General features: G+C 66.2%; 50 protein-coding genes, 2 tRNA genes, 2 rRNA genes, 2 pseudogenes and 1 riboswitch (2 of these 57 cut by a window edge). Of the genes and pseudogenes, 19 read left to right on the top strand and 37 right to left on the bottom strand.

Going from position 1 to position 56,933, the window contains the following annotated elements; all coding sequences use genetic code 11:
• Positions 1-375 carry the 3' portion of a nucleoside permease gene (locus M9902_RS08620; RefSeq protein WP_297175458.1) on the top strand. The gene continues 906 nt to the left of window position 1, outside the view, so only the last 375 of its 1,281 coding nucleotides appear in the window; its start codon lies beyond the left edge, outside the window; the stop codon is at positions 373-375.
• Positions 376-470: 95 nt separating this feature from the next.
• A complete protein-coding gene (recQ, locus tag M9902_RS08615) occupies positions 471-2,291 on the top strand; it encodes a DNA helicase RecQ (protein WP_297222260.1) in 1,821 nt (606 codons plus the stop codon).
• 104 nt (positions 2,292-2,395) lie between these two features.
• Here recQ and M9902_RS08610 read toward each other — a convergent pair whose 3' ends face one another.
• The 13 genes from M9902_RS08610 to ruvB form a co-directional block, all read right to left on the bottom strand.
• The gene (locus M9902_RS08610) at positions 2,396-2,647 is read right to left on the bottom strand and encodes a BrnA antitoxin family protein (RefSeq protein WP_297175462.1); all 252 of its coding nucleotides are present in this window, start codon (positions 2,645-2,647) and stop codon (positions 2,396-2,398) included.
• A complete protein-coding gene (locus tag M9902_RS08605; protein WP_297175464.1) occupies positions 2,637-2,918 on the bottom strand; it encodes a BrnT family toxin in 282 nt (93 codons plus the stop codon). Before M9902_RS08605 ends, M9902_RS08610 begins: the two co-directional genes overlap by 11 nt.
• Before the next feature lie 253 nt (positions 2,919-3,171).
• Positions 3,172-3,246 (bottom strand) — tRNA-Lys (locus M9902_RS08600).
• Between the two features lie 36 nt (positions 3,247-3,282).
• A complete protein-coding gene (gene queC / locus M9902_RS08595) occupies positions 3,283-3,990 on the bottom strand; it encodes a 7-cyano-7-deazaguanine synthase QueC (RefSeq protein ID WP_297175466.1) in 708 nt (235 codons plus the stop codon).
• A gap of 49 nt (positions 3,991-4,039) precedes the next feature.
• A complete protein-coding gene (queE, locus tag M9902_RS08590; protein ID WP_297175468.1) occupies positions 4,040-4,726 on the bottom strand; it encodes a 7-carboxy-7-deazaguanine synthase QueE in 687 nt (228 codons plus the stop codon).
• Positions 4,727-4,863: 137 nt separating this feature from the next.
• Positions 4,864-5,646, bottom strand: coding sequence for a tol-pal system protein YbgF (gene ybgF, locus M9902_RS08585; RefSeq protein ID WP_297222257.1), 783 nt, complete (start codon positions 5,644-5,646; stop codon positions 4,864-4,866).
• Entirely contained in the window at positions 5,643-6,158 is a 516-nt protein-coding gene (gene pal / locus M9902_RS08580; protein ID WP_297222355.1) for a peptidoglycan-associated lipoprotein Pal, read from the bottom strand. The genes ybgF and pal overlap by 4 nt, the downstream gene beginning before the upstream one ends.
• A gap of 98 nt (positions 6,159-6,256) precedes the next feature.
• Complete coding sequence (tolB, locus tag M9902_RS08575; RefSeq protein ID WP_297222255.1) at positions 6,257-7,561, bottom strand: Tol-Pal system beta propeller repeat protein TolB; 1,305 nt, start codon at positions 7,559-7,561, stop codon at positions 6,257-6,259.
• Positions 7,562-7,665: 104 nt separating this feature from the next.
• Positions 7,666-8,562, bottom strand: a complete 897-nt coding sequence (locus tag M9902_RS08570) for a cell envelope integrity protein TolA (RefSeq protein WP_297222252.1) — start codon at positions 8,560-8,562, stop codon at positions 7,666-7,668.
• Between the two features lie 10 nt (positions 8,563-8,572).
• Positions 8,573-9,031 (bottom strand): protein TolR, encoded by a 459-nt coding sequence (tolR, locus tag M9902_RS08565; protein ID WP_297174621.1) that lies wholly within the window; start codon positions 9,029-9,031, stop codon positions 8,573-8,575.
• A gap of 7 nt (positions 9,032-9,038) precedes the next feature.
• Positions 9,039-9,827, bottom strand: a complete 789-nt coding sequence (gene tolQ / locus M9902_RS08560) for a protein TolQ (protein ID WP_343231880.1) — start codon at positions 9,825-9,827, stop codon at positions 9,039-9,041.
• Entirely contained in the window at positions 9,827-10,261 is a 435-nt protein-coding gene (gene ybgC / locus M9902_RS08555; RefSeq protein WP_297222249.1) for a tol-pal system-associated acyl-CoA thioesterase, read from the bottom strand. The genes tolQ and ybgC overlap by 1 nt, the downstream gene beginning before the upstream one ends.
• Positions 10,258-11,322: a Holliday junction branch migration DNA helicase RuvB gene (ruvB, locus tag M9902_RS08550; RefSeq protein ID WP_297222247.1), complete on the bottom strand. Its 1,065-nt coding sequence runs from the start codon at positions 11,320-11,322 to the stop codon at positions 10,258-10,260. The genes ybgC and ruvB overlap by 4 nt, the downstream gene beginning before the upstream one ends.
• Before the next feature lie 73 nt (positions 11,323-11,395).
• On the opposite strand from ruvB, the gene M9902_RS08545 reads away from it, so the two are divergent.
• Positions 11,396-13,219, top strand: coding sequence for a sensor domain-containing diguanylate cyclase (locus M9902_RS08545; protein WP_297222245.1), 1,824 nt, complete (start codon positions 11,396-11,398; stop codon positions 13,217-13,219).
• A 58-nt stretch (positions 13,220-13,277) separates the two neighbouring features.
• Here the strand turns inward: M9902_RS08545 and M9902_RS08540 are convergent, their stop codons facing one another.
• The 7 genes from M9902_RS08540 to M9902_RS08510 form a co-directional block, all read right to left on the bottom strand.
• A complete protein-coding gene (locus tag M9902_RS08540) occupies positions 13,278-15,206 on the bottom strand; it encodes a potassium transporter Kup (protein ID WP_297174633.1) in 1,929 nt (642 codons plus the stop codon).
• A 23-nt stretch (positions 15,207-15,229) separates the two neighbouring features.
• Entirely contained in the window at positions 15,230-15,814 is a 585-nt protein-coding gene (gene ruvA / locus M9902_RS08535) for a Holliday junction branch migration protein RuvA (RefSeq protein ID WP_297222242.1), read from the bottom strand.
• A gap of 118 nt (positions 15,815-15,932) precedes the next feature.
• A complete protein-coding gene (gene ruvC / locus M9902_RS08530) occupies positions 15,933-16,511 on the bottom strand; it encodes a crossover junction endodeoxyribonuclease RuvC (protein ID WP_297222240.1) in 579 nt (192 codons plus the stop codon).
• Between the two features lie 29 nt (positions 16,512-16,540).
• Positions 16,541-17,260, bottom strand: a complete 720-nt coding sequence (locus M9902_RS08525; RefSeq protein WP_297222239.1) for a YebC/PmpR family DNA-binding transcriptional regulator — start codon at positions 17,258-17,260, stop codon at positions 16,541-16,543.
• A 135-nt stretch (positions 17,261-17,395) separates the two neighbouring features.
• Positions 17,396-19,276, bottom strand: coding sequence for a TonB-dependent receptor (locus M9902_RS08520; protein ID WP_297222237.1), 1,881 nt, complete (start codon positions 19,274-19,276; stop codon positions 17,396-17,398).
• 130 nt (positions 19,277-19,406) lie between these two features.
• Positions 19,407-19,638, bottom strand: a riboswitch (cobalamin riboswitch).
• Positions 19,639-19,661: 23 nt separating this feature from the next.
• Complete coding sequence (locus M9902_RS08515; RefSeq protein ID WP_297174648.1) at positions 19,662-20,033, bottom strand: TfoX/Sxy family protein; 372 nt, start codon at positions 20,031-20,033, stop codon at positions 19,662-19,664.
• Positions 20,030-20,515 carry a GAF domain-containing protein gene (locus M9902_RS08510; RefSeq protein ID WP_297174653.1) on the bottom strand — a complete coding sequence of 162 codons (486 nt, stop codon included), beginning with the start codon at positions 20,513-20,515 and terminating at the stop codon, positions 20,030-20,032. The genes M9902_RS08515 and M9902_RS08510 overlap by 4 nt, the downstream gene beginning before the upstream one ends.
• Before the next feature lie 58 nt (positions 20,516-20,573).
• On the opposite strand from M9902_RS08510, the gene bioD reads away from it, so the two are divergent.
• Positions 20,574-21,248, top strand: coding sequence for a dethiobiotin synthase (bioD, locus tag M9902_RS08505; protein WP_297222234.1), 675 nt, complete (start codon positions 20,574-20,576; stop codon positions 21,246-21,248).
• A gap of 150 nt (positions 21,249-21,398) precedes the next feature.
• Here bioD and M9902_RS08500 read toward each other — a convergent pair whose 3' ends face one another.
• From M9902_RS08500 to M9902_RS08485, 4 genes are all read right to left on the bottom strand, one after another.
• The gene (locus M9902_RS08500; protein ID WP_297222232.1) at positions 21,399-24,572 is read right to left on the bottom strand and encodes an efflux RND transporter permease subunit; all 3,174 of its coding nucleotides are present in this window, start codon (positions 24,570-24,572) and stop codon (positions 21,399-21,401) included.
• A 76-nt stretch (positions 24,573-24,648) separates the two neighbouring features.
• A complete protein-coding gene (locus M9902_RS08495; RefSeq protein ID WP_297174661.1) occupies positions 24,649-25,839 on the bottom strand; it encodes an efflux RND transporter periplasmic adaptor subunit in 1,191 nt (396 codons plus the stop codon).
• 189 nt (positions 25,840-26,028) lie between these two features.
• Positions 26,029-26,424, bottom strand: a complete 396-nt coding sequence (locus M9902_RS08490) for a phasin family protein (protein WP_297222229.1) — start codon at positions 26,422-26,424, stop codon at positions 26,029-26,031.
• A gap of 143 nt (positions 26,425-26,567) precedes the next feature.
• On the bottom strand, positions 26,568-27,116 hold the full coding sequence (locus M9902_RS08485; RefSeq protein WP_297174667.1) for an RNA pyrophosphohydrolase: 549 nt from the start codon (positions 27,114-27,116) through the stop codon (positions 26,568-26,570).
• A 134-nt stretch (positions 27,117-27,250) separates the two neighbouring features.
• On the opposite strand from M9902_RS08485, the gene M9902_RS08480 reads away from it, so the two are divergent.
• Positions 27,251-27,327: transfer RNA gene (locus tag M9902_RS08480), tRNA-Met, on the top strand.
• Between the two features lie 199 nt (positions 27,328-27,526).
• On the opposite strand, the gene M9902_RS08475 is transcribed toward M9902_RS08480, so the two are convergent.
• From M9902_RS08475 to M9902_RS08450, 6 genes are all read right to left on the bottom strand, one after another.
• Positions 27,527-28,192, bottom strand: a complete 666-nt coding sequence (locus tag M9902_RS08475; RefSeq protein WP_297174669.1) for a HEPN domain-containing protein — start codon at positions 28,190-28,192, stop codon at positions 27,527-27,529.
• A 10-nt stretch (positions 28,193-28,202) separates the two neighbouring features.
• Entirely contained in the window at positions 28,203-28,802 is a 600-nt protein-coding gene (gene wrbA / locus M9902_RS08470) for an NAD(P)H:quinone oxidoreductase (RefSeq protein WP_297174673.1), read from the bottom strand.
• 101 nt (positions 28,803-28,903) lie between these two features.
• Positions 28,904-30,202: a diguanylate cyclase gene (locus M9902_RS08465; protein WP_297222226.1), complete on the bottom strand. Its 1,299-nt coding sequence runs from the start codon at positions 30,200-30,202 to the stop codon at positions 28,904-28,906.
• 361 nt (positions 30,203-30,563) lie between these two features.
• Entirely contained in the window at positions 30,564-33,503 is a 2,940-nt protein-coding gene (locus M9902_RS08460) for a valine--tRNA ligase (protein WP_297174679.1), read from the bottom strand.
• 136 nt (positions 33,504-33,639) lie between these two features.
• Positions 33,640-34,065: a DNA polymerase III subunit chi gene (locus tag M9902_RS08455; RefSeq protein ID WP_297175512.1), complete on the bottom strand. Its 426-nt coding sequence runs from the start codon at positions 34,063-34,065 to the stop codon at positions 33,640-33,642.
• Between the two features lie 154 nt (positions 34,066-34,219).
• Positions 34,220-35,701 carry a leucyl aminopeptidase gene (locus M9902_RS08450; protein WP_297175510.1) on the bottom strand — a complete coding sequence of 494 codons (1,482 nt, stop codon included), beginning with the start codon at positions 35,699-35,701 and terminating at the stop codon, positions 34,220-34,222.
• Positions 35,702-35,845: 144 nt separating this feature from the next.
• On the opposite strand from M9902_RS08450, the gene lptF reads away from it, so the two are divergent.
• Together lptF and lptG are read left to right on the top strand one after the other, a co-directional pair.
• Positions 35,846-36,925 (top strand): LPS export ABC transporter permease LptF, encoded by a 1,080-nt coding sequence (gene lptF / locus M9902_RS08445; RefSeq protein ID WP_297175508.1) that lies wholly within the window; start codon positions 35,846-35,848, stop codon positions 36,923-36,925.
• Positions 36,874-38,019 carry an LPS export ABC transporter permease LptG gene (gene lptG, locus M9902_RS08440; RefSeq protein WP_297222353.1) on the top strand — a complete coding sequence of 382 codons (1,146 nt, stop codon included), beginning with the start codon at positions 36,874-36,876 and terminating at the stop codon, positions 38,017-38,019. The genes lptF and lptG overlap by 52 nt, the downstream gene beginning before the upstream one ends.
• 3 nt (positions 38,020-38,022) lie before the next feature.
• Here lptG and M9902_RS08435 read toward each other — a convergent pair whose 3' ends face one another.
• Entirely contained in the window at positions 38,023-38,496 is a 474-nt protein-coding gene (locus M9902_RS08435) for an RDD family protein (protein WP_297222222.1), read from the bottom strand.
• A gap of 84 nt (positions 38,497-38,580) precedes the next feature.
• Here M9902_RS08435 and xerD point away from each other — a divergent pair, with 84 nt between their 5' ends.
• From xerD to M9902_RS08420, 3 genes are all read left to right on the top strand, one after another.
• On the top strand, positions 38,581-39,534 hold the full coding sequence (xerD, locus tag M9902_RS08430) for a site-specific tyrosine recombinase XerD (protein WP_297175504.1): 954 nt from the start codon (positions 38,581-38,583) through the stop codon (positions 39,532-39,534).
• Between the two features lie 111 nt (positions 39,535-39,645).
• Positions 39,646-40,464, top strand: coding sequence for a DsbC family protein (locus M9902_RS08425; protein WP_297222219.1), 819 nt, complete (start codon positions 39,646-39,648; stop codon positions 40,462-40,464).
• The gene (locus M9902_RS08420; protein ID WP_297222217.1) at positions 40,461-40,883 is read left to right on the top strand and encodes a cytidine deaminase; all 423 of its coding nucleotides are present in this window, start codon (positions 40,461-40,463) and stop codon (positions 40,881-40,883) included. The genes M9902_RS08425 and M9902_RS08420 overlap by 4 nt, the downstream gene beginning before the upstream one ends.
• 18 nt (positions 40,884-40,901) lie before the next feature.
• Here the strand turns inward: M9902_RS08420 and M9902_RS08415 are convergent, their stop codons facing one another.
• Together M9902_RS08415 and glmS are read right to left on the bottom strand one after the other, a co-directional pair.
• On the bottom strand, positions 40,902-42,224 hold the full coding sequence (locus M9902_RS08415) for a thymidine phosphorylase (RefSeq protein ID WP_297222215.1): 1,323 nt from the start codon (positions 42,222-42,224) through the stop codon (positions 40,902-40,904).
• Positions 42,225-42,228: 4 nt separating this feature from the next.
• Positions 42,229-44,061, bottom strand: a complete 1,833-nt coding sequence (gene glmS / locus M9902_RS08410; protein ID WP_297175496.1) for a glutamine--fructose-6-phosphate transaminase (isomerizing) — start codon at positions 44,059-44,061, stop codon at positions 42,229-42,231.
• 260 nt (positions 44,062-44,321) lie between these two features.
• Between glmS and M9902_RS08405 the strand changes: the two genes are divergently transcribed.
• From M9902_RS08405 to M9902_RS08370, 8 genes and pseudogenes are all read left to right on the top strand, one after another.
• The gene (locus tag M9902_RS08405; RefSeq protein ID WP_297175494.1) at positions 44,322-45,638 is read left to right on the top strand and encodes an efflux RND transporter periplasmic adaptor subunit; all 1,317 of its coding nucleotides are present in this window, start codon (positions 44,322-44,324) and stop codon (positions 45,636-45,638) included.
• A gap of 13 nt (positions 45,639-45,651) precedes the next feature.
• On the top strand, positions 45,652-45,861 hold the full coding sequence (locus tag M9902_RS08400) for a hypothetical protein (RefSeq protein ID WP_297222213.1): 210 nt from the start codon (positions 45,652-45,654) through the stop codon (positions 45,859-45,861).
• A pseudogene (locus M9902_RS08395) lies at positions 45,861-46,611 on the top strand (ABC transporter ATP-binding protein). The gene M9902_RS08400 and the pseudogene M9902_RS08395 overlap by 1 nt, the downstream one beginning before the upstream one ends.
• Before the next feature lie 55 nt (positions 46,612-46,666).
• Positions 46,667-47,968, top strand: coding sequence for an ABC transporter permease (locus M9902_RS08390; protein ID WP_297222211.1), 1,302 nt, complete (start codon positions 46,667-46,669; stop codon positions 47,966-47,968).
• Between the two features lie 155 nt (positions 47,969-48,123).
• Positions 48,124-49,365, top strand: coding sequence for an FtsX-like permease family protein (locus M9902_RS08385; protein WP_297222209.1), 1,242 nt, complete (start codon positions 48,124-48,126; stop codon positions 49,363-49,365).
• Between the two features lie 22 nt (positions 49,366-49,387).
• A pseudogene (locus tag M9902_RS08380) lies at positions 49,388-50,302 on the top strand (sigma 54-interacting transcriptional regulator); the annotation flags it as partial.
• Between the two features lie 434 nt (positions 50,303-50,736).
• Complete coding sequence (locus tag M9902_RS08375) at positions 50,737-52,041, top strand: ATP-binding protein (protein WP_297170435.1); 1,305 nt, start codon at positions 50,737-50,739, stop codon at positions 52,039-52,041.
• 34 nt (positions 52,042-52,075) lie between these two features.
• Positions 52,076-52,837, top strand: a complete 762-nt coding sequence (locus tag M9902_RS08370; RefSeq protein WP_297222207.1) for a CPBP family intramembrane glutamic endopeptidase — start codon at positions 52,076-52,078, stop codon at positions 52,835-52,837.
• On the opposite strand, the gene M9902_RS08365 is transcribed toward M9902_RS08370, so the two are convergent.
• Both M9902_RS08365 and glmU read right to left on the bottom strand, forming a co-directional pair.
• Positions 52,823-53,119 carry a helix-hairpin-helix domain-containing protein gene (locus tag M9902_RS08365; protein WP_297170438.1) on the bottom strand — a complete coding sequence of 99 codons (297 nt, stop codon included), beginning with the start codon at positions 53,117-53,119 and terminating at the stop codon, positions 52,823-52,825. The two genes, M9902_RS08370 and M9902_RS08365, sit on opposite strands and share 15 nt — an antisense overlap.
• A complete protein-coding gene (gene glmU, locus M9902_RS08360) occupies positions 53,116-54,486 on the bottom strand; it encodes a bifunctional UDP-N-acetylglucosamine diphosphorylase/glucosamine-1-phosphate N-acetyltransferase GlmU (protein WP_297170440.1) in 1,371 nt (456 codons plus the stop codon). Before glmU ends, M9902_RS08365 begins: the two co-directional genes overlap by 4 nt.
• 67 nt (positions 54,487-54,553) lie before the next feature.
• On the opposite strand from glmU, the gene M9902_RS08355 reads away from it, so the two are divergent.
• Positions 54,554-54,937 carry a GtrA family protein gene (locus tag M9902_RS08355; RefSeq protein ID WP_297170442.1) on the top strand — a complete coding sequence of 128 codons (384 nt, stop codon included), beginning with the start codon at positions 54,554-54,556 and terminating at the stop codon, positions 54,935-54,937.
• Positions 54,938-54,994: 57 nt separating this feature from the next.
• Here M9902_RS08355 and rrf read toward each other — a convergent pair.
• Together rrf and M9902_RS08345 are read right to left on the bottom strand one after the other, a co-directional pair.
• Positions 54,995-55,107: ribosomal RNA gene (gene rrf / locus M9902_RS08350) — 5S ribosomal RNA — on the bottom strand.
• Between the two features lie 211 nt (positions 55,108-55,318).
• Positions 55,319-56,933: ribosomal RNA gene (locus M9902_RS08345) — 23S ribosomal RNA — on the bottom strand (it continues 1,378 nt past the right edge of the window).

Here is a 56,933-nt window from a genome sequence, read left to right as displayed (position 1 = left end):
GGCGACCCCGGCCCGGGGCTGTGGATGATCGTGGCCAGCTGCATCGTCTACGGCATGGCCTTCGATTTCTTCAACATCTCCGGCTCGCTGTTCGTCGAACAACAGGCCGACCCGAAGATCCGCGCCAGCGCGCAGGGCCTGTTCATGCTGATGACCAACGGCGTCGGCGCGATCCTGGGCAGCGCGATCAGCGGCTGGATGATCGACCGCTTCTTCACTTCGCCCGAAGGCGTCAAGGACTGGCACGGCATCTGGACCAGCTTCGCGCTGTATTCACTGGCGATGGCGATCGCTTTCGTGCCCTTGTTCAAGCACCGCCACGTCGCCGGCACTCCGGTGCCCGCGCACGGTGCGCTCGATCTCGAAAACCCCTGAATCCGGGCCGGCGGCGGCGCCGACGGAGCGTTTTGCGTCGGTCGCATGCGCCAGCGCGTGACCGCCCAACGCTGTGCGGCTGTTATCTTGTGGGGATGCCTTCGCCCGCCCTTGACCAGCTTCGCCGCACCTTCGGCTACGCCGAATTTCGCGGCGAACAGGCCGCCATCGTCGAGCATGTGACGGCCGGCGGCGATGCGCTGGTCCTGATGCCGACCGGCGGCGGCAAGTCGCTGTGCTATCAATTGCCGGCGCTGCTGCGGCCGGGCACCGCGATCGTCGTCTCGCCGCTGATTGCGCTGATGCAGGACCAGGTCGAAGCGCTGCGCCAGCTCGGCGTGCGCGCAGCCTTCCTCAATTCCAGCCTGGATACAGCGAGCGCGGCGCAGGTTGAAACCGATCTCGCGGCCGGCGCGCTGGACCTGCTCTACGTCGCCCCGGAACGGCTGCTGACGCCGCGTTTCCTCGACCTGCTCGAACGCAGCCGGCTTGCCCTGTTCGCCATCGACGAAGCGCACTGCGTCTCGCAATGGGGCCACGATTTCCGCCCCGAATACCGCCAGCTCACCTTGCTGCACGAACGCTGGCCCGGCGTGCCGCGGATGGCGCTGACCGCCACCGCCGACGCACCGACCCGACGCGAAATCGTCGAACGACTGGCGCTGGAAGGTGCCCGCCAGTTCATCAGCTCATTCGACCGCCCCAATATCCGCTACACCGTCACGCCCAAGGACGACAGCCGCCGCCAGCTGCTGGACTTCCTCGATGGACACCATGACGAGGCCGGAATCGTCTATTGCCTGTCACGACGCAAGGTTGATGCCACCGCCGCCCTGCTCGCCGAACGCGGCGTGCTGGCTTTGCCCTATCACGCCGGGCTGGATGCGACCACGCGCGCACGGCACCAGCGCCGATTCCTGCACGAGGACGGCGTGGTGATGGTGGCGACGATTGCCTTTGGCATGGGTATCGACAAGCCCGACGTGCGCTTTGTCGCCCACCTCGATCTGCCCAAATCGCTGGAAGGCTACTATCAGGAAACCGGCCGCGCCGGCCGCGACGGCGAGCCCGCCGACGCCTGGCTGGCCTACGGACTGGGCGATGCCGTGCAGCTGCGGCGGATGATCGCCGAAGGCGAGGCCGGCGAAGAGCGCAAACGGCTGGAACACGCCAAGCTCGACGCTTTGATCGGCTATTGCGAATCCACCGCCTGCCGTCGTCAAACCCTGCTGGGGTATTTCGGCGAAGCCCATCCCGGCGCCTGCGGCGCGTGCGACAACTGCCTGCATCCGCCGCAGACCTGGGACGCCACCGAGGCAGCACGCAAGGCGCTGTCCTGCGTCTACCGCAGCGGGCAGCGTTTTGGCACGGCGCATTTGATCGACGTGCTGCGCGGCGCCGACACCGCCAAGGTGCGCCAGTTCGGCCATCAGTCCCTCAGCACGTACGGCATCGGCGCCGAGTTCGATGCCATCCGCTGGCGCAGCCTGTTCCGGCAACTGGTCGCCGCCGGATTGCTGGAGGCCGACCTCGACCGCTACGGCGCCCTGCGCCTGACCGCCGCTGCCACCCCGCTGCTGCGCGGCGAACAAACCCTGCACCTGCGCGCGGAACCACCCAAGCCCGCGCGCCGGCGCAAGCGTGATGCCGACAAGGCGCGCACAACATCCACCACCACCACCAACCTGCCCGCCGATGCCGAAGCCCGCTTCACCGCCCTGCGCCAGTGGCGCAGCGAAACCGCCAAAGCGCAGAACGTCCCCGCCTACGTGATCTTCCACGACGCCACCTTGCGCAGCATCGCGCTGGAATGCCCCAGCGACCTCGACGCCCTGGCAAGGATCGCCGGGATCGGCGCGGGCAAGCTGGAACGGTATGGACGGGAGGTGCTCGAAGTTCTGGCCGCAGGCACGTGAACGCTAGTTCGCCGTTGTCAGCCCACGGCAGCGCGCAGGAATTTCACCGTCCCCGGCGGGTGACACAGCGAAGACCGGTGCACCGCACCGGATTGAGCTGCAACTCAAGCGGCGGACTTCAACGCCTTGCGCAGTTCGCGCCGCAAGGTCGCCACCGTGACGGGCGCATTGTCGGCATCCAGCGCCGCGCGCAGGGCGGCGTTGATGGCGGTCTGGTAGCCGCGCCCCTCCGCCTCGGCGCGCGCCCGGAAGGCCTCGATCACGTCATCGTCGATCATGATGGTGATGCGGGTCTTGCCCGGCGAAGCGATGACCGCGCCGCGCTGCGCCCTGCTGAAATCATATTCATCGCGCATATCCATCCACCTCGCCCTTGCTGGCCTTTCTTGCGGAAATGATGCGGGCGAGTTCCCCGCGCGGCGTCCATACCACCACCAATACTCGCCCGGCGGCATCCATGCCCAAGGTCACGAACCGCGCCTCATCCTCGGCATCGGGATCTTCCATCGTCGCCGAGCGCTGGTCGCGCAATGCCTGCTCGGCATGTGCAAAGCTCACTCCATGCTTGCGCCAGTTGGCCGCAGCCTTGCCCGGGTCGAAGGCAACGCCCTGCGTGATGATATGCATATCGAATATGTAATTGCAAGCAATGCCCCAGCATCGCCCACAGCACCGCCGAAAACAGTCGGGGAATGCCGCATTCGCAACTACGGAAAAACCCCGCCGGGGCGGGGTTTTTGGAATCAGGAGTGGGCGCAGGTGCAATGACGACAGCGCACTGCTGCTGATTGCCGGCGCCTTCGCTGAGATCGGCCACGAGGGCGCAGGCAATCTGGAGTAGATGGAGATGCGCGCTGGCGGATCGCCAGCCAGCCAGGGATGGTGGGCCGTGAAGGGATCGAACCTTCGACCAATGGATTAAAAGTCCACTGCTCTACCGCTGAGCTAACGGCCCGAAGCATGCGCCCGGCGTTGCACCGGGGCGCGCAGTTTAACCGATGGCGCCGCCCACGTAGCGGGTCGGGTCGGGAATGCCGGCATCGGTGAAGCCCTGCGCGCGCAGGCGGCAGGCGTCGCAGTGGCCGCAGGCGCGGCCGTCGGCGTCGGCCTGGTAGCAGCTCACCGTCTGCGAGAAATCCACGCCCAGGCGCTGGCCGGCGCGGGCGATGTCGGCCTTGCTCATGTGCATCAGCGGGGCGTGCACGCGAAAGCGGCTGCCCTCGACGCCGGCCTTGGTGGCGAGATTGGCCAAGGCTTCGAAGCCGTCGATGAACTCGGGGCGACAGTCCGGGTAGCCGGAATAGTCCACCGCGTTGACCCCGCAGAACAGATCGGTGGCGCCCAGCACTTCGGCCCAGCCCAGCGCCAGCGCCAGCAGGATGGTGTTGCGCGCCGGGACGTAGGTGGAAGGGATGCCATCGCCGATGGCGTGGCCGTCGGCGTCGGTGGGCACCGCAATGTCATCGGTCAGGGCCGAGCCGCCGAAGCTGCGCAGGTCGACGTTCACGGTCTTGTGCTGGACGGCGCCCAGCATCCGCGCCACCCGCTCGGCGGCATCCAGCTCGGAAGTATGGCGCTGGCCGTAGCGCACGCTGAGCGCGTGCACGGCATGGCCCTGTTCGCGGGCGATGGCCAGCACCACGGCCGAATCCATGCCGCCCGACACCAGCACGACAGCGGGCTTTTCCGCCTTGTTCATCGCCAGCTCCGCTTGGGCGTCGTCACGTCAGACGCTGCCGATAACCTTGTCATCGGCCCGGCTCCTCGCCCCACAGCACTTTGTGCAGCTGCATCTGGAATCGCACCGGCAGGCGCTCGGCGAGGATCCATTCGGCCAAATCGCGCGGCTTCAGCTGGCCGAAGCTGGGGGAAAACAATACCTCACAGATATCGTGCAGGCGATGCTTGGCCACGATGCCCCAGGCCCAATCGAAATCCGCGCGCGAGCACAGCACGAACTTGACCTGGTCGCGCGCGGTCAGCGCGTCGAGGTTGCTCCACAGATTGCGTTCGACCTCGCCGGAGCCGGGCGTCTTGATGTCCATCACCCGCGACACCCGCGGATCAACGGCGGTAATGTCGAGCGCGCCCGAGGTTTCCAGCGACACCGCGTAGCCGGCATCGCACAGGCGCGCCAGCAGCGGAATGCATTCTTTCTGCGCCAGCGGCTCACCGCCGGTGACGCAGACATGGCGCACCCCGAATTCCGCCACCTTGGCAAGGACGGCCGTCTGCGTCCACCACTGGCCACCATGGAAGGCGTAGGTGGTATCGCAATACTGGCAGCGCAGCGGACAGCCAGTCAGGCGCACGAACACCGTCGGCCAGCCGACTTCGCGGGCTTCGCCCTGCAGGGACAGGAAGATTTCGGTGAGCTTGAGCCGGCCGTCAGGCGTTGCCGCCGACGCGGTGGCTGCCTCGGCGACTGCGTTCATGCGGCTATTTTAGAGCAACGCTGACTTGATTCACGTTGCCATGAACGTTCATGGATGCCCGCGTGCGCGGGCATGACAGCCGTGGCTGGGTGCCGCCTCGCGGGGATGACGGTCAAGGCGAATCGATCAGGCCATCCTCAATAACGATCGCCCGCCAGCTGCATCGCGCGCAGGCGGTCGTCGGCGATCCGGGCGACGTCGGTGCCGGGGTAGCGCCGCAGCACCGCGCGCAAGGTGGCATCGGCCGCATCGAACTGGCGAAGTCCGTACTGGGTCAGGCCGAGTTTGAGCAGGGCGCCGGGGGCCTTGTCGTGGCTGGGATAGCGGTCGAGCAAGGCCCGAAATTGGGCGCTGGCGAGCTGGTAGTTCTGGGTCACGTAATAGCTTTCGCCCAGCCAGTACAGCGCATTCGGCGCCAGCGCGCCGTCGGGATACGTGGCCAGGAAATCCCGCAGCCGGCGCGCGGCTTCGGCGTAGTCGCCGGTCTTGAGCGCATCGAACGCGTAGTCGTAGGCCCCCTGCTCGTCGCCGGCGGCGGGCGCGGCGCGCGGGGCCGGCACTGCGTCCGGCACCTCCGCCACCGGCGCCGAAGGTGGCGCTGCCCCGTCCTCCGTGGCCGCGCTGCTGCTGGTGCCGCCTTCCAGCCGGTCCAGCCGGCCACTCAGGTCAAGATACTGGGCACGCTGGCTCTGCTTGGCCTGCTCCAGCTGCTGCTGGAGCTCCTCGATCTGGCCGCGCAGGTTCTTCACCTCGGCCGTGAGCTGGGTCATCTGATTGACCAGTTCGGTCGGGTTCTGGTCGCCGGACGCGCGCGCCTCCAGCGCCGCCACCCGATCGGCGAGGCTGGCCGCCCGCTGGGCGAAGGCCAGCGGCGACGCCAGCAACGCCGCCGCCAGCAAGGTGACGGCCGCCGTCCTCATTTGTCGGTGTAGATCAGCTCAACCCGGCGGTTGCGCGACCAGCAGCCCTCGCCGGTTTCGGTGCACACCGGGCGCTCTTCACCATAGCTGACCACGGTCAGCTGGGTGCTGCTGCCGCCGTTGGCCTGCAGGGCGTTGGACACCGAATTGCCGCGGCGCTCACCCAGGCCCATGTTGTACTCGCGGCTGCCGCGCTCGTCGGCATTGCCTTCCAGGCGCAGGCGGGCGCTAGGACGGTCGCGCAGGTACTTGGCGTGGCAGGCGACGATGGCCTGGAACTCGGGCTTGACCAGATCGCGGTCAAGGTCGAAGTACACCACCCGGGTGCGCAGACAGGGATCGGTGTCGAGATCGGCCGGGGTGTAGGCACCTGCGACCGGGGTCTGATAGGTCTGCGACGGGGTTTCAACGGCGGTTTGCGCCGGCGGCGTCTCCTTGACCTTCTTGCTGCAGCCCACGGCCACGGCGGACGCGAGCACCGCAATCGTCAGGATGCGGACAGTGGAGTGGATGGAACGGCGCATGGCATGAACCCCCTCTGGACTATTGGATCAAACGTGAATTCCGAAGCACTTCGGCCATTGTGGCGCCAGCAATGCCAACGCTGTCTTCACCTCGCGCGATAGGGCGACCACGCCGGCTCGCGCACGTCGCTGCCGGAACGGGTTTCCAGCCGCTGGCGCACGCGGCCATCGGCCGACACCACATACAGGACGCCGTTGCGGCCCTCGCGCGCGGCGTAGACCAGCATCGCGCCGTTGGGGGCAAAGCTCGGCGATTCGTCCAGCGAGCCGGGCGAGAGCATGCTCCAGCGCGGGCTGCCGGTGCTGCGGTCCATCATGGCGATTCGATAAACATTCCCGCCGCCCTGCGCGGTGGCGATTTTCTTGCCGTCGAAGGACACGCTCGGGCTGGCATTGTAGCTGCCGTCGAAGCTGATCCGGCTGGCGCCGCCGCCGCTGGCCGAGACCTGATAGATCTGCGGTTGGCCGCCGCGATCGGAGGTGAAATAGAGGCTGGCACCGTCCGCGCTCCAGGTCGGTTCGGTGTCGATGCCCAGTTGATTGGTGATCTGGGTAAGGTGACGACTGCCCAGATCCATCACGTAGATGTCGGGATTGCCGCCCTTGGACAGGCTCATGGCCAGCTTGCTGCCGTCCGGCGAGAAGCTCGGCGCACCGTTGATGCCGCGGAAACTGGTGATTTTCTCGCGCGCCGCCGAGGCCACGTCCTGGATCCAGATCCCGGAGTTGCCGCCCTCGAAGCTGACGTAGGCCAGCCTGCGCCCGTCCGGGCTCCACGACGGCGACAGCAGCGGTTCATTCGAGGTGACGACGGTGCGCGGGTTGTAGCCGTCGGCATCGGCCACGATCAGGGCATAGCGGGTGTCACGCCCCAGCCCGGTGGCCGACACATAGGCGATCCGGGTCCAGAACGCGCCGCGCACGCCGAGGATCTTTTCATAGACCGCATCACTGATTTGATGGGCCACGTCGCGCATGGACGCCGGCGCGGCGGTCAGCGCGATCCCGAGCAGGCGCTGCTGACGGGCCACGTCGAACAATTCGTATTCGGTGCGATAACTGCCCAACGCGGGCACGCAGCGCCCGATCAGCAGATAGTCCTGGCGCAGCATTCGCCAGGTGGGATACGCCACTTCGCTGCCGGTGGTCGGGCGTTCGGGCAGGCCGTTCACGTCGAGGGTGCGGAACTGGCCGGAACGGTTGAGGTCGGCGCGCACCACCGCGCTGACGTCGGTCTGCCCGCAGTCACCGCCGAAGGGGATCACCGCGATCGGCAGCGCCGCGGCATTGCCGCCGACGATGTCGATCTCCAGGCCACTGCGTGATTGCGCCTGCGCGGCACCCAGCGGAAGCAGCAGCGCGGCGAGCAGGCCGCAGACGAAAGATTTCATGCGCACTCGTCGTTCCAGCTTAGTGAACAGGGTCGCCGATTTTCGGGCCACAGGATGAACGGCAACGGACCGGGCGGGATGGCCCTGCGGAATCGCTGCGGGATTCATTGGTCGGCGGCCTCGAAATTGAGTTCCAGATTGCGATTGAACACCGTTTCGAAGCCGGCGTAAGGCAGCGGCGCGGCCTTGAGTACGGCGGCCTCGACCGAGCGCCGCCCTTGGGCGTCATAGGGGCAGGATGGGTCGATTTCGACGCTGATCACGTCGCCGCCGGGCAGCTGGCGGATCGAAATCCGGCAGCGCTGGCCCAACGGCACGCTGTCCGGGCGCGTCCATTGGCGGACGATGGCGCGCTGCAGGGCGTCGCGGTAGCGCGCCAGCAGGCCCGGGTCGGTGCCACCCGCGCCGGGCGTCGGCTGACTGCGCGCGGGCGGGGTGTTGGACACCGCGCCGCGGGCGTCGGCCAGCTGCTGGGCGCGCTGTTCGGCCATGCTGGCCGCGCGCGCGGCCTGGGCGCGCTGGCGACGCAAATCCTCGATCTGGCGCTGGCGCTGGCGCTCCATCTCGGTTTCCCGCTGCGCATCCAGTTCGACCTGCGGCGGCTGGCGGCGGCGAGCTTCCTGCTCACGCCGCACCTCCGGCAGCGGCGGTTGCACCGCATCGCGCTGCACCCGCGCCTGTTCAAGCGGCGCAGGATCGGGGACCGGCGGGGGCAGTTGCCGGGGCGTTGGTGCTGGTGTCGCCTCCGGCAGCGGCTCGGGCAGCGGCTTGGGTTCCCGCACCGGCTTGGGCGTTTCCGGCGCGCGCCGCAATGCGCGCTGCATGGCCGGACTGAGGTCGGACGCGCTGATCAACTCGGCCTCGATCGGATCGCCCTGCGCGGCGTCTGGCAGCGCATTGCTTGACCAGCGCAAGCCGATGAACAGCAGGGCCAGAACCCCTGCGTGCAGCAGCAGTGATTGGGTGAGGGCCAACCCGGTATCGGCGCGGGTCTGCTTCATCGCCGTTCTGTCACTTCTTCGGTGGGCCCGAGGATTCGGGCGCGCCCATCAGCCCCGCTCGCGGCACGCCGGCGTCGCGCTGCAACATCGACAGCACCGCGAACACGGTCTGGTAGCTGACCTCGCGATCGCCGGCCACGTACACCGGCACGTTCGGATCGGCGGCGACGAAGGCTTTCACCTTGGCCACCAATTGCGCCGCATCCACTGCCTGCGGGCGGCTCACGCCCTCGTAGGTCAGGCTCAGCGCCCCGTCCTTGCCGACGCTCACCACCACCGGCTGCTTCTTCGCCTGTTCCAGCGCATGCGCATCGGCCTGCGGCAGGTTCACGTCCACGCCGACATTGAGCAGCGGCGCGGTCACCATGAAGATGATCAAGAGCACCAGCATCACGTCGATGTAAGGCACGACGTTGATGTCGGATTGCAGCCTGCGCTTGCGCGAACGGCGTCCGGTCACTCTGGCCATGGTCGCCTCAGCCGCCCGCGTTGGCCTGGCGTTGCAGGATCGAGGCGAATTCCTCGCTGAAGGCTTCGTATCTCACCGCCATGCGGTCGGCGCGGGTCGCGAAGCGGTTGTAGGCCCACACCGCCGGGATCGCGGCGAACAGGCCCATCGCGGTGGCCACCAACGCCTCCGAGATGCCCGGCGCGACCGAGGCAATGGTCGCGTCCTTGAGATTGGCCAAGCCCTGGAAGGCGATCATGATCCCCCAGACGGTGCCGAACAGGCCCACGTAGGGACTGATCGAACCGACGTTGGCGAGGAATTCGAGGTTGCGTTCCAGTCCGTCGAGCTCGCGCGAGGAGGTCGCCCGCATGCCGCGCTGGGCGCCTTCGACCTGCATCCGCGGGTCCACCCCGCGGCGCTGGCCGACCCGGTTGAATTCGCGCATGCCGGACTCGAAGATCGCTTCCAATCCTTCGATGTCGCGATGGCGAGCGGTGACGGTCGCGTAGAGCTTGGACAGCTCGGTGCCGGACCAGAACGCGCCTTCGAACTGATCGGCCTCGCGCTCGGCACGATCCAGCAGGCGCTTCTTGCGCAAGATAATCACCCACGACGCGATCGACGCCAGCAGCAGGAGCAGCAGCACGAACTGCACCGGCAGGCTGGCGTGCAGCACCAGCCCGAGGATGTCCAGGCCCTTGTCGGCATGCGCGCTGGCGGCGGATGCCGCGCCATCGGCCAAGATGACCGCATCGACCGGCGCGGCGTCCGGCAGCGCCTGGGGCACGGGTTGCAGCAGGTTCAACGCAAACATCAAGACGACTCCATCTGCGACCGCAGTCGCGCCAGCAAAGTGTCCGCAATCGGACAGGGACGAAAATCGGATGCGCGCACCGCCGCGATCCGGACCTTGGCTTCGACCAGCAGCGCGTCGCCGCGTTCGATCCGCTGCGCCAGGGTGAAACTGGCGCCCCGGCATTGCAGCAGGCGCACGCTGACTGAAAGCTGATCATCCAGCCGCGCCGGGGCGCGGAAGTCGAGTTCCATCCCACGCACCACGAACACCAGGTCTTCGGTCTCGCGCAGCGCCGTCTGCTCGACGCCCAGCCCGCGCAGCCACTCGCTGCGGGCGCGCTCCATGAAGGCCAGGTACTGGGCGTGGTAGACCACGCCGCCGGCGTCGGTGTCTTCCCAGTAGACACGGACGAGCAGGGAGACGGGAGACGGGATTCGGGAGTCGGAGATCAAGGGCGCTGGCCTTCAGAATCGTCGAACAACTCGCTCGTCTCTCGTCTCCCGTCTCCCGTCTCCCGTCTCGGCCGCAGGCCGAGATGACGATACGCCTTCGGCGTTGCCATCCGGCCGCGCGCGGTGCGCACCAGAAATCCTTGCTGGATCAGATAGGGCTCGATCACGTCTTCCAGCGTGCCGCGTTCTTCACTCAGCGCCGCGGCCAGCGATTCCACCCCGACCGGGCCGCCGTCGAAGGCATCGATGATGATGCCCAGCATGCGGCGATCAAGTTCATCGAAGCCTTCCGGATCCACCTTCAACATGTCCATCGCGGCACGCGCGACGCCGGCCTCGATCCGGCCCTCGCCCTTGACCTGCGCGAAATCACGCACGCGTCGCAGCAGCCGATTGGCAATCCGCGGGGTACCGCGCGAACGCCGCGCCAGTTCCCCCGCGCCCTCGCCATCGCAGGCGATGCCGAGGATCTGCGCCGAGCGCCGCACGATCCGGGTCAATTCTTCCGGCGAATAGAATTCCAGCCGCTGCACGATGCCGAAGCGGTCGCGCAGCGGCGCGGTCAGCAAGCCGGCGCGGGTGGTGGCGCCGATCAGGGTGAACGGCGGCAGGTCGAGCTTGATCGAACGCGCCGCCGGGCCTTCGCCGATCATGATGTCGATCTGGAAATCCTCCATCGCCGGATACAGGATTTCCTCGACCAGCGGCGACAGCCGGTGGATCTCGTCGATGAACAGCACATCGCGCGGCTGCAGGTTGGTGAGCAGCGCCGCGAGGTCACCGGCCTTTTCGATCACCGGCCCGGAGGTGACGCGCAGGCTCACGCCCAGCTCGTTGGCGATGACGTGCGAGAGCGTGGTCTTGCCCAGCCCGGGCGGGCCGAAGATCAACACATGGTCAAGCGCCTCGCCACGGCCCTTGGCGGCCTCGATGTAGATCTGCATCTGCTCGCGCACCGGCGTCTGGCCGAGGTACTCGTCCAGGGTGCGCGGGCGGATGCTGGCCTCGACGGCATCGTCGTCGCGGGTGGCATCGGGAGCAATGAGGCGGGGGTCGGCCATTTCGGGATTATCCCCCGACGCGGTGCTTTTTTCCTTTTTCCAAGCATGGCCCCCAAAGGATTACCCTGCGGACATGGAGCCGATCCCGAATGACGCCACCCCGAGCGCCGTCAGCGTGCCGGGGCTTGCCGCCTTCGGACTGGTGCTTTTTGCCGGGGCCTGGTGGTCGATTCACCTGGCAGCCGGTCCGTCGGGCTTCTCGATGCTCTGGTTGCCCAGCGGCATGCTGTTTGGCGTACTTCTGACATCACCACCTCGGCAATGGCGCGGGTTGCTGGCGGTGGCCCTGCTGGCCTTCGTGGCGGCCAATTTGCGACGCAACGGGTTGAGCGTGTTGACCTTGGTGCTCGGCCTTTGCAACCTGCTCGACGCATGGCTGGCCGCGCGCATCACGGCGCCACGGGTGAAGGATGCCGGACAACTGGCCACGATCGGCCGGACCTTGCGGGTTGCCGGCGTCGCCACGCTGTTTGCCTGCACCCTGTCCGCGCTGGCTGCCGCCACCGCGCGCCGCCTGCTCTCCCCGCATGCGCCCGCATTCGCGGACCTGTTCGAGACCTGGCTGGCGTCGCATGCGATCGGGATGGTGATCTTCGGCGCATTGGCGGTGATCACGCGGATCGAGGGTCGGCGCATGTTGGGGCCACCGGCGCGGCGCCTCGAGTTGGCGGGAACCCTGCTGCTGATCACCGCCTGCGCCTGGCTCGTCTTCGGTCAGGACAGCCTGTCGGTTTCATTTGCTCTCATTCCGCTGTTGCTGTTTTGCGTGCTGCGTCATCGATTCAGCGGGTTCGTGCCGGCAGTCGCGGTCATCGCACTGGTCGCGACCATGCAGACCGCGGCCGGACAAGGGCCCTTCAATCTTGGAACAGCCCTTGCCGACGGCTCTGCGCGCGTGCGGCTGCTGCAGTTGTACCTTCTCAGCTGCTGTTTTTCGGCATTCCCGGTTGCGTCGGTGTTGACCGAGCACCGCATTCTCGCCCACCGGGTCAGGCGCAGCGAACAGCTGTACCGCATGTTGACCGACCACTCGCGCGACCTGATCATCCGCATTCGCGCGGATCGCAGTTTCGACTACATCTCGCCTTCCGTCGTTGGTCTGCTCGGCTGGACAGCCGACGAATTCGAACGCATGCGCTGGGATCTGGTCCACCCGGAGGACGTGACGGCATTGCGTCAATCCATGGCCGCATTACTGGAAAATGGCGGCACGGAAAGCTTGCTGTATCGCTGCCGGCATCGACAGGGAAATTATCTCTGGCTGGCTGCAAATGTGCATGGGGTGCAGGACGCAGGCGGCGAGCGCCATCTGATCTACTCCGGTCGCGATGTCACGTTGCGCGTCGAGGCCGAGCAGGCACTGAAGTTGCAGGCCAGACGGGATCCGCTGACCGGACTGGCCAATCGCCTGTTGTTCGACGAACGCATGGCGCTGGCGCTGGCCCGCGCCAAACGCAACAAGACCCGGGTCGGGCTGCTGTATTGCGACATCGATCATTTCAAGGCAATCAATGACACCCATGGCCACGCCATCGGCGATCTCGCACTGCGCGTTTTTGCACAACGGCTTGGAGAATGCATCCGCGCGGTCGATCTGGCGGCGCGGCTGGGCGGCGACGAGTTCGTGGTACTGGTCGAAGACCTCACGACGCCTGCCCCCTTGCGGCGCATCGCGGACGGCCTGCTGGCGGCGATGCAAGAGCCGGTTGAATCGGGCAGCGGACAATTGCAGATCACGACCAGCATCGGCCTCGGCATGACCGCCGCGGCAGGTTCGGATGCTGCAGAACTGATGCAGTTGGCCGATCGTGCGCTTTATGACGCCAAGCACGCCGGTCGCAACAGCTGGCGGCTTGCGGTGGCCGCCGGGCCCCAGGATTCACAGTCCGGCGCCTGAAACCGTCGGAATACTCACCCCTCCAGAAATCGACAACCGACGCCCGCGTGCCGGGGACTCAGATCTCCACCTGCGCGCCCAGTTCCACCAGCCGGTTGCCGGGGATGCGCAGGAAGTTGGTGGCCGGCGCCGCATTGCGGTGCATGAAGGCGAACAATTTGTCGCGCCACGAGGCCATGCCCTTGCGCCGGCCCGGCACCACCATTTCACGACTGGTGAAGTAGGTGGTATCCATGGGGTCGAAGGTGAGTTCGCAGTGGTCGCAGCTGCGCATCAGGGCCAGCGGCACGTCGGGCGGCTCCATGAATCCATACCGGATGATCACGCGATAGAAATCCTTGCCGGCGATCGGCTCGATCTGCAGCCGTTCTTCCTGCCTGACGTAAGGCACTTCAAGCGTCTTGACGGTCAGGAACACATTGCACTCATGCAGCACCTTGTTGTGCTTGAGATTGTGCAGCAGCGCGTGCGGTACCACGCCAGGGTCGGAGGTCAGGAACACCGCCGTGCCCGGCACCCGCACCGGCGGCGCCAGCATCAGGCCGGGCAGGAAAGTGGCGGGCTGGATGCCGTCCTTGCGGATTTCCTCGGTCAGCAGCGCGCGCCCGCGCCGCCAGGTCTGCATCATCGTGAACAGCACGATGCCCAGGGCAAGCGGGAACCAGGCGCCCTGCATCAGCTTGCTGCCGTTGGCGACCACGAAGGCCAGATCCAGGGCAAGGAAGCACAGGCACAGCAGCAGGATCCAATGGCTCTTGCGCGGCCACAGCGTGCGCGCCACCAGCGCCAGCAGCAGGGTATCGATCAGCATCGTGCCCGACACCGAAATGCCGTAGGCCACCGCCAGATTGGTTGAACTGCGGAAGGCCAGCACCAGCACGCACACCAGCACCGCCAAGCCCCAGTTGATGCCCGGGATGTAAATCTGGCCAATGGTGTCGCTGGAAGTGTGCTTGATGCGCATGCGCGGGATGTAGCCCAGCTGCATGGCCTGACGCGACACCGAATACGCGCCGCTGATCACCGACTGGCTGGCGATCACCGCCGCCAGCGTGGCCAGCAGGATCATCGGGTACAGCGCCCACTGCGGAACCGCCTCGAAGAACGGATTTTCGATCGCGGTGGGATTGCGCAGCACCAGCGCACCCTGACCAAGGTAATTCAGGGCCAGGCTGGGCAAGGCAAAGAAGTACCAGGCGCGGCGGATCGGCCGGGCACCGAAATGGCCCATGTCTGCATACAGCGCTTCACCGCCGGTGACGGCCAGCACCACGGCGCCGAAAATGAAGATGCCGTGGCTGCCGTGGCGAATGAAAAAGTGCACCGCCCACCACGGATTGAGCGCCTTGAGCACTTCCGGTGCCGCGATGATGTTCCAGATCCCGATCGCCGCCAGCGCCAGGAACCAGACCGACATCACCGGGCCGAAGACACGCCCCACGCGCTCGGTGCCGTAGCGCTGCGCCGAGAACAGGGCCAACAGCACCAGCAGCGCGATCGGAACCACGAAGTGATCGAGCCCCGGTGCCGCCACCTGCAGGCCCTCGACCGCGCCCAGCACGGTGATCGCCGGGGTGATGACGCCATCGCCGAAAAACAGCGACGCGCCAAAGATGCCCAACAAGCCCACGATGTAGATGGAGCGTTTGCTGTCGCGCAAGGTGCGCTGCGCCAGCGCCATCAGCGCCATGATGCCGCCTTCACCCTCGTTGTCGGCGCGCATGATGATGGTGACGTATTTCAGCGTCACCACGATGTTCAGCGCCCAGAACGCCAGCGACAGCACCCCCAGCACGGTGTCATGGTCGTTGCTCAGACCATAGTGCGGGGAGAACGCCTCCTTGAGCGTGTACAGCGGGCTGGTGCCGATGTCGCCGAACACCACCCCGATCGCGCCGACCACCAGCGCCAGGCCGGCGCCGCGGGAGGCCGAAGCGATTGCTCCGGCAGGCTGGGGGGATGACGGCGGCGGCGCAGACTGTGTCATGTGATTTCCAGAAGCCGCCAGAATCAGCGCAGCGCTGCCTGCAGTGCCTTGCGGATGATGGCCGGAGCTTCATCGCCTTCGGCGGCGACCTTCTTCGCCATCCGTTCGGCTTCAGCCGGCTTGTAGCCCAGCGTCTGCAAGGCGGTGATGGCCTCGGAGATGGCGTCGCCTCGCAAACTTGCGCCACCACCCTGCCCGCTTGCGAAATCGGCGGCACGGTCGCGCAATTCCAGCAGCATCCGCTCGGCGGTCTTCTTGCCGATGCCGGGGATGCGGGTCAGCGCGGCGCTGTCGCCGGCGTGCAACAGCCGCGCGAATTCGTCGACCGAGACGCCGGACAGCACCGCCAGCGCGATCTTCGCGCCCACGCCACTGACCTTCTGCACATCCCGGAACAGCCGGCGCTCGGCCTCGCGCAGGAAGCCGTACAGCGCCACGCTGTCTTCCTTCTGCGCGTAGTGGGTAAACAGGAACACCTCGCGCCCCAGTTCCGGCAGGTCGTAAAAAGTGCTCATCGGCACTTCCAGCTCGTAGCCGACGCCATGCACGTCCACCACCAGCCACGGCGGCGCCTTGTGGATCAGGATGCCTTTGAGCCGGCCGATCATGGGATTGCCCTGCGGGCACGTGATTGGTGATTCGTGATTCGTGATTGGAAAGAGCAAAGCCGTAGGCATTGCTCTTCGCCCTTGCCAATCACCAATCCCCAATCACCAATCACCAAAATCATCCCCGCCCCCTGCCCTTGCGGCCCCAGGCGGCGCGGGTGGCCACGCCGAGGCGATCGGCGCTGGCGCGCACGTGGGCGTGGGTGATCGCCACCGCCAGCGCGTCGGCGGCGTCGGCCTGCAACTTTCCCTGCAAGCCGAGCATGACGCCGACCATGTGCTGCACCTGTTGCTTGTCTGCGCCGCCGCTGCCCACGATACCCAACTTGATTTCCTTGGCGGCGTATTCGCTGACCGGCAGGTCGCGCGCCACGCAGGCGGCGATCGCCGCGCCGCGCGCCTGGCCGAGCTTGAGCGCGCTCATCGCGTTGTTCGAGAGGAACACCTGCTCGATCGCCACTTCGTCCGGCCGATACCGTGCGATCAGTTCCCACAGATCATCCAGCAGCTTGCGCAGCCGCAGCGGAAACGATTCGGCTGCCAGCAGGATGATCGGCTGATGGTGGACGTGGCTGAGTTTGCCATCTGCGGACACGTCGATGATCCCGACTCCGGTGCGCTGGGAGCCGGGATCGATGCCGAGCACCCGGGTGAAGCCGGGTGCGGCGCAATCGCTGTTGGAAATGTCCGCAGGCATGGCGCTCGCCGAAGCGACGGCGTCAATGTTCAGCCGAGGCCGTTGGCGTTGGAATAGACGTTCTGCACGTCATCCAACTCGTTCAGCCAGTGCAGGAGCTTTTGCACCTGCTCGGCGGTCTCGCCTTCGACCGCGGTGTCGTTGTCGGCGCGCATCGTCACCTCCGCGAACCCAGGCGCCAGCCCCGCGGCTTCCATCGCCGCCTTGACCCCGGCGAATGCCTCGGGCGCGGTCAACACGTCAATGGCGCCATCTTCCGGGTAGGCCACGATGTCATCGGCCCCGGCCTCGATCGCCGCCTCGGTGATCTGCTCCTCATCCGCGCCGGTGCCGTAGCTGAGCACGCCGACCTTGTGGAACATGAACGCCACCGAACCTTCGGTGCCGAGGTTGCCGCCGAATTTGCCGAAGGCATGGCGGACGTCGGCCACCGTGCGCACGCGGTTGTCGGTCAGGCAATCGACGATCACCGCGACGCCGCCCGGTGCATAGCCTTCGTAGCGGATTTCCTCGTAGGTGACGCCTTCCAGCTCGCCGGACGCCTTCTTGATCGCACGTTCGATCACGTCCTTGCTCATGTTGACGTCAAGGCCCTTGTCGATCGCTGCGCGCAGCCGCGGATTGCCGTGCGGGTCGCTGCCGCTGGCGCGCACCGCGACCGAGATCTCGCGGATGATCTTGGTGAAGATCTTGCCACGCTGCGCGTCCTGCGCATTCTTGCGGGCTTCGATGGAAGGTCCACGCCCCATGGTGGATTCCCCTGATTCAAGGCAAGCCGGTAATTATACGACTTTGCCCCGTCCGCGTTCCAAACGCATGCATCCGGACGCCCGCGCCGTCCGGACCCCGGATCGATCCGGCGCGGCACGGGTCGCCAACGGGCCTCAGCCCGGCTGCCAGCGCAGGCTCAGCAGGAACTCGCGGCCGGGCTGGTTGTACCAGGCGCTGGTTTCGTAGCGTTTGTCGAAGGCGTTGTTCAGGTTGCCCTGCAAGGTCCAACCGGGAGCGAAGCGCCAGACCACCCGAGCGTCGAGCGTTCCGTAGCCGCCGACCCGCAGGGTGTTGGCGACATCGTCCCAGCGCGCGCCTTCGCCCACGGCCGACACGCCCACGCTCCAATCGCCCAGCGCACGATCAAGGTCAAGCCGCGCGCTGTGGTTCGGCCGGCGCGCAAGACGCAGGCCGTGCGCGAATCCTGCGCTGCTGTTGCGGGCGTTGAGCCAACCGACCTGGCCGCGCACGGTCCACGGGCCAAGCAGCACTTCGCCGGTCAACTCCAGCCCGCGGATGCGCGCGGAGTCGACGTTGTTGGGCTTGAACAAGGTGGAGTCCCAGGCAATCAGCCCACGCACGCGGGTGTCGTAGGCGTTGGCCTGCGCGCGCCAGCCCGCGCCACTGCGCGTCAGCGAAAGTTCGCTGCTGCGCGAGCGCTCGGGCAGCAGCAGCGGGTTGGAAAAGCCGGGGTAATAGAGTTCATTGAAGCTGGGCGCCTTGAAGGCGGTCCCGTAGCTGGCGGTGAAGCGCCAGCCTGCTGCGAAATCGATTCCCCAGGCGATGCTGCCGGTGGTGGCGCCACCGAACTGGCTGTCGCGATCGTGGCGCAGCGAGGCCTGAAAATCCTGGATACCGAAATCGCCTTGGTATTGCAGATAGCCGGCGCGGTTGTGACGGCGGGCGGCAAACGGCGACCACGGGTCGCTCACGCTGGCGGTATCGCGCAGCCAGTCGAGGCCGGCGGTCAGCACCTGCCCCTTGGCCACGGTGAAATCGCCCTGCAGGTTGGCGCTGCTGCGGTGGGTGAGGAAGCGGTTCTGGAAGGCATTGCCGAGGTAGTTGCGCGAGTCGTCGGTGCTGCGACCCACGCCCAGTGCAATCTGCACCGAAGCCGCGGGCGTGAAGCGCAGATGCCCGCCGATCACCTGTTGGCGGAGGTCGGCGTTGTCGCTGAAGTCGCCGTCGTAGTCGTTGTGACCGGTTGCCCGGAAAGCGCGGGCGTCGAACCGCCATTGGTCATTCGGCGCGAAATCCGCGTTCAAGGTGACGCTGTTGTTGCGGTAGCCGTCGCGGTCGAGGTGGGTGCCGGGGACGATGAAACAGCCAGCGCCGGCCCAGGTCAGCGGATCGTAGGTGCCGCGGCAGGCATTGATGCCATCGGTGGACTGGTGGGCCAGCTCGACGCCGATGCCGCCGCGCACACCGCGCAGGCTCACGCCAGCCGAGGCCTCGCGGCGACCATGGCTGCCGACGGCAAGGCGCAAATGGCCATGGGTGCCAGGCCGGGTGTCGCGACGGGTGAAGATCTGGACCACGCCGCCGATCGCGTCGGCGCCGTACAGCGAGGAACGCGGCCCGCGCACGATTTCGATGCGTTCGATCTGGTCGAGCGGGATGTCCTGCAAGGCGGCAAATCCCGAGGTGGTCGAGCCGATCCGCACGCCGTCGATCAGGTACAGCGTGTGATCCGACTCGGTGCCGCGCAGCGACAGGGTGCTGAGTTTGCCCGCGCCGCCCTGGTTGACGAGAGTGATGCCGGCGCGGCCGCGCAGCAGCTCCGGCAGCGACTGCGCGCCGCTGGCGTCGATCTGCTCGCGGTCGATGACCTCGACGGCAGCCAGCGCGGCATCAACCGTGACGGGGGTGCGGGTGGCGGTGACGATGATGCCGTCAAGCCGCTTGGCATCGCCGTCCTGAGCGTTGGCGAGGCTGCACGCGGCCAAGGCCGCTGCAAGGGTGGTCAGGCGAAACAAAAGCTTGCCGTGGTGCATGGGAGGTCTCCGGCGCGCACGCCCGCGCGCCCTTGCGGGGAAGGACGATTGCGAAGCGGAGGCAGGCAACGGATCGGCGCAGGCAGGCAAAACGTCGGCACGCGCGGACTCGCGCGATGCCCGCCGCATCGCAACCAGACGTGCTTCGGGCCGGTCTCCGGGCTTGCGGGCGGAACGCATGACGCCGCGTTCCCGCTCGACGCCTTCCCGTGCAATGCACAGTGGCCGTTGTCGAGCTTGTCTCGCTTACCGTTGCGGGGGCAGCGCCGGAATGGATGCACGCAAATGCGTCGTCACCGGCTTCCCGTTTCAATCCCGCGGCGGGCTATCGCCACGGGATCACCTGAAGCACTGCCATTGTAGCGGGTTTGCGGCGCCGCGTGGTTCAGTCGTCGGACGCCGCGTCTCGTTCGTCGTCGAACAACGCGGGCCCGGGCAACGCGCCTTCATCGTGATGGGTGACGTGCACCGGCGCGGCGACCGGGCGACCGCGCGGCGGTGGAAGCGCTGCCAGGCCCGCTTCGACGACGCCGGCCAGCTCGCTGCGACGCGCTTCCGAAACATCCTGCCAGTGGCAGTCGAGCAGCGCGCCTTCCAGCGCATAGAGCAGGTTCAAGCTGGGCTTGAAGCCGGCGCGACGCACCTTCACGAAGGCCTCGGCGGCACCAATCGCCAGCAGATCCTCGCGACTGCGCAGGCCCACCTGGCGCAGCCAGGCCGCCGACTTCGGGCCGATGTTGCGCAGCTTGACGTTCATTGCAGCGCCTCCAGCCACGCCGCGGCGATGGCTTCCAGGCCGCGTTGGTCGTCGGCATCGAAGCGCGCCAGCTGCGGGCTGTCGAGATCGAACACGCCGATCAGCGTTTCCCCCGCGTACAAGGGCACGACCAGCTCGGAGCGACTGGCCGAATCACAGGCGACGTGACCGGGGAAGGCGTTCACATCCTCGACCCGCTGGGTCTGCCGCGTGCGCGCGGCCGCGCCGCACACGCCCTTGTCGAGCGGAATCCGCACGCAGGCCGGCAGCCCCTGGAACGGCCCGACCACCAGTTCGGTGCCATCGAAGAAATAGAAACCGACCCAATTCAGATCCGGCAGCGCGTGGTAGACCAGCGCCGACAGGTTGGCGGCATTGGCGATGCGGTCGCGCTCGCCGTGCAACAGCGCGCGCGCCTGCTGCGCGAGTTGCGCGTATCGTTCCGGTTTGCTTCCGGTCAGCGGGCTGGAAGTGAAGCTCATGTCGGCAGTGTAGCAATGCGCGGGCCGGCGCCTGGCTTTCAGCGCGAAAGGAGCGGCTGTGATCGCGGTTTACGTCACCGGCACCGATACCGGCATCGGCAAGACGCTTGCCAGTTGTGTGCTGCTGCATGCGTTGCGCGGGCAGGGCCGGCGCGCGGTGGGAATGAAGCCGGTGGCCAGTGGTTGCAAGTGGCTCGACGGTGAATGGAAGAACGACGATGCGCTGGCGCTGTCCCGTGCCGCTGCGGTCAACGTGGCCTATGCCGACATCAATCCCTTTGCGCTGGAACACCCGCTGGCGCCGGAGCTGGCTGCGCGTGATGCCGGCACTGAAGTCACGCTGCCGCCGATCCTTGATGCGCATGCGCGCCTCGCGGCACAGGCCGATGCGATCGTGGTCGAGGGTGTGGGCGGCTGGGCGGCGCCGCTGTCGGCGTCGCTGATGCAGGCCGATCTGGTGCGTGCGTTGCAGCTCCCGGTCGTGCTGGTGGTGGGCCTGCGCTTGGGCTGCCTGAACCATGCGCTGCTGAGTGCGCGCACGATCGCCGCCGACGGCTGCAGGCTCATTGGCTGGATCGCGAATGCCATCGACCCGGGCATGGATGCGGTCGAGGACAACCTCGCGATGTTGCGCGCCCGCTTGCCGGCACCGTGCTGGGGTGTGTTGTCGCATGCGGCGGCCGCGGATCCGGCGGCGATGGCGGCGCAGCTTCGGGTTCCAGCGCTGCCGTAGGGAGCACGCCTTGCGTACGACCGCCGTTGCGCGAATGGTTGAAGAAATCGTCGCGGGCAGCAAACAACGACAGTACGAACAGCGCCCCTCATCCGCCCGTCGGGCACCTTCTCCCCGCGCAGCGGGGAGAAGGAAAGGCAGGCGGCTCGATCAGCCGTGTTGCGGCTCCGACGGCGGCATCGATTCAACAGCGGCCGCTATTTCGCGGTCGTGCGCGTGATCGCGGGCCAGGTACATGTAGAACGCAGGCAGCACGAACAGCGTGAACAGCGTGCCGATGGTCATGCCGGAGGCGATCACCACGCCCATCGAGAAGCGTGAGGCCGCGCCCGGGCCTTTGGCCAGCAGCAGCGGGATCATCGCGAACACCAGGGCGCAGGTGGTCATCAGCACCGGCCGCAGGCGGATGCCGGCGGCAGTCTCGATGGCTTCCAGCTTGCTCATGCCCTCGTTGGCCTGCAGCTTGTTGGCAAACTCCACGATCAGGATGCCGTGCTTGGAGATCACGCCCACCAGCGTGACGAGACCCACCTGGGTGTAGATGTTGATGCTCATGCCAGGGAAGGCTTCGATCCCCATCGCCATCAGGATTTGCGACACCAGCGCCAGCACGTTCAGCGCCAGCAGCGCGCCGCAGATCGCCATCGGCACCGTCAGCAGCATGATCAGCGCATCGCGGAAGCTCTCGAACTGCGCCGACAGCACCAGGAAGATCACCACCAGCGCCAGCGCCAGCGTCAGCAGCATTGCCGAGCCCTCCTGCTTGAACTGCCGCGACTCGCCGGCGTAGTCCACGCTGTAGCCTTGGGGCAGGATCTCCGCCGCCGCCTGATCGAGAATGGCCAGCGCCTCGCCCTTGGTGACGCCGGGACGCGGGGCGAAGGTGATCGATACCGCGTTGAGCTGCTGGAAGCGCTTGAGCGACTGCGGCTGCGCGCTCTCCCTGAGCGTGATGATGGTGGACAGCGGAATCAGCTTGCCGTCGCGGGTGCGGGTGTAGTAGTTCTCGAGGTCGTGCGCGTTGAGGCGGTCGCTGCGCTGCACCTGCGGAATCACGCGGTAGGCGCGGTTCTGCATCGAGAACAGGTTGGTGTAGCCCCCCGCCAGCATCGCTGCCATGTCGGACGCCAGCGTGCGCATGTCGATGCCGAGGGTGGCCGCCTTGTCGCGATCGACGTTGACCTCGATGCGCGGCTTGTCGAGCTTCAGATCCTTGTCGAGGAAGATGAAGCGCTTGCTCTCCATCGCCCGCTGCAGGATGCGGTCGGACAGCTCCGAGAGTTGTTCGAGGCTGCCGACGCCGCCGATCACGAATTCACCTCCGGAAGCGCCGCCGCCGGCCTGCGGCAGCGAGGGTGGCACCATCGCGAACATCTTCAGCCCGGCAATCCGGTCGAAGCGCGGCTGCAGCTGCTGCTGCAGGACCTGATTGGTCGAACGCGAGCGCTCGGTCCAGGGCTTGAGCGAGAAGCCCGCCATCGCGCTCGGGCTGGCACCGCCGCCACCGCCGCCGAATCCGCCGTTGAACAGGAAGAAGTTGTCGACCTCCGGCACTTCCTTGACCAGCCGCGCCATTTCGCTGGTGTAGCGTTCGACGTAATCCAGGGTAGCCACCGGATCGGCGCTGGCCACGCCGAAGATGAAGCCTTCGTCCTCGATCGGCGCCGGCTCCTTGGGCGCGGTGGCATACAGAAGCACGCAGCTGGTCAGCACGATCAGGCCGAACGCGGCGATCACCGCACGGGTCTTGAGGGCACCGTGCAGCAGCCGCTTGTAGCCGTCGTGCAGTTTTTCGAAGCGCGCGTCCAGCCAGGCTTCGAACCTGCCGCCCTTGCCCTCGACGTGCGGGCGCAGGATCCTCGAACTCATCATCGGCGTGAGGGTCAGCGCGATGATGCCCGACAGCAGCACCGAACCGGCGAGGCTGAAGGCGAATTCGGTGAACAGCACCCCGGTCAGCCCGCCCTGGAAACCGATCGGCAGGTACACCGCGATCAGGGTGGTGGTCATCGCCACCACCGGCCAGGCCAGCTCGCGCGCGCCCTTGATCGCGGCGTCGAACGCGGACATTCCTTCCTCGATGTGGCGGTGGATGTTCTCGACCATGATGATCGCGTCATCCACCACGATGCCGATGGCGAGCACCATCGACAGCAGGGTCAGCAGGTTGATGGAAAACCCCATCAGCAGCATCAGGAACAGCCCGCCAATCAGCGACAGCGGGATGGTGATGGCCGGAATCAGCACGCTGCGCAGCGACCCGAGGAACAGGTAGATCACCGCGATCACGATCAGCAGCGCTTCCACCAGGGTGCGGATCACCTCGTTGATCGCATCGTTGATCGCCTGGGTGCTGTCGTAGGGAATCACCGCGTTCAGCCCCTGCGGCAGCTGCGGCAGCACTTCCCCGTTCCAGACCTTGTGCACGTTCCGGATCACGTCCAGCGAGTTGGCGTCCGGGGCGACGTAGATCGCCATGAAGGTGGCCGAATCACTGCCGTTGACGCTGACCGAGGAGCCATAGCTTTCCGACCCCAGCACCACGTCGGCGATGTCGCTCAGCCGGATGATCGCGCCATCCTGCTGGCGTACCACCATGTTGCGGAAATCCTCGACGCTGCGCAGGTCGGTGCGCGCGGTCATGTCGATGGCCACCATCTGGCCCTTGGTCGAGCCGACCGCAGCCAGCACGTTGTTGGATTGCAGGGCCTGACTGACGTCGCTGGCGGTCACCTTCAGCGCCGCCATCTTCTCCGGCTTCAACCAGATGCGCATGGCAAAGCTGCCGGCGCCGTGGACCTCGGCGCGCTGGACGCCGTTGATCGCCACCAGCTTCGGCTGGATCACGCGGGTCAGGTAATCGGTGATCTGGGTGTTGTCGAGGGTGTTGCTGGAAAACGCGATGTACATCGCGGCGATGCTTTCACCCTGCTGCAGGTCGATCACCGGGTCTTCGGACTGCGGCGGCAGCTGGCCGCGCATCTTGTTGACCTTCGCCGAAATCTGGGTCAGCGCTTCGTTGGGGTCCTTGTCCAGCCGGATGTAGGCGGTGATCGTGCTCATGCCCGCCGAGCTGTTCGAGGTCATGTAGTCGATGCCTTCGGCGCCGGCGATCGCGGTTTCCAGCGGCGTGGTGATGAAGCCCTGGATCAGGTCGGCGTCGGCACCGAAGTAGGTGGTGCTCACGGTGACGACCGCGTTGCGCATTTCCGGATACTTGCGCACGTTCAACTCGCTGAAGGCGCGCAGCCCGAACAGCAGGATGAACAGGCTGACGACCATCGCCAGCACCGGCTTGCGGATGAAGATGTCGGTGAATTTCATTGCCGGTCCTGGTAGATGCCCACGCGGCGGGGCGGGCCCGAGTCCTGGCCGGCCTGCGCCGGCTCCGGTGCTGCGCTCAACGGTTTTCCACCGTCGGCCGCGCGTCGGCGGCAGGCTGGACGGTGTTGTCGACGATCACCTCGGTGCCGTTGCGCAGCTTGAGCAGTCCGGAGGTGACGACCCGCTCGCCCTGCTTGAGTCCGTCGAGCACTTCGATCAGATCGCCGCGGGTGGCGCCGGTCTTGATGAAGCGCTGGGTGACGACCAGCTTTTCGCCGGTCAGCGGCTTGCCCTTGGCGTCGGTTTCACCCGGCTGGCGTGCGGTCCGGGTGATCACGAACACGGCGTTACCATACGGATTGAAGCTGACCGCGGTCTGCGGGATCACCACCGCATCGCGCTCGCCGCCCACGTCGAAACCGACCCGGGCGAAGCTGCCGGGACGCAGGGCGCCTTCAGGATTGGCCAAGGTGGCCTGGGCGGTGAAGTTGCGGGTGGCGGGGTCCACCTGCGGGTCCACCGCCGTGATCGTGCCGGCAAACGTCTGCCCGGACAGCGCATCGACCGTCACCTGGATCGCGGTACCTTCCGGCAGCTTGCCGGCCATCTGCTCGGGCAGGCTGAAGTTGACGAAGATCGGATCGAGCTGCTGCAGGCTGACCACCGGGGTCCCGGGCGCGATGAACTGGCCGAGGTTGACCCGGCGGATGCCCAGCACGCCGGAGAACGGCGCGCGCACGGTCTTCTGCGCGATCAGCGCACGCTGCGCCTCGACCTGGGCGCGCGCGGTGGCGGCGGCGGTCGCCCGGGTCTGCACGTCATCCAGCGCCACCAGCTTGTCGCGGCCCAGCTCCTGCCAGCGCTGCGCCTGCACCTGCGCCAGCCGCGCCGAACTTTCCAGCGCCCTGAGCACGGCCTCCTCGTTGGCCGTGTTCAAACGCACCAGCACCGCGCCCGCACGCACCGGCTGGCCGGCGTCGAATTCAATGGAACGCACCACCCCGCCGGATTCGGCGGTGACGTCAATGCCGTTGACGGCAGCCAGCGTACCGACCGCTTCATCGGCGTTGCTCCAGCGTTCCTGCCGGGCAGCGGCGGCGGATATGGTGACGGCCGGCTGTGCCATGTTGTCGAAGAACGCGTTGGTCTTGCTGGCGAACAGCGCCTTGGCAAGGAACACGCCGCCGAACACGACGACCACGCCCACCAGCATCAGGATCCAGCGCAAGCTGGCGTTGGGCTTGGAAGCGGGTGCGGATGCAGGCATCGGGCGTGGCCTTGTGGGTGACGATTGCGGAACCCGCAATTCTAGCACTTTTATTGAACGCACCAGTGCAGCATATCGTTGCACAGTTACACCGATGCCACCGCGCGGACAAACGAAAGCCCGGCAGCTTGCGCTGCCGGGCTTTCAGGTGTCACGGTTGCCAGCGGACCTCGCGGCCCGCCACCGGGATTACTTGCCCGACTTGGAGGCAGCCTTGGCGGCCTTGGCGACTTCCGCCTTGACCTGCGAGCTGGCCTGCTCGAACTGGGCCTTGGCCAGCGCACCGATGGCTTCGGAGGTCTTCACGGTGTCCGCGAAAGCTTCCTGGGTGGCGCCGAAGCTGCGCTCGGCGTTGGTGCGGGCCACCTGGATGCCCTTCGGCCAGACCGTCTTGAGGCCTTCGGCGTCACGCACGCCGATCAGCTCGTTGGCGAACGCGAAGCTGGCGTTGATGTTGTTCTCGATGGCCGCAAGGTGCAGGCCGAACACCTTTTCGGCGTTCTCGAGGGCAAGGCGGTTGGCATTGGCGGCGACGTCCGCGAACTGGGCGGCCGACTTGTTGAAGGATTCGTTGTAGTCGTACATGGCTGGCTCCCTTGGGTGGCTGATGAGCGGCGTTCTTGCCGTTTGTGCAGTGCAGCATATGACCATCTTTGTTGCATTGCAACATCCCGCCGACAAACGGTCGCCTCCCGTTCAGCTTTCCCCGCTTCCACCCGCCAGAGCCCTCAGCCGCGCCGTCCGGAATGCCGCCGCGGTGGCGCCTCGCCCCCTTCCGGAACCGGCACCGCCACGGCCCCGGCCACCGCCCGGGCCAGCGGCGCCAGATGGGCCAGGGCGCGGGTATAGACCCCGCGCTTGAATGCAACGACGTGGGCCTGCGGGTACCAGAAGTCGACCCAGCGCCAGGCATCGAATTCGGGCGAATCGGTCTGGTCCAGGCGGAAGTCCACCTCATCGCCACGGAACCGCAGCAGGAACCAGACCTGTTTCTGGCCGATGCACACCAGCCGTTCATGCCGACGCACCGCGTGTGGCGGCAGCCGGTAGCGCAGCCAACCCGGAGTGGCGCCGAGCACCTCGACCTGGGCCGCATCCAGCCCGGTCTCCTCGTTCAATTCCCGATACATGGCCTCAAGCGGGGTTTCATCGGTATTGATTCCACCCTGCGGGAACTGCCAACCATCCCGGCGCACGCGGCGTGCCCAGAACACCCGTCCATCCTCGTGCATCAGCACGATGCCCACGTTGGGCCGAAAACCGTCCGGATCGATCACGATGCGGACTCCGAAAATCCACTGCCCCCGACTCTGCCAGCCGCGGCGGCAAGTGGCAAGCCACCGTTGCCGGGCACCGTTGCGGGCAATTTGACGATTGCCGCCAAACGCAACACAATGGAGGGCTCGACGATGGCTATGTAGCTCAGACGGTTAGAGCGCGAGACTCATAATCCCGAGGTCGGTGGTTCGATTCCACCCATAGCCACCATTGCAGCCTTCCCCTACTGTCCCTGACAGTCCCATAACCCCGCGATTCTGCGGGGTTTTTTGTGCCGTCCCCTCGCAGTCCCCCACTGTCCCATGCGTGCGCGCGTTTCGTTGGGGCACGGTCCGGGCTTCCGTGGAGATCCACGCCATCCGCGATACTGCATCGTTTTGCCCGGGTCCCGGTTTGCCGCGTTTGCCGATCAACCGGACGAATCCAGCAACGGAAAGGTAATTCCCGATTCGTCCGGTTCGGGGTGGTCGATCATCAGGTCGATGATGACGGGCATCAGCGCGCCGAGGATGGTCACGGCATCGTGGACCTGTTGACGATTGGCATCGCCATTCCAGGTGGCGCCGCCGTGCATGAGCTGGTTGCGCAGGACGTAGAGGCGATCGGCGACGACCGACAACACGACCTCGGTCTTGCGCGCCATCAGCGCCCGCATGGCCAGTTTGCGCGCGTTGGCAAACTGCAGTTCCCAGGCATTGCTGGCGTCGTGGTCGCGCAGCGCACGCCAGAACGGTTCGAATACGAAGCGGTTTTCCAGCAGGGTCCGCACCGGGCCGGTGAATTGGTCGAACAGAATTTGCTGGAGCCGGTTCCCGCCGTCGAAAACGACAAGCCGTTCGATGAACTGGCGGGCTTGGTCACGTTCGCTCTGCTCGAAGCCGAACTCGCGGGCGTAGGCGGCGTTCAGGGCAATCCACAGGAACAGGAAACGGGCATCGTCGTCGCGGGTTTCGCGCTCGGCGCGCTGCAGCCAGCTGATCGCGCGGTGGATGCGGATGCGCCAGTTCTCGGGCTGGTCAGCGCGCACCTTGCGGTGGCGCTGCTTGAGTGCGGCGGCGGTGGGGGGCGTCGCCACGGCCCGGCCTTCAGCCAGCGATACGCCCGGCGAAATCGACCAGACGCCTGGACTGGGCGCGGATCGACGCCTTGAGCTCCGCGCTGATCGGCTCGCCCTTGGCGGTAGCACTGGCGCCGTAGGGATTGCCGCCGGAAGCGTAAATCGACGGGTCGGTATACCCCGGCGGCACCAGGATCGCGCCCCAGTGCATGAAGGTGGCGTACAGGCCCAGCAACGTGGTCTCCTGGCCGCCGTGCATGTTCTGGGCGCTGGTCATGGCGCTGACCGCCTTGTTTGACAGCGCACCGGCGGCCCAGATCGGCCCCAGCGTGTCGATGAAGGCGCGCATCTGGCTGGCCACGGTGCCAAACCGCGTCGGCGCACTGAACAGATAGGCGTTGGCCCATTCCATGTCGTCGTAGCTGGCGTGCTCGACGTGGGCGGTGCGCTCGGCGTGGGCGGCCCAGGCAGCCTGCCCGGAGACGATCTCGGCGGGCGCGGTCTCCTTCACCTTGCGCAGGCGGACTTCGGCGCCGGCAGCATGCGCGGCATCGGCGGCCACTTCGGCCATGGCGTGGTTGGTGCCGTAGGTGCTGTAGTAGATGATCGCGAGGCGGACGTTGCTCATTGCGGCTCCTTGCTGGGTCACGGTCGGTCTGTTCACGGCATGTGCGGCTGCATTGATAGCCGCTGCAGGGTGAAGCCGGCGCGAAACCTGCCCCTGCGAACTCAGGAACCGGACAGAAGGGCCGTGCAATTGCGCCCGCGGTCCTTGGCCTGATAGAGCGCACGGTCGGCGCGTGCGAACATCGTCTGGAAATCGGCATCGGTTGATTCCAGCGTTGATGCGCCAAAGCTTGCGCTGATCTGCAGCGAGGGGTACTCCTCGATCGGGTGGCAAGCCTCCGTCATGGCGCGAATGCGTTCGGCAATCTCGCCGGCTGCCTCCAGATTGGTGTCTGGCAGCAGGATGCAGAATTCCTCGCCGCCGGTGCGCGCGAGAATGTCCATTTCGCGCAGAATACCGCGGCAGCAGCCGACGAAATCCTGCAGCACGACATCACCGATCGGGTGGCCATAGCGGTCGTTGATTTGCTTGAAATGGTCGATGTCGATGGCGATCATGCTCAGCGGCGCGCCGTATCGACGACTGCGGGTAAACTCGATTCCGGCCAATTCAAAGAAATGCCGCCGGTTGGCACAGCCGGTGAGGCTGTCGGTCCTGGCCTGCTGCTGCAACTCTTCCTGGAGCTCATGCAAGGCGGTGATGTCCGTCACCAGCCCAATCAGCGCAGTGTGGCCTTCGGTATCGGTCCCGGGGACCACCACGCTCCAGTAATGCCGCGTTCGCCCCTGGGCATCAACCAGCGACTGTTCGCCGGCATAACGCTGGCCGCTGGCGAGGATCTGCTGGTCGATCGCCCAGAACGCATCGGCAACATCCTTGGGCATCAGCTCGCTGTCGAGCCGGCCGAGGATGTTTTCCAGCGGCAGTCCGAACACGCTGGCAAACTGTCGGTTGGCGTAAACGAAGCGACGGTCGGCGCTTTTCATGTAGACCAGGGCATCGAGATTTTCGAGCACCGTGTCCAGCAGATTCTTTTGCCGAATCAGCTGATCTTCCAGACGCCTCTTCTCGGTGATGTCGTGGGAGATGCCGATCATGCCCACGATGGCCCCGCCGGCATCGCGCAGCGGCTTCTTGGTCGACCAGTAGTAGCGCGTTTCACCGGTGGCGTGGATGAGGTTGGCTTCCACGCGTTCGATCGTCTCGCCCTGTTCAAGCACGCGGCGGTCGGTCTCGCGCAGGGTATCGTCTTCGCCGATGGCCACGAAGTCGGTGAACGACTTGCCGATGACCTCTTCCAGACGCAACCCGGGCCGCAGCAGCTCCAGCACCAGCTTGTTGGCGAAGGTGAAGTTGCCGCGGATATCGGTGGCGTAGACGAACGCGCCGACCTCATCGAGGAGCGTGCGGTAGGCCGTGTCGCCCATCGCCTGCGGTGGATCGGAAGCCGAAGTGGTCATGTCCATTGTCCAGGTTGTCGCACTGCCGCACGTCTGCTTGGGAGGAGGACCCATGGCGCCGGGCGATGCCCGCAGCGACCGGGGGGGCGGGCCGTTGCCGTGTTGCCCGCGAGTGTGCGCCCGATCCCGGCGGCAGAAAAGCGGTTGCGCAGCTTGCCTCAAGCGCGGGGGCGCTGGCGGTGCAAACCCCGATTTCCGTTGCCGGATTTCAGGTTTTGCGAAGGGCGTCTCAGTTTCCCGCACAGTTTCCGGGCGCAGTTTCCGGGGCACGCGCAGCTGCCCGGGGGCGCTTGCTCCGCTTGCAAAACGGACGCCCCGGGCCGACGGCTCCCGTGGTTCCAAGGCCCCTGGCGGCGAAAACTCAGCCCAATCGGCTGCGCTGGGCGCTCAGGGCGTCAAGCTTGGCACTCCAGTCCGCCCGCCTTGCCTGTTCTTGCGCCACCACCGCCGCCGGCACGCCAGCACCGAACTTGGCCAGCTTGGCCTCGCTCTTGTCTTTCTCGGCGGCGATTTTGGCAATCTCCTTGTCCAGACGCGCGCGCTCGGCAGCCAGATCCACCAGACCCTCCAGCGGCACGAACAGTTGCAAGGCGCCGACCACGGCGGGCGCGGCGGCCGGCGGTTCGCCGCTGATGGCCTCGATGCGCTCCAGCTTGCACAGGAAGCGCAGCTGGGCGTCGAAGCGGGCAGTGCGGGTGGCGTCCTCGGCACTACCGCCGCGCAGCAGCAAGGTGATGTGCTTGGCCGGCGAAACCCCCAATTCACTGCGGATACGGCGCACGGCGCCGATCATGGCCTTGAGCCATTCGATGTCGGCCTCGGCCTGGCCGAAGCCTGACACATCGATCTCGCCGGCTTGCGGATAGGGCTGCAACATCAGGCTGCCGGACTTGCCCAAGCGCGGCGCTACTTCCTGCCACAGCTGCTCAGTGACAAACGGGATCAGCGGGTGCAGCAGGCGCAGCAGCGCCTCCAGTACATGCAGCAGGGTATGGCGGGTGCTGTTGGCGGCTTCCAGATCATCGCCTTGCAGCGCCGGTTTGGCCAGTTCCACGAACCAATCGCAAAATTGGTTCCAGGTGAACTCGTACAGGCACTGCGCGAGCAGATCGAAGCGGTAGCTGGCGAAGTGTTCGGCGGCCTCCCGCGTGGTGCGATCGAGCTGGGACAGGATCCACTTTTCGGCGTCGGTGACGGGGTGGTTGCAAGTACCCGGTTGTGGTGAGTTGGAAGAAACCGTTCGTGGTGAGCTTGTCGAACCATGATCGGTTTCGTCGGACCCCGTCCGTGGTTCGACCGGCTCACCACGAACGGGGTATGGGTCTCCCGCGTTCATCAACGCAAACCGCGTGGCATTCCACAGCTTGTTGCAGAAATTCTTGTAGCCCTCGGCGCGGGCGAGGTCGAACTTGATGTCGCGGCCGGGGCCGGCCAGCGCGGCCATGGTGAAACGCAGGGCGTCGGCACCGTGGGCGTTGATGCCGTTCGGGTAATCCTTGCGGGTGGCTTTTTCGATCTTCTCAGCCATCTTCGGCTGCATCAGGCCGTGCACGCGCTTGGCGACCAGATCATCAATGCTGATGCCGTCGATGATGTCGATCGGGTCGAGCACATTGCCCTTCGATTTCGACATCTTCTGCCCGTCCTTGTCGCGCACCAGGCCGGTGATATAGACGTCGCGGAACGGCACTTGCCCAGTGAAGTGGTCGGTCATCATCACCATCCGGGCGACCCAGAAGAAGATGATGTCAAAGCCCGTCACCAGCACGCTGGACGGCAGGTACTGGTCGAAGCCGCGCTGCGCCATCGCCTCGGCATCCGGCCAACCTTGGGTGGAAAACGGGAACATGGCCGAGGAGAACCAGGTTTCCAGTACGTCGGGATCCTGGGTCAGTGCGGCATCGCCCAGTGCATATTTGGCGCGCACTTCGGCCTCATCGCGGCCCACATACACCTTGCCGGCAGCATCAAACCACGCCGGGATGCGGTGGCCCCACCACAGCTGGCGGCTGATGCACCAGTCCTGCAGGTTCTCCATCCAGTGGCGGTAGGTGTTGACCCAGTTCGGCGGCACGAACTTCACCGAACCCGGCTTTTCATCAGTACCGACGACCAGTTCCAAGCCGCGCTGGCCCAGCGTGTCCATCTTCACGAACCACTGGTCGGTGAGGAAAGGCTCGATCACCTGGCCGCTGCGGTCGCCGCGCGGCACCTGCAATTTGTGCGGTTTGATCTCGACGAGCAGGCCCTGTGCCTCCAGATCGGCGACGATCGCCTTGCGGGCGTCGAAGCGGTCGAGGCCGCGGTACGCCGCCGGGATGAAGTCTTCATCGAGCACCTTGGCGGTATCGGTGAAGATATTGATCGTCGCAAGGCCATGCCGCTGGCCGACCGCGTAATCGTTGAAATCGTGCGCCGGTGTCACCTTGACCACGCCGGTGCCGAAGCCGCGATCGACGTAGTCATCGGTGATCACCGCGATCCGGCGGCCGGTCAGTGGCAACGCGACAAACTTGCCGTGCAATGCGGCATAGCGCGGATCGTCCGGGTGCACCATCGCCGCGGTATCGCCGAGCATGGTCTCCGGACGGGTGGTGGCCACGATCAGGTAATCGCGGGTTTCGCGCAGGGTCTCGACACCGTCGGCGTCAACCTCGACGTGCTCATAGGACGCGCCATCGGCCAGCGGGTAGCGGATTTCCCACAGGTGGCCATTTTCCTCTTCGCTGACCACTTCCAGATCGGAGATCGCGGTCTTCAGCACCGGATCCCAGTTGACCAGGCGCTTGCCGCGATAGATCAGGCCCTCTTCATGCAGGCGCACGAAAGCTTCGGTGATCGCCTGCGAGGGCATCGGGTCCATGGTGAACACGCTGCGCGACCAGTCGCCGCTGGCGCCGAGCCGGCGCATCTGGCGCTCGATGGTGTCGCCGCTGTGCTGCTTCCACTGCCAGACCTTTTCGATGAAGGCCTCGCGACCCAGCGAGTCGCGGGTCTCGCCCTTGCCTTCGAGCGCGAGGTTGCGGCTGACCACCATCTCGGTCGCAATCCCGGCGTGGTCGGTGCCCATCTGCCACAGGGTGCGGTAGCCGCGCATGCGGTGGTAGCGCACCAACGCGTCCATCAGTGTGTGCTGGAAGGCGTGGCCCATGTGCAAGGTGCCGGTCACGTTCGGCGGCGGCAGCAGGATGCTGTAGGCCGGGCCGTCGCCGGTCGGTGCGAACGCGCCGCTGCTTTCCCACTGCGCGTACAGGCGGGATTCGAAGGAAGACGGATTGAAGCCGGAGTCGAGGGTGGGCATGGGCATTCGTGATTGGTGATTCGTGATTGTGGAGCAGTGATTGGTGATACGTGATTGGTGATTCGCAAGAGCTTGTGATTGGCGCGAAACGGATTTCTTTTTCAAATCACCAATCACCAATCACCAATCACACCCCTCACATATCGTATTTCTTCACTTCAAATCCGAGCGACTGGTAATGCTTCCAGCGCTCGCGCAGCGGGTCGCGCGCGGATTCGTCGGCGGGCACGACTTCCAGCACGCGGTCGAACTGGCCGGACGGTGCGGTATCGCGCAGGTTGATCAGCAGCGGGCGCAGCGGGACGTCGGTGTCGGGCGTGGCGATCAGGATCGGCGCCTCGTCTTCATCCTCATCCATGCCGGCGATCTGGTGCGGCAGGTAGGCGTCCGGGTCGAACGACCACAGCAGGTCGTCAAGCTCCTCGGCCTGGGCCTGGTCGCGCGCGAGAATCAGCGTCGACAGGTTGGCGGCGAATGCCCGCTTCGCCAATTCGCAGGCAAGCAGCAGCGGCTGCTCGCGAAAGCGCGGTTTGTCGATCAGGTAGAAATGGGCTTTGGGCATTGTTGCTGTCTCCGGTCGTGGTTCGACAGGCTCACCACGAACGGTGCAGAGTGATGTTCATGGTTCGACAGGCTCACCACGAACGGAGTTTGACTCACCACGAACGGGGTTTGGCTCATCACGAACGATTAAACTCACCGCGAATGGGACTGGCTTATCCGACGCGATCCAGCAGCCACTGGCTGAGCATGCCGACCGGGCGACCGGTGGCCATGCCCATCTTGCCGTCGTCGCTGGCGCTGCCGGCGATGTCCAGATGCACCCAGCGCTGGCCGTCGGTGAAGCGCGACAGGAAGCAGCCGGCGGTGATCGCGCCGGCCCAGCGGCCGCCGATGTTGTAGACGTCGGCGAAGGCCGAATCCAGCATCGGCTGGTACTCGTCCCACAAGGGCAACTGCCAGCCGCGATCGAACACGGTCTCGCCGGCATCGATCAACTCGCGGGCCAGATCGTGGCTGCTCTTGGTCATTACCCCGGTGGCGTACTTGCCCAATGCGACCATGCAGGCGCCGGTGAGGGTGGCCACATTGACCAGCGCCGCCGGTTCGAAGCGTTGCGCATAGGTCAAGGCGTCGCAAAGGATCAAACGGCCTTCGGCGTCGGTATTGCCGACCTCAATGGTCTTGCCGGACATCGATGTGATGACATCGGAGGGGCGATAGGCGTCGCCGTCGATGGCGTTTTCCACCGCCGCGGCGATGCAGACCAGGTTGACCGGCAGTTGCATGCCGACCGCGGCGACGAAGGTACCCAGCACGCTGGCCGCGCCGCACATGTCGTACTTCATTTCCTCGATGCCGCCCTGGGTCTTCAGGTTGACGCCGCCGGTGTCGAAGGTGATGCCCTTGCCGACCAGCACATAGGGCTTGGCGTCGCCACCGTTGCTGTACTTCAGCACGACAAGACGCGGCCGCTGCGCGCTGCCACGGGCGACCGCCAGCAGCGAGCCCATGCCGAGGGCTTCCATCGCGGCATCGTCCAGCACCTCGCAGGCCACGCCGGTCTTGCCGGCCGCAAACGCCTGCGCCTGTTCGGCAATGTAGGCCGGGTTGCAAAGGTTGGGCGGCAGGTTGCCGAGCTCGCGGGTGAACTGCACGCCGGCGGCAATCGCAACGCCTTGCTCCAGTGCCTTGGCGTCGCCGCCGCTGATCTCCAGCCGGGCCAGGCCTTTTTCTTCCCGCTTGGCGTTCTTGGCGCCCAATGTGGCGGTATAGCGGTAGCTGGCGTGGTCGGCGGCGATCACCGCCTGACGGATGTTCCAGGCCGCATCGCGGTCCTTCACCGGCACTTCGCTCAGGGTGAACAGTGCATGCGCCACCGGGCCGGTCTTGAGTGCGCGCGCGGCGTCGCCGATCGCCTTCAGGTACTGCGGTGCGCCGAACTTGCCGGCCTCCCCGAGCCCGATCACCAGCACGCGCGGCGCGGTCACCCCGGTCAGATCATGCAGCAGCGCGGTCTTGCCGGTTTTCCCGGAGACGTCGCCGCGCGTGATGAGGGCCGCGATCCGTCCGCCGCTGGCAGCATCCAGCGCCTTGCCCGCCGGGCTGAGGCTGCCGTCGGCAAAGGCGCCAACGATCGCGCAGTCCACGCGGGCGCTGGCGCAAGGGGTCTGGTTCAGGCTGAATTCGAGGCTCATCGTGGGTTCTGTCCAGGTTGGGATTGGAGGCGCACGCGCAGGCCATCGGCAGCTGCCGGCGGCCCGGTACGCGTACAATGCGCAGTCGCGGCCTGGCGTGGCGCGTGGCGCGGCAAACCTCCGATTCTAAGGCAACCCGGCCCGATGCCGAAGCTGGACCGCTACCTCAGCAGTGAATTCATGCGTGCCGTACTGGCAACGCTGCTGGTGCTCGTCATCGTCAGCCTCGGCGGTGTGTTCGCCGACCTGATCGGCGAAATGGCGCTGGGCAAGGTGCCGCCACCACTGCTGCTCTCGCAGCTCGGGCTGCGCCTGCTCGGCTATCTGCCGGTGATCCTGCCGCTGGCCCTGCTGCTGGGTCTGCTGCTGGCGACCGGGCGCCTGTACCGCGATTCGGAAATGCCGGTGCTGGCGGCGGTGGGCGTCGGTCCGGGCCGGCTGCTGCGTCCACTGTTGCTGGTGGCGCTGCCGGTGGTCTTGCTGATCGCCTCCTGCTCGCTGTGGATCGGCCCTTGGGCCAATCGGATGGCCAAGGCGATGGTGATCGAGGCCAACCGCAACCTGCTGGTGGCCGGGCTGGAGCCGGGCCGTTTCACGCCGATGGCCAATGGCGGCGTGGCCTATGCCGGCGAGATGTCGTCCGATGGCACCAAGCTGGGCCGGGTGTTCATCTACCGTGAGCGTGGCGACCGGATGGACGTGGCGACCGCCCGCACCGGCGAGCTGTACCGGGACCACGGCGTGCGCGTGCTGGCCCTGATGGACGGCTTCCGGGTGGAAGGCCCCGCCAGCGGCGATCAACTCGACTACCGGCTGATGCGCTACCAGCGCAACGAGATCCAGCTTCCCGAAGCCGACCCGCCCAGTCGTCTCGACGAGCCGCCGTTCCGCACGACCACCGAGCTGCTGCGGATGCCCGGCACGGCGGCGGGCGCCGAGCTGCACTGGCGGGTGGCACCGGCGCTGCTGGCGCTCGCGTTCGCGCTGATGGCCATCCCGCTGGCGCGCACCTCGCCGCGACAATCCCGCCACGGGGCGATGCTGCTGGCGTTCGCCGCCTACCTCACCGGCATCTTCCTGACCATGCTGGGCGTGCAGTGGCTGGCCGAGGGCCGGCTGCCGCTGGCCTTCGGCCTGTGGTGGCTGCTGGTGCCGCTGCTGGCGGTCGGGGTCTGGCTGTTTGTCCGCGACGGCCAGCCGCTGCTGCCGAGGCGCCGGCGATGAAACACTGGCCGCGCCTCCACGACCGCTACATCGCCCGCGCCATCGTGACCAGCGTGCTGCTGGCCTGGGGCGTGCTGATGGGCCTGGAAGTGGTGCTGTCCTTCGCCGATGACCTGAGCAACATCGGCAAAGGTTCCTACACGATCAACCACGCCATCGCCGTGGCCGGGCTCAACCTGCCCAGTCGTGCCTACGATCTGTTTCCAACCGCGGCGGTGATCGGCGCCCTGCTGGGCTTGGGCGAATTGGCCGCCACGTCGGAACTGACCGCCCTGCGTGCGCTGGGCCTGTCACGCCGCCGAATCGGGCTGTCCGTGCTGCTGGTGCTGGTCGGCTTCACCGCGCTGATGGTGGTCAACGGCGAAACTCTCTCTCCCTGGGGCAGCGACCGCGCGCAGGCGATCCGCTCGATCCGCCACAGCGACATGGTGGTCTCACGCTACGACGGCCTGTGGGCGCGCGAGGGCGGGATGTTCCTGAGCGCACGCGGCGGCGAGCAGAAGCAGCGCGGCGATGACCGCTGGCTGGAGCTGCACGGCGTGCGGATGTTCGAATTCGCCGACGACGGACGGCTGCGCTCGATCGCCAATGCGCGCATCGCCGAGCACCACGGCGACCACTGGACCTTGCACGACGTCGAGCGCATCCGCTTCGACGCCAAGGCGGTACAGCGCAGCCAGGCCGCAACCGAGCGCTGGGACTCGCGCCTGAGCGAATCCGTGCTGGCCGCCAGCGTCACCAAGCCCGGCAACATGGGCAGTGCGCAGCTGCGCACCAGCATCGACTATCGCCAACGCAACGGGCTGGACGCCGCCAACTACGAACGGGTCTATTGGGGACGCTGGTTCTACCCGTTGAACGTGCTCACGCTGTGCCTGGCCGCCGCACCCTTCGCGTTCGGCTCCCTGCGCAGCGGCGGCTACGGCAAGCGGGTCTTCATCGGCATCGTGTTCGCGCTCGGCTTCTGGCTGCTGCAGCAGGTGGCCACCAAGCTCGCCGGCATCTACCACTTCGATTTCCGGATTGCCTACGCGGTGCCGCCGCTGCTGATGCTGGCGGTGTCGTGGATGGTGTTCCGACGGCGCAGCGGTTAGCGGTCATCCGCCCCCGTTGCCAGAAGGCAGCGGTAGGCTGTTTCCGGCACGCCCGGTTTTCGGCAAGCGGACCAGGCGCGTCGCGCTGGCGCGGTCGTGCCAGGTCAGTCGGTCACGGTCGAACCACGCCCACCAGAACCCGAGTCCGCCGATGGCCAGCGACAGGCAACCCATGCCAAAGCGTCGCCACAGTCGGCTGAATTCCGGCGCGCCGCCGTCATCGGCCACCACCCGCAATCGCCACGGACGCATGCCGATGGTCTGACCACCGCGCTTCCAGCTCAGCGTTGCGTACAGCCCGGCGATGGCCAGGAAAACGACGAACTCCATTGCCCCCAGCCAGCCGCCGCGCACTGCGTCGCCGTGGGCGAAGGTGAACACCGCCGCGGCCACGAACCACAACGCCAGCAGCGGGAAGAAATCGTACAGCAGCGCCAGCAGGCGCCAGCCCAGCAAAGTGGAGGGACGATCGGACATGGCGACAGGATACAGAGCCCCTCTTTCAATGCCGCGCGATCAATGTCCCCGCAGGCTCGGGGAAGGCTGCTCTATGCTTGCCCCATGCCCACGACCGCCGATCGCCGTCACCTGTTTTCCGACCTGCCGGCGCTGGAGGCGGCGGACGCCGGTGCGATCGAGCGCTGTCTGGACGCACTCTGGGCCGAACGCGGTCTGGCCAAAGCGACGCTGGCGGCCTACGGCACCGATCTGGAACTGCTGGCGCGCTGGCTGCGGCAGGCACGCGGGCATGCGCTGATCGCGGCCGGGCGCGAGGATCTTTTCGACTATCTTGCTCTGCGCGCACGCGCCGGCTACAGCCCGCGCAGCGGCGCACGGCTGCTGGCCAGCCTGCACGCATTTTACGGGCACGCGGTGCGCGAAGGCCTGCGCCCCGACGACCCGGCGTCGCTGCTGCAAGCACCGAAGCTGCCGCGATTGCTGCCCAAGGCGCTGTCGGAGGCGCAGGTGTCCGCGCTGCTGGAAGCCCCCGATGGCACCGACCCGCTCGGCCAGCGCGATCGCACCATGCTGGAACTGATGTACGCGGCCGGACTGCGGGTGAGTGAATTGGTGGGCCTGCCTGCCACCGCGCTCAACCTGCGCCAGGGGGCACTGCGCGTCACCGGCAAGGGTGGGAAGGAACGGCTGGTACCGCTGGGCGACGAGTCGCGGCACTGGCTGGAGCGCTACCTGCGCACGTCGCGGCCGGCCCTGCTGGGAAACAGCCCGGAAGTCGCCGCCCTGTTCGTGGCCCCCGGCGGCGGCGCGCTCAGCCGGCAGGCGTTCTGGGCACTGGTCAAACGCCATGCGGCGACGGCCGGGATTGATCCAGCGCGGATCAGCCCGCATGGGCTGCGGCACAGCTTCGCCACCCACCTGCTCAACCACGGCGCCGACCTGCGATCGCTGCAAATGCTGCTCGGCCACGAATCACTGTCGACCACCCAGATCTACACCCTGGTGGCCCGCGACCGTCTGCGCCACCTACACGCCCTCCACCATCCGCGTGCCTGAATGGACCACCACGTTGCGCGATGTCGGTCACACGAGCCAGCGTGGAACGTGGGAAAATGCGGAACCGCTGGTGCAGCCACAAGCCCAACCGGCAGAGCCCGTGGAGTTTCGATGAAGCAGTTTGCCCTCTCCTTTCTGATCCTGCTCAGCGCCAGCCTGTCGGCCTGCGCGCAGCCGGCCGCCGCACCCACTGCCGGCACCGCGCCCGTCGCCGAAACTGCAGCCACGCCGGGCGAGCCCGCCTACGCCGCCGGCACCCCCGAGGCCCGCGCCCGGGAAGCACTGCGACGGCTGGATCCGCGCATCACCGTCGAACGGATCGGCCCCGCGCCGCTGCCGGGTTTCCGCGAGGTGGTCGCCGCCGGTCAGGTGGTCTACGTCAGCGATGACGGCAAGTACATGTTCTCCGGCGGCCTGCTGGATTTGGCCAATCGCTCGAACCTGAGCGAAGCGGCGATGGCCGGGGTGCGCAAGTCCATCCTCGCCACCCTGCCGCAGTCCGACCGGATCGTGTTCGCACCCAACGGCCCGGCCCGCTACACCGTGGTGGTGCTGACCGACATCGAGTGCGGGTTCTGCCGCAAGTTCCATCAGGACATCGCCAAGTACACCGCGCTGGGGATCCGGGTGGAATACCTTGCCTTCCCGCGCGCCGGCCTGGGCAGCGACGACTACCGCAAGATGGTGGCGGTCTGGTGTGCCCCGAACCGCCAGCAAGCGCTGACCGACGCCAAGAACGACCGCCCGGTACCGATGACCGCCTGCCCGCGCACGCCGGTGGACATGCAGTACCGCGCCGGCCAGCGGATGGGCCTGGAAGGCACGCCGATGATGCTGACCGCCGACGGCAAGCTGCTGGGTGGCTACGCCTCGCCGGAAGACCTGCTGCGGCGGCTGAAAGCCGCCCAAGGTGAAGTCGCGGCTGGATGAGCACTTCCGCCGCCGACATGGACGCACTGCACACGCGGGCGGATGCGGCGGCGCAGTCGGCCTACGCGCCCTATTCGCGGCTGCACGTGGGCGCGGCGCTGCGTTCGGCCAGCGGCAGGATCTACACCGGATGCAACGTCGAAAACGCCTCGTTTTCGATCGGTGGCTGCGCCGAACGCGCAGCGATCGCGGCAGCGGTGCAGGCCGAAGGCCAGGCGTTTCGGCTGGACGCGATCGCGGTGGCGGCCTTCCGCGATGACGGGCTGGCGCTGCCGATCACGCCCTGCGGCGCCTGCCGGCAGGCGCTGGTGGAATTTGGCGCCGACGCGCAGGTCGGCTTTCGGCAGCCCGACGGGACTTGGCTGACGGTCAGCGCCGACGCGCTGCTGCCCTACCGCTTCTGCTTTCCCGATCGCTGAGCCGGGCGTCGCGGCCACTCACGCCTGATCCAGCCAGCGCCAGGCGTCCACCGCCTCCGGCGCCACTTCGCCCAGCGCGAATGCCGATTGCACCTGCGCCACCGCACGCTCGGCCTCATCGCGACTGCGCGCATGCACCTGCGCCAGCGGCTCCCCGGCGGCCACCCGCTCGCCGCGCTCGCGAATTCCGGACAGGCCCACGGCATGGTCGATCCCGGCTTCCGGCCGCCGCCGGCCGCCGCCCAGATCGATCACGGCTTCGCCCAAGCCGCGCACGTCGATGGCCTGTACGAAGCCCACGTCCAGCGCCGGCACCGGCAGTTGCACCGGCGCCTGCGGCAGGTGCCGCTGCGGATGCTCCAGCAGATCGCTTGGCCCACCCAGCGCTGCCACCATCCGCGCGAAGCGCTCGGCCGCCGCGCCGCTGGCCAGCGCGCGTTCCAGCCGCACGTGCGCGTCTGCATCATCGACCGCCAGCCCGCCCAGGCACAGCAGGCGCGCCGATTGCGTCAACACCAGCGCACGCAGGCGCGGGCAGGCCGGCGCGCCGGTGAGCAGATCGAGGATGGCGCGCACTTCCAGCGCATTGCCGGCCTCGCGCCCCAGCACCTGGCCCATGTCCGACAGCAGCGGCGCCAGCGTCAAGCCGCTGCCGCGAGCCACTTCCCGCATGCGCACGGCCAGCGCAACCGCGTCATCCTCGCGCGGCGTCTGCGCACCGTTGCCGACCTTGACATCCAGCACCAGCGCCTGCGCGCCGCCGGCAAGTTTCTTCGACAAAATCGAGGCGACGATCAGCGGTTCGACGTCGACCGTGGCGGTCACGTCACGAATCGCATACAGCCGCCGGTCAGCCGGCACCAGATCATCGGTCTGGCCAATGATCGCGCAGCCCACCTCACGCACCACCGCGCGCAAACGCTCGGGATAGGGATAGGGATCGTAGCCGGGCAGGCTTTCCAGCTTGTCCAGGGTGCCGCCGGTATGACCCAACCCGCGCCCGGACAGCATCGGCACGAAGCCGCCGCAGGCCGCGACCAGCGGCGCCAGCGCCAGGCTCACGCAATCGCCGACCCCGCCGGTGGAATGCTTGTCCAGCGCCGGGCCGGGCAGATCGTCCCAGCGCAGGCAGCGTCCGGTATCACGCAGTGCCAGGGTGAAGTCGCTGCACTCTTGCGGCGCCATCCCGCGCAGCGCCACCGCCATCGCGAACGCGCCCACCTGGCCTTCGCTCCACTCGCCGCCGCCGATGCCCTGCGCAATCGCGTAGAGCTGATCCGCCGACAAGCGTCGTCCCTCACGCTTGGCGCGGATCAGGGCGGTGGCGGGCAGGTGTGTCATCGGGTCACTCCACCGTCACCGATTTGGCGAGGTTGCGGGGTTTGTCGACGTCGGTGCCCTTGACCAGCGCGACGTGGTAGGCCAGCAGTTGCACCGGGATGGCCTGCACGATCGGTGACAGCTCGCCAACGTGGCGCGGGGTGCGGATCACGTGGACGGCATCGGAGGCACCGAAGCTGCTGTCCGCATCGGTGAACACGAACATCTGGCCACCGCGCGCGCGCACTTCCTGGATGTTCGACTTCACCTTTTCCAGCAAGGCATCGTCGGGGGCGATCACCACCACCGGCATGTTCTTGTCGACCAGTGCCAGCGGGCCGTGCTTGAGCTCGCCGGCCGGATAGCCCTCGGCGTGGATGTAGGAAATCTCCTTCAGCTTGAGCGCGCCTTCCAGTGCGATCGGGTAGTGCACTCCGCGGCCGAGGAACAGCGCGTGCTCGCGCGCGGCGAAACGTGCCGCCCAGGCCGCGATCTGCGGCTCCAGGTTGAGCGCGTGTTGCACGCTGCCCGGCAGGTGGCGCAGCTCATCCAGCAGTGCCGCCTCGCGTGCGCCATCGATGCGCCCGCGCAGCTTGCCCAACGCACCGGCCAGCGCGAACAGCGCCACCAGTTGCGTGGTGAAGGCCTTGGTCGAAGCCACCCCGATCTCGGCGCCGGCGCGGGTCAGCAACAGCAGGCGGCTGGCGCGCGGAAGCGCACTTTCGGGCACGTTGCAGATCGACAGCGTCTTGTCGGCACCGGAGGCTTTCGCATGCTTGAGCGCCTCCATGGTGTCGAGGGTTTCGCCCGACTGCGAGATGGTGACGACAAGTTGGCGCGGACCGGCGACCACGCTGCGGTAACGGTATTCGCTGGCGATATCCACCGCGCAGGGAATCCCGGTGAGCGCCTCGATCCAGTAGCGCGCGACCAGCCCCGCGTAGTAGCTGGTGCCGCAGGCGAGGATCTGCACCGAATCGACCTCGGCGAAGAGCGCCGCCGCATCTGCGCCGAACAGCGCCGGATCGAAGCCACCGGCCGCCACGATCCCTTCCAGCGTGTCGGAAATCGCGCGCGGCTGTTCGTGGATCTCTTTTTGCATGAAGTGGCTGTAAGGGCCCAGCTCCAGCGAAGCCAGCGAGACATCGGACACATGCACTTGCCGCTCGACCGGTACATCGCCGGTATCGAACACCCGCACCCCGGCGCGCGTGAGTTCGGCGGTGTCGCCCTCGTCGAGGAAGATCACCCGGCGGGTGGCGGAAACGATCGCCGACACGTCCGATGCCACGAAATTCTCGCCCTCGCCCAGCCCGACCAGCAGCGGGCAACCCATGCGCGCCGCCACCATCACCTCGGGATCGCGGCGGTCGATCACCGCCAGCGCGTAGGCACCGTGCAGTTCTTTCACTGCCGCCTGCAGCGCCGCCAGCAGGCTCTTGCCCTGGGCGCGATGGTGATGGATCAGATGGGCGACCACCTCGGTATCGGTCTGCGATTCGAACACGTAGCCCAGCGCCTGCAGGCGTGCGCGCTGGTCCTCGTGATTCTCGATGATGCCGTTATGCACCAGCGCCAGCTCGCCGTGGCTGACGTGCGGATGCGCGTTGCACTCGGTGACACCGCCGTGGGTGGCCCAGCGGGTGTGGCCGATGCCCAGCGTGGCGTGCACGCCTTCGGCTTGCGCCGCGGCCTCCATCTCGGCGACCCGTCCGGTGCGCCGTACGCGGCGGATCTTCCCGTCCTCGATGACGGCGATCCCGGCTGAATCGTAGCCACGGTATTCCAGTCGCTTCAGGCCATCGACCAGCAAGGGAACGACATCACGGCTGGCAATGGCACCGACGATTCCGCACATGCGGCAGGGCTCCTGAGGGAAGTGCGCAGTTTAAGGCAACGTCGGAATAACGCGCCCCACACCCGCCGGCAGAAGGCGCCCTCACCTCACCCCAACCCCTCTCCCGGCGGGAGAGGGGCTACACGCGGGCGGTGCTGTTGAGAGCGCTGCCCACTGTCCGGCCGGTCAGCGACAGCGTCCGGACGGACACAATGTCGCGCGATATAACTTCGTAAAATCAATTGGTTGCAGTTGGCACGCTTGTTGCGTCTCTTTTAGGCATGGAAACGTCAAGCTCCCCTTCGCCGAACACCGACCGCCGCCGCATCCGCGACACCGCTGGGCAGGATCAGGTCATCGCCACCCCGCCCGCCCGCAATCGCCGCAGGCGGATGGCCGTCGCCGCCGGTGGTCTTGTCGCGCTGGCGCTGGTCGGCTGGGTGGGCTACGGCTGGCTGGGTGGCGCGCATTCGTTCGATGGTTCGCGCATCCGTATCGCCGAAGTCACCCGTGGCGATCTGGTGCGCGACATAAATGCCGATGGCCGGGTCATCGCCTCCAACAGCCCCACCCTGTATGCCATTGCCGCCGGCACCGTGCGCCTGTCCATCGTGGCCGGCGACAAGGTGACCAAGGGCCAGGAACTCGCGGTGATCGACAGCCCGGAACTGCGCAGCACGCTGGTGCAGGAGGAATCCACTCTCGCCAGCCTTGAGGCCGAGGCCAGCCGCGCACTGCTGGATGCGCAGATCACCCGCGCCAATGCACAACGTGCACTGGAGCAGGCCGAAATCGACCGCACCGCGGCGATGCGCGATCTGGAACGCTACCAACGTGCCTATGCCGGTGGCGCGGTGTCGCAGAACGATCTGTCGCGGGCGCAGGACATGCTGAAGAAGGCCGATATCGGCCTGGCCGCGGCGCAGCGCGATGCCCAGTTGCAGGGCGCAGGGGCCGGACTCGATTCACGCAACAAGCAACTGCAGGCACAGCGCCAACGTGCCGTGGTGGATGAGGCACGTCGCCAGGTCGACGCCCTCACCCTGCGTGCGCCGTTCGATGGTCAGGTCGGCCAGGTGCAGGTGCCGCAGGGCACCAGCGTCACCGCCAACGGCCCGGTGCTGAGCGTGGTCGACCTGAGCCGGTTCGAGGTCGAGATCAAGGTGCCTGAAAGCTTCGCGCGCGACCTCGGCATCGGCATGCCGGCGCAGATCGGCACTGACGACCGCAATTATGCGGGCGAGATCGCCGCGGTTTCACCCGAGGTGGTCAGCGGTGAAGTGACCGCGCGGGTGCGCTTTGCCAACGGCCAACAGCCGCCGGGGCTGCGCCAGAACCAGCGCCTGAGCGTGCGCATCGTGATGGACACCCGCAACAACGTGCTGATGGTGGAACGCGGCCCCTTCGTGGAACAGGACGGCGGCCACGTCGCCTACGTTGTCGACGGCAGCAGCGCGAGTCGTCGTCCGATCCGGCTCGGCGCAGCGAGCCTGGCCGCGGTGGAAATTCTCTCTGGACTGAAGGCCGGTGACCGCATCGTGGTCTCCGGAACCGATCAGTTCGACAACGCGGACCGCGTCCGCATCTCCGGCAACTGAAGGAACACACGCCATGAACATGACTTTCTCGCACTCGCCCCGCTTCCTCTGGACCCCGCAGCAACTGGCGGACGCCGTGCCGCTGCGCCTCTCCCAACTGCTCGACTTCAATGCCCTGCGCGCCGCCACGCCCGCGGCCGCCAACACGCTGCACCGCAGCCGTCGCGACTGCCAGGGCTACTTGCCCAGCGCCTCCAGTACGGATTCGTTCCGCGTCCGCTGATCCCTCCACGACCAAGGAACTCGCCCCAATGCTCCACATGCGCCAACGTCACCAAGGTCTATCGCACCGAACTGGTGGAAACCCACGCCCTGCGCTCGCTCGATCTGCACGTGGCCGATGGCGAGTTCGTCGCCGTCACCGGCCCCTCGGGTTCCGGCAAGACCACCTTCCTCAACATCGCCGGCCTGCTGGAAGAATTCACCGGCGGCGATTACAGCCTCGATGGCGTCAACGTCAAAGGCCTCTCCGACAACGCCCGCAGCAAGCTGCGCAACGAAAAGATCGGCTTCATCTTCCAGAGGCTTCAACCTGATCCCGGATCTCAACCTGTTCGACAACTGCGATGTGCCGCTGCGCTATCGCGGCATGCCCGCCAGCGAACGCAAGCTGCGGATCGAGGATGCGCTGGGCCTGGTGGGCCTGGGCTCGCGGATGAAGCACTACCCGGCAGAACTGTCCGGCGGCCAGCAGCAGCGCGCCGCGATCGCCCGCGCGCTGGCCGGCAGCCCGCGCCTGCTGCTGGCCGACGAACCCACCGGCAACCTCGATTCGCAAATGGCGCGCAGCGTGCTGGAACTGCTGGAAGACATCAACGAGCAGGGCACCACGATCGTGATGGTGACCCACGATCCCGAGCTGGCCGCGCGCGCGCAGCGCAACGTGCACATCGTCGATGGCATGGCGACCGATCTCGGCGTGGCGCCTGTGCTGGCCCGCGCCGCACAGGAAACCACTTCAGCCTCGGCATGAAACGCCGTCATCCCCGCGAAAGCGGGGATGACGAACAACATCCACGGAGCAACCCATGTTCGGCTACTACCTCCACCTCGCCCTGCGCAGTTTCAAGCGCAACAAGGCACTCACCGCGCTGATGGTGCTGGCCATCGCGCTGGGCATCGGCGCCTGCATGACCACGCTGACGGTGTTCCATGTGCTGTCCGGCGATCCGATCCCGGGTCGCAGCGGCAATCTGTATTACGTCCAGCTGGATCCGCAGTCGATGCGCGGCTATCAACCGGGCGAAGAGCCCTCGGCCCAGCTGACCCGATTCGACGCCGAGGAATTGCTGCGTGAACACCGCGGCGACCAGCAAGCGCTGATGACCAGCGGCAGTGTTTCGGTGACGCCTGAGCGCGCCGGGCTGGTGCCATTCCTGAGCGACTCGCGCTACGCCAGCGCCGACTTCTTCCCGATGTTCGACGTGCCTTTCCTGTACGGCAATGGCTGGTCTGCCAAGGAGGACGCTGCACACGCACGGGTGACGGTGATCTCGAAGTCGCTCAACCAGCGCCTGTTCAACGGCGCCAACAGCGTGGGCAAGACACTGCGACTGGACCAAAGCGACTTCACCATCGTCGGCGTCCTCGACGACTGGAAGCCGACCCCGGCGTTCTATGACATGAACCAGGACACCTTCGGCGACCGCGAGGACGTCTTCCTGCCGTTTTCCACCTCGCGCGATCTGCAGATGACACGCGGCGGTAGCCTGGATTGCTGGAATGACCCCCACGACGACCCCACCGGCCTCAACGCGCCCTGCGTGTGGATCCAGTACTGGGTCCAGCTCGATACGCCAGCGAAGGCCCAAGCCTATCGCGATTATTTGACCAACTATTCCGAACAGCAACGCAAGGCTGGGCGCTACGAACGGCCCACCAACATTCGCCTGCGCAAGGTCATGGAATGGCTGACGTTCAACAAGGTGGTGCCCAGCGATGTCGTGCTGCAGCTTTGGCTCGGCTTCGGCTTCCTGTTGGTGTGCCTGGTCAATACCGTCGGCCTGCTGCTGGCCAAGTTCTTGCGCCGCAGCGGCGAAATTGGCGTTCGTCGCGCATTGGGGGCATCACGGATGGACATCTTCAAGCAATGTCTGGTCGAGGCCGGGATGATCGGCTTGGCGGGTGGCATTGTCGGTCTGGGCCTGTCGCTGCTGGGCCTGTGGGCGGTGCGCATGCAGCCGGCCAGCTACGCCAAGCTCGCCCATCTGGATCTTGGCATGTTGCTGACGACGTTCGTGTTGGCGGTGGCCGCCAGTTTGCTCGCCGGACTATTGCCCGCATGGAGCGCCATGCAAGTGACGCCTGCGATCCAACTCAAGTCGCAATGAATATTCGTTTTCCTTCTCCCTATGGGAGAAGGTGACCCGCAGGGCCGGATGATGGTTCGTCGTAGTCCATCAAGCTGCACTTCCCCCGTCCATCCCGAACCCCCACCCCAACCCCTCTCCCGGAGGGAGAGGGGCTAAACCACCGGAGTCCCTCCATGGAAATCCGCCCCATCCTCTCCACCCTGATGCGCCACAAGACCGCTGCCGCGCTGATCGTGCTGGAGATTGCGCTGACCTGCGCGATCATCAGCAATGCGCTGTTCATGATTGGTGATCGACTCGTGCAGATCCGCGAGAACAGCGGCATCTCCGAAAAGGAATTGGTGCGCGTGCAGATCACCGCGATCGGTAACGACGCTGATGCCGTCGCCCGCACGCGTACCGACCTGGCCGTACTGCGTGCAATCCCGGGCGTCAAGGACGCCACCATCGTCAACCAGGTGCCGTTCGTGAACACGTCCTGGAACAGTGGCGTGAACATAACGCCGAAGCAGGAACAACCCACCCTCCATGCCACGCTGTACATGGCGGAAGAACACTTCCTCGACACCTTCGGCGCCAAGCTCGTCGCCGGTCGAAACTTCAATGCCGACGAGTACCTCGACTACGACGTGGTGCAAAAATCTGGCGAAGCCTCTGCCGTCCCCTCCGTGATCATCACCCGGAAAATGGCGGAGAAACTCTTCCCCGGCGTATCGCCTGCGAACGTGATCGGCAAGCCCATCTACACCGACGGCATGGCACCTACCCGCATCGTCGGCGTACTGGACCATTTTGTCCGTCCCGGCAGGCAGGGCGGGCCGTCCGCCCGTGAATACACGATGGTGTTGCCGATCCGCACGCATTACAACGTGGGCGGCAACTACGTCATCCGTACCGAGCCTGGCCGTCGCGCCGAGGTGCTGAGAGCAGCGGTGACGGCACTGCGAGCACAAGGCAACGATCGCATCATCCTCGACGAGAACAGCAAGAGTTTCGAAGAGCTGCGCAACGCGTTCTACCAAGCCCCGCGTTCGATGGCATGGCTGCTGGGCGCGGTCTGCGTGGGCTTGCTGCTCATCACCGCGCTCGGCATCGTCGGCCTCGCCAGTTTCTGGGTGCAGCAGCGCACCAAGCAGATTGGTATTCGGCGTGCGCTGGGTGCCACCAAGGGCCAGATCCTGCGCTACTTCCAGACCGAAAATTTCCTGTTGGCCGGCATCGGCATCGCACTCGGCATGCTGCTGGCCTTTGCGCTCAACCAGCTGCTGATGAGCAAATACGAGCTGCCCCGCCTGCCGCTGTTCTACCTGCCGATCGGTGCGCTCACGCTCTGGCTGCTGGGGCAGGTCGCGGTGTTCGGGCCCGCCCGTCGCGCAGCCTCGGTGCCACCGGCCATCGCCACCCGTTCGGCCTGAGCAACCGCCTACAATCGCCGACATGCCCACGATCCTCGTCATCGACGACAACCCTGCGGTCGGCACGGCACTAGAAGTGCTGTTCTCGCTGCATGACATCCGCTGCCTGCGCGCGGAGTCACCGGATCAGGGTCTTGCGGTGCTGGCGCAAGCCCCGGTTGACTTGGTCGTGCAGGACATGAACTTCGTCGCCGACACCACCTCCGGCGACGAAGGCGTGGCGCTGTTCCATCAGATCCGCGAGCGGCATCCGGATTTGCCCGTCATCTTGCTGACCGCATGGACGCACCTGGAAGCGGCGGTAGAACTGATCAAGGCCGGCGCCGCCGACTATCTGGCCAAACCGTGGGATGACCGCAAGCTGATGGCCACGGTCAACAACCTGCTGGAACTGGGTGAGGCGAGGCGCGAGCTGGCGCAGGCCAAGCGCAGCGAGCGCCAGCGCCACAGCACGCTGGAACGCGAATTCGACCTGCGCGGAACACTCTTTGCCGATCCAGCCAGCGAAGCCGTGCTGGCACTGGCCTGCCAGGTGGCGCGTGCCGACATCCCGGTGCTGATCACCGGGCCCAATGGCGCCGGCAAGGAACGTTACGCGGAAATCCTGCACTTCAACAGCGCCGTGAAAGCCGGCCCGTTCGTGGCGCTCAACTGCGGCGCGCTGCCCAGCGAGCTGATCGAAGCCGAGCTGTTCGGTGCCGAAGCCGGTGCCTATACCGGCGCCAACAAGCCGCGCGAGGGCAAGTTCGAAGCCGCCGATGGCGGCACTTTGTTCCTCGACGAAATCGGCACCCTGCCCTTGGCGGGGCAGGTGAAGCTGCTGCGGGTGCTGGAAACCGGCCGCTTCGAGCGCCTCGGCGGCAACCGCGAACGCAGCGTCAAGGTGCGCGTGGTCAGTGCCACCAATGCCGACCTGCCGGCGCTGATCGCCGAGGGCAGGTTCCGCGAAGATCTCTATTACCGCCTCAACGGGATCGAGCTGCGCATCCCGCCGCTGGCGGCGCGTCCGCGCGACATCCTGCCCTTGGCCCGCCATTTCCTGCCTGCCGGCAAACGCTTGGGCGAGGATGCCGAGCGCGTCCTTCAGCGGCATCCATGGCCCGGCAATGTGCGCGAACTGCGCAACGTGATGCAACGCGCCGCGCTGCTGGCGCGTGGCGATCTCGTGAGCGCGGGTGATCTTGCCCTTCCTGCCGTGTCCGTGAACACGGCAACGCCCGCAGTGGACGAGCCGGACCGGGCCAGCATCGAAGCCGCGCTGGCCCGCAGCGGCGGCGTGTTGGCGCAAGCCGCTGCGGAACTCGGCCTGTCACGGCAGGCGCTGTACCGCCGGCTCGACCGACTCGGCATCGCCCGCGACTGATGCGTGCCATGCGCCCGCGCTCGCTGACCGTCCGGCTTGCCCTGATCGCGCTGGTCGCGGCTGCCAGTAGCGCGCTGCTGTCCCTCCTCCTTGTCCGCTGGCTGCAGCCGTGGGCGGCATGCCTGTTTGCCGTTGTCGCCGTGGCCGCGCCCACCGCGTGGTGGATTCGCAGCACCTTGCAGCCCGCCCGCGCTCTGTTCCGTGCCTTGTCCGGCACCGTATCCAGCTATCGCGATGGCGATTTCAACTTCGGCATCCGCTGGGACCATCGCGATGACCTCGGCGACCTAGTGGCCGCGCACAACGCGCTCGGTGACGCCTTGCGCGAACAGCGGCTGGCCTTGGTGCAGCGCGAGTTACTGCTCGACACCATGGTGCAGAACACCCCGGTGGCGATGCTGCTGGTCGATCCGGCACGCCGCATCGTGCTCGCCAACATCGCCGCACGCCACCTGCTGGGCGAAGGCCGCCGCCTCGAAGGCCATGCCCTCGGTGATTTGCTGGCGAGCACCGATCCAGCCGTTCGCGACGCCTTCGGGCGAGGCGGCGACGGCATGTTCACGGTGGGCAATGACGATGCCGAGGAGATTTTCCATCTCGCCCGCCGCAGTTTCCGGCTCAATGGCCGCAACCACGAGCTGTTGTTGCTGCGACGCCTGACCACGGAGCTGCGCCGGCAGGAAGTGCAGACGTGGAAGAAGGTCATCCGCGTCATCAGCCACGAACTCAACAACTCACTGGCGCCGATCGCATCGCTCGCGCATTCCAGCGCCGAACTGCTGCGCCGTGGCCAGCACGATCGACTGCCGGAGGCGCTTGCTACGATCGAGGAACGCGCGCGTCACTTGGAAGGCTTCATCCGCGACTACGCACGCTTCGCCAAGCTGCCCACGCCTCGACTCGCAACGGTGCCGTGGCAACGCTTCATCGAACAACTGCGCAGTCAGGTGGCGTTCAACGTCGAACTGCACCCTGCCGACGGCAGCGTGCGCTGCGATGCCGCGCAACTGGAGCAGGCGCTGATCAACCTGCTCAAAAATGCACACGAATCCGGCTGTACGCCGGAGCAAGTGCGACTGTCGATTCGGCGCATCGCAGAAGGCTGGCGTATCGAGGTCCTCGATCGCGGCAGCGGCATGAACGCCGCGGTGCTGGCCAATGCCCTGCTGCCGTTCTATTCCACCAAGCGCCACGGCACCGGGCTCGGGCTGGCGCTGGCGCGGGAAATCGTCGAAGCCCACGGCGGCCGCATCGCCCTGCTCAACCGCGAAGGCGGTGGGCTGTGCGTGTCGATGGTGCTGCCCGACCGATGATTCCGTTTTCACTGCCATTGCCGGAGTGCCGCCGATGAACAAGCGCCTTGCCATTGGGTTTCTGTTGCTGTTTGCCATTTATCAGGCGTCGGAAGGACTCCAGACCGTCTTTGCGCCCACAAGCCCACTGGGGCCTGCGCTGATGCTCCTGACCTTGGTGCTTGCCTGGCCGGTCGGCCGCTGGATCGATGGCAGCGGGTTTCGCGCTTATGGGCTGGTCGCCACGCGCTGGCTGCCGCTCCTGGCCAGCGCCCTCCTGCTTGCCGTCATCGCCAAACTGGCAGCCGAAGCCATTGCGCTCGGCCTGGGCGTCGAGCAATTCGTGCCGGCGGTTCCCCTTTCGCTCACCGTCATCGCCATCGGTCTGGTCACCACCTTCATTCCATCCATCGCCGAGGACATCCTCACCCGCGGTTTCCTGCTGCGATTCACGCCACGCCCCTTGGGATTCTGGATGTATGTCATCGCCTCTGCGGCGCTGTACACCGCCAACCATCTCTGGCGGCTCGACTGGGGAATCAGCGAGCAAATCCGCCTGTTCTGCCTGGGACTGGCCTACGCCGCCGCCGCATGGCGCATGCAATCACTGTGGGTTGCGGTCGGGCTGCACTGGGGCTGGAATCTGAGCAATTCGCTGCTGTCGCAGGCCTGGCAGACGACCATGGCAGATCCCGTCGAGGGACGCTGGATCTCGGCTGCCGTTCACCTCGTCCTGTTCGCATTCATTGCCCTTTACCCGGCAGCCGCAAGCGAAAAGCCGGGAGAAAAGCCGAACGCCACATCATCCTTCCGCTGACACCAGCAGTGCCTTGCGCTGTGCGGTGTAGTTCCACCACGGCTGCGCCTCGCCGCCCTGCATGAAATCGGTTATCGACAGGAACACGTCGATCACGCAGGGGTCATGCTGCTGGCTCGTAAGCAGGCACAGTTCGGCGTACATGTCCCAGGCGTTGCGATCGAGCAATTGCTGCGGATGCTCGATGCCGAGCAGGCGCAAGTCCGCGGCACACGCCGGCCCGATATTGGGCAAGTCGGTCAGCGTGCGCACCACCTCGCGCCGGACCTTGGCGGGATTCATGGTGTTTTCTTGATCGGGCGTTTCCAACCATCCAGCGTCATCTGGCGCGCACGAGCCAGGGTCAGCTTGCCTTCTGGGGCATCCTTGCTCAGGGTCGAGCCGGCGCCGATGGTCGCGCCTGCGCCAATCGTGACCGGTGCCACCAGCGCGCTGTTGGAACCGATGAAGGCGCCATCTTCTATCGTCGTGGTGAACTTGTTCACCCCGTCGTAGTTGCAGGTGATGGTGCCGGCGCCGATGTTCACGCCCGCGCCGACCTGCGCATCACCAAGATAGCTCAGATGATTGGCCTTGCTGCCCGGGCCGAGCACGGCTTTCTTGGTCTCGACGAAATTGCCGATGTGCACGCCGTCGGCCAGTACCGTGCCCGGACGCAGCCGCGCAAACGGACCGATCTGCGCGGCGCCATCGACGTTCGCGCCTTCGATGTCGCAATGGGCACGCACTTCGGTGCCGGCACCAATGACCGAATCCTTGATCCGGCAGAACGGGCCGATGCGCGCGCCATCACCCAGGGTCACTTCACCTTCGAACACCACATCGACATCGATCTCGACATCGCGTCCCACGCTGACGCTGCCGCGCACGTCGATCCGCGCGGGATCGGCGAGGCGCGCACCGGCAGCGCACAACAGCTTTGCCTGGCGCGACTGATACGCGCGCTCCAGCTGGGCCAGCTGCCATGGGTCATTCGCGCCTTCGGCTTCGATCGGATCGTCGATCAGCACGACTTCGGCTGAGGCGAATTCGTGCGCGGCGGCGGCGAACACGTCGGTCAGGTAGAGCTCGCCTTGCGCATTGTCGGCGCGGACGCCCGACAGCCAACGACGCAGGGATACGGCATCGGCCACGATCATGCCGGTGTTCACCAGCCGGATCCGGCGCTGGTCTTCATCGGCATCTCGCTGTTCGACGATCGCCGCCACGTGGCCCTCGGAATTGCGCACGATCCGGCCGTAGCCAGTCGGATCGTCCAGCTCCGCCGCAAGAACGGCCAAGCTGCGAGTGGCGTCGAGCAGCTTGCGCAGGGTCTCGGGCGTCACCAGCGGCACGTCGCCGTACAGCACCAGCACGCGAGCACCGTCAGGAACACCGGGCATCGCCTGCATGACGGCATGGCCCGTGCCGAGTTGCTGCACCTGATGCGCCCACTTCAAACCGAAATGATCGGCAAACGCGGCGCGAACCGCATCACCGCCATGCCCGTACACCAGGTGGATGCCGGCCGGTGCCAGCGCCCGCGCTGCGTCCAGCACGTGGGCGAGCATCGGCTGGCCGGCAATGCGTTGCAGCACCTTGGGCAGCGCCGAGCGCATGCGCTTGCCTTCGCCGGCGGCCAGGATGATGACGTGGAGCGGTGCTGCCATGGGATGTCCTCGTGATTCGCTGCAATTCTACCGTCGCCGGGCGTGCGCTTCGGCGACAATGCGCTCGATGACCCTGAAACGACATCTCGGCAGGTACGCCCTCAGTGGCCTGCTGCAATGGGCGCTGGAATACGCGGTAGTGCTGGCGCTCAGCCAATGGCTGCTGCCGATCGCAGCCGCCAACGTGATCGGCCGTGTCTGCGGCGCGCTGTTTGGCTTCTGGCTCAACGGGCGTTGGACATTTGCCGGCCACAGCCACGGGCTGAGCCGGCGCGCCGGCCTGCGATTCGTTCTGGTTTGGGCCGCCATGACCGCCCTGAACACCACCTGGGTCGGCCTCATCGCCCACCACACCGACCTGCGCACGGCGCAGCTGCTCAAGCCCGTCGGCGACATCATCACCGCCGGGCTGGGCTTTCTGCTGTCGCGCCACTGGGTCTATCGGCGCTGAGGGTCCGGCCAAAGAAAAACCCCCGACCAGTGACCTGATCGGGGGTTTTGGATAAGGCCCTGGCGATGACCTACTCTTGCATGCGGATGCACACTACCATCGGCGCGGCTGCGTTTCACTTCCGAGTTCGGGATGGGATCGGGTGGGACCACAGCGCTGTTGTCACCAGGGAGAGGGTGGAGGGTCGCTGACGGCATTGCTGGAATGCCAAGCGCACACGCTCTCGTGGGGTTGCGGGCTCTTCCTGGGAAGTCGGCACAGGGATGTGCCGGCTCTTGCGAAGGACTCGCGGATAAGTGGGAAGTAGCGAACATTGATCGACGAGGCCCAACGTGCGTCGAGGCCAAGGGCTTTGGTCGTGCCAAAGCAATTTGAGGTGATATGGTCAAGCCACACGGATCATTAGTACAGGTAAGCTCAACGCATTGCTGCGCTTACACACCCTGCCTATCAACCACCTGGTCTTGATGGTTCCTTCAGGGGGCTTGTGCCCCGGGAGATCTCATCTTGAGGCGCGCTTCCCGCTTAGATGCTTTCAGCGGTTATCGCTTCCGAACATAGCTACCCGGCAGTGCCACTGGCGTGACAACCGGAACACCAGAGGTTCGTCCACTCCGGTCCTCTCGTACTAGGAGCAGCCCCTCTCAAATCTCCAACGCCCATGACAGATAGGGACCGAACTGTCTCACGACGTTCTGAACCCAGCTCGCGTACCACTTTAAATGGCGAACAGCCATACCCTTGGGACCGACTACAGCCCCAGGATGTGATGAGCCGACATCGAGGTGCCAAACACCGCCGTCGATATGAACTCTTGGGCGGTATCAGCCTGTTATCCCCGGAGTACCTTTTATCCGTTGAGCGATGGCCCTTCCATACAGAACCACCGGATCACTAAGTCCTACTTTCGTACCTGCTTGAGCCGTCGCTCTTGCAGTCAAGCACGCTTATGCCTTTGCACACAGTGCGCGATGTCCGACCGCGCTGAGCGTACCTTCGAGCTCCTCCGTTACTCTTTGGGAGGAGACCGCCCCAGTCAAACTACCCACCATACACGGTCCCCGACCCGGATTACGGGCCCAGGTTAGAACGTCAAGCACATCAGGGTGGTATTTCAAGGTTGGCTCCATGCCAGCTAGCGCCGACACTTCACAGCCTCCCACCTATCCTACACAGACGAACTCAACGTTCAGTGTAAAGCTATAGTAAAGGTTCACGGGGTCTTTCCGTCTTGCCACGGGAACGCTGCATCTTCACAGCGATTTCAATTTCACTGAGTCTCGGGTGGAGACAGCGCCGCCATCGTTACGCCATTCGTGCAGGTCGGAACTTACCCGACAAGGAATTTCGCTACCTTAGGACCGTTATAGTTACGGCCGCCGTTTACTGGGGCTTCGATCAAGAGCTTCGCCTTGCGGCTGACCCCATCAATTAACCTTCCAGCACCGGGCAGGCGTCAGACCCTATACGTCCACTTTCGTGTTTGCAGAGTCCTGTGTTTTTGATAAACAGTCGCAGCGGCCTGGTTACTTCGGCCTCGCTCAGCTATGAACCATGCGAGGCGCACCTTCTCCCGAAGTTACGGTGCTATTTTGCCTAGTTCCTTCACCCGAGTTCTCTCAAGCGCCTGAGAATTCTCATCCTACCCACCTGTGTCGGTTTGCGGTACGGTCTGCATACACTGAAGCTTAGGAGCTTTTCCTGGAAGCGTGATATCGGCAGCTCTGTCCAATTGGACTCGTCCTTGGTCTCAACGTTGCACTCCCGGATTTGCCTAAGAGCACCGCCTCAACCCTCTCACCGGGACAACCAACGCCCGGCCTGCCTAACCTTCTCCGTCCCTCCATCGCATGTATGCGAGGTGCTGGAATATTAACCAGCTTCCCATCGACTACGCATTTCTGCCTCGCCTTAGGGGCCGACTCACCCTGCGTCGATTAACGTTGCGCAAGGAAACCTTGGGCTTTCGGCGTGCGGGCTTTTCACCCGCATTGTC

The organism is Thermomonas sp., assembly GCF_023953935.1.
Lineage (GTDB): Bacteria > Pseudomonadota > Gammaproteobacteria > Xanthomonadales > Xanthomonadaceae > Thermomonas.
The sequence above is the reverse complement of the archived record's forward strand: the minus strand, read 5'-3'. Positions and strand labels throughout refer to the sequence as shown.

Excerpts from the sequence above, each read along its gene's own strand:
- ybgF (WP_297222257.1), bottom strand. The coding sequence starts at position 5,646 with ATGAGGACGGCGGCCGTCACCTTGCTGGCGGCGGCGTTGCTGGCGTCG.
- ruvB (WP_297222247.1), bottom strand. The coding sequence starts at position 11,322 with ATGGCCGACCCCCGCCTCATTGCTCCCGATGCCACCCGCGACGACGAT.
- M9902_RS08390 (WP_297222211.1), top strand. The coding sequence starts at position 46,667 with ATGTTCGGCTACTACCTCCACCTCGCCCTGCGCAGTTTCAAGCGCAAC.
- M9902_RS08450 (WP_297175510.1), bottom strand. The coding sequence starts at position 35,701 with ATGAGCCTCGAATTCAGCCTGAACCAGACCCCTTGCGCCAGCGCCCGC.
- M9902_RS08400 (WP_297222213.1), top strand. The coding sequence starts at position 45,652 with ATGAACATGACTTTCTCGCACTCGCCCCGCTTCCTCTGGACCCCGCAG.
- M9902_RS08415 (WP_297222215.1), bottom strand. The coding sequence starts at position 42,224 with ATGACACACCTGCCCGCCACCGCCCTGATCCGCGCCAAGCGTGAGGGA.
- M9902_RS08545 (WP_297222245.1), top strand. The coding sequence starts at position 11,396 with ATGGAGCCGATCCCGAATGACGCCACCCCGAGCGCCGTCAGCGTGCCG.
- M9902_RS08365 (WP_297170438.1), bottom strand. The coding sequence starts at position 53,119 with ATGAATCCCGCCAAGGTCCGGCGCGAGGTGGTGCGCACGCTGACCGAC.
- glmS (WP_297175496.1), bottom strand. The coding sequence starts at position 44,061 with ATGTGCGGAATCGTCGGTGCCATTGCCAGCCGTGATGTCGTTCCCTTG.
- M9902_RS08355 (WP_297170442.1), top strand. The coding sequence starts at position 54,554 with ATGACCCTGAAACGACATCTCGGCAGGTACGCCCTCAGTGGCCTGCTG.
- tolB (WP_297222255.1), bottom strand. The coding sequence starts at position 7,561 with ATGAAATCTTTCGTCTGCGGCCTGCTCGCCGCGCTGCTGCTTCCGCTG.
- recQ (WP_297222260.1), top strand. The coding sequence starts at position 471 with ATGCCTTCGCCCGCCCTTGACCAGCTTCGCCGCACCTTCGGCTACGCC.
- lptF (WP_297175508.1), top strand. The coding sequence starts at position 35,846 with ATGCCGAAGCTGGACCGCTACCTCAGCAGTGAATTCATGCGTGCCGTA.
- M9902_RS08540 (WP_297174633.1), bottom strand. The coding sequence starts at position 15,206 with ATGACACAGTCTGCGCCGCCGCCGTCATCCCCCCAGCCTGCCGGAGCA.
- glmU (WP_297170440.1), bottom strand. The coding sequence starts at position 54,486 with ATGGCAGCACCGCTCCACGTCATCATCCTGGCCGCCGGCGAAGGCAAG.
- queE (WP_297175468.1), bottom strand. The coding sequence starts at position 4,726 with ATGAACGCAGTCGCCGAGGCAGCCACCGCGTCGGCGGCAACGCCTGAC.
- M9902_RS08520 (WP_297222237.1), bottom strand. The coding sequence starts at position 19,276 with ATGCACCACGGCAAGCTTTTGTTTCGCCTGACCACCCTTGCAGCGGCC.
- ruvA (WP_297222242.1), bottom strand. The coding sequence starts at position 15,814 with ATGATCGGCCGGCTCAAAGGCATCCTGATCCACAAGGCGCCGCCGTGG.
- M9902_RS08425 (WP_297222219.1), top strand. The coding sequence starts at position 39,646 with ATGAAGCAGTTTGCCCTCTCCTTTCTGATCCTGCTCAGCGCCAGCCTG.
- M9902_RS08435 (WP_297222222.1), bottom strand. The coding sequence starts at position 38,496 with ATGTCCGATCGTCCCTCCACTTTGCTGGGCTGGCGCCTGCTGGCGCTG.
- ruvC (WP_297222240.1), bottom strand. The coding sequence starts at position 16,511 with ATGCCTGCGGACATTTCCAACAGCGATTGCGCCGCACCCGGCTTCACC.
- M9902_RS08460 (WP_297174679.1), bottom strand. The coding sequence starts at position 33,503 with ATGCCCACCCTCGACTCCGGCTTCAATCCGTCTTCCTTCGAATCCCGC.
- M9902_RS08420 (WP_297222217.1), top strand. The coding sequence starts at position 40,461 with ATGAGCACTTCCGCCGCCGACATGGACGCACTGCACACGCGGGCGGAT.
- M9902_RS08515 (WP_297174648.1), bottom strand. The coding sequence starts at position 20,033 with ATGAACGTCAAGCTGCGCAACATCGGCCCGAAGTCGGCGGCCTGGCTG.
- M9902_RS08525 (WP_297222239.1), bottom strand. The coding sequence starts at position 17,260 with ATGGGGCGTGGACCTTCCATCGAAGCCCGCAAGAATGCGCAGGACGCG.
- M9902_RS08370 (WP_297222207.1), top strand. The coding sequence starts at position 52,076 with ATGAACAAGCGCCTTGCCATTGGGTTTCTGTTGCTGTTTGCCATTTAT.
- M9902_RS08570 (WP_297222252.1), bottom strand. The coding sequence starts at position 8,562 with ATGAAGCAGACCCGCGCCGATACCGGGTTGGCCCTCACCCAATCACTG.
- tolR (WP_297174621.1), bottom strand. The coding sequence starts at position 9,031 with ATGGCCAGAGTGACCGGACGCCGTTCGCGCAAGCGCAGGCTGCAATCC.
- M9902_RS08490 (WP_297222229.1), bottom strand. The coding sequence starts at position 26,424 with ATGTACGACTACAACGAATCCTTCAACAAGTCGGCCGCCCAGTTCGCG.
- M9902_RS08455 (WP_297175512.1), bottom strand. The coding sequence starts at position 34,065 with ATGCCCAAAGCCCATTTCTACCTGATCGACAAACCGCGCTTTCGCGAG.
- M9902_RS08605 (WP_297175464.1), bottom strand. The coding sequence starts at position 2,918 with ATGCATATCATCACGCAGGGCGTTGCCTTCGACCCGGGCAAGGCTGCG.
- M9902_RS08610 (WP_297175462.1), bottom strand. The coding sequence starts at position 2,647 with ATGCGCGATGAATATGATTTCAGCAGGGCGCAGCGCGGCGCGGTCATC.
- M9902_RS08465 (WP_297222226.1), bottom strand. The coding sequence starts at position 30,202 with ATGACCACTTCGGCTTCCGATCCACCGCAGGCGATGGGCGACACGGCC.
- M9902_RS08405 (WP_297175494.1), top strand. The coding sequence starts at position 44,322 with ATGGAAACGTCAAGCTCCCCTTCGCCGAACACCGACCGCCGCCGCATC.
- M9902_RS08495 (WP_297174661.1), bottom strand. The coding sequence starts at position 25,839 with ATGCCTGCATCCGCACCCGCTTCCAAGCCCAACGCCAGCTTGCGCTGG.
- M9902_RS08375 (WP_297170435.1), top strand. The coding sequence starts at position 50,737 with ATGCGCCCGCGCTCGCTGACCGTCCGGCTTGCCCTGATCGCGCTGGTC.
- wrbA (WP_297174673.1), bottom strand. The coding sequence starts at position 28,802 with ATGAGCAACGTCCGCCTCGCGATCATCTACTACAGCACCTACGGCACC.
- M9902_RS08385 (WP_297222209.1), top strand. The coding sequence starts at position 48,124 with ATGGAAATCCGCCCCATCCTCTCCACCCTGATGCGCCACAAGACCGCT.
- queC (WP_297175466.1), bottom strand. The coding sequence starts at position 3,990 with ATGAACAAGGCGGAAAAGCCCGCTGTCGTGCTGGTGTCGGGCGGCATG.
- M9902_RS08500 (WP_297222232.1), bottom strand. The coding sequence starts at position 24,572 with ATGAAATTCACCGACATCTTCATCCGCAAGCCGGTGCTGGCGATGGTC.
- xerD (WP_297175504.1), top strand. The coding sequence starts at position 38,581 with ATGCCCACGACCGCCGATCGCCGTCACCTGTTTTCCGACCTGCCGGCG.
- tolQ (WP_343231880.1), bottom strand. The coding sequence starts at position 9,827 with ATGTTTGCGTTGAACCTGCTGCAACCCGTGCCCCAGGCGCTGCCGGAC.
- M9902_RS08510 (WP_297174653.1), bottom strand. The coding sequence starts at position 20,515 with ATGAGCTTCACTTCCAGCCCGCTGACCGGAAGCAAACCGGAACGATAC.